59 protein-coding genes and 1 pseudogene (2 of these 60 cut by a window edge) are annotated in these 57,671 nt (G+C 39.5%); all 60 read right to left on the bottom strand.

Annotation, left to right across the window (positions count from 1 at the left end; translation table 11 throughout):
* Positions 1-359, bottom strand: partial view of a 4-hydroxy-tetrahydrodipicolinate synthase gene (gene dapA, locus SCI76_RS19860; RefSeq protein WP_407544176.1) — the 5' end (the start) only. Its footprint begins 514 nt before the window's first position; 359 of the gene's 873 nt are visible here — the first part of the coding sequence; it begins with the start codon at positions 357-359; its stop codon lies off the left edge, out of view.
* Positions 360-434: 75 nt separating this feature from the next.
* On the bottom strand, positions 435-1,667 hold the full coding sequence (gene dapG / locus SCI76_RS19855; RefSeq protein ID WP_028411393.1) for an aspartate kinase: 1,233 nt from the start codon (positions 1,665-1,667) through the stop codon (positions 435-437).
* A 39-nt stretch (positions 1,668-1,706) separates the two neighbouring features.
* Positions 1,707-2,750 carry an aspartate-semialdehyde dehydrogenase gene (gene asd / locus SCI76_RS19850; RefSeq protein WP_013058824.1) on the bottom strand — a complete coding sequence of 348 codons (1,044 nt, stop codon included), beginning with the start codon at positions 2,748-2,750 and terminating at the stop codon, positions 1,707-1,709.
* A 191-nt stretch (positions 2,751-2,941) separates the two neighbouring features.
* Complete coding sequence (locus SCI76_RS19845) at positions 2,942-3,547, bottom strand: dipicolinate synthase subunit B (RefSeq protein WP_013058825.1); 606 nt, start codon at positions 3,545-3,547, stop codon at positions 2,942-2,944.
* Complete coding sequence (gene dpaA, locus SCI76_RS19840; protein ID WP_013058826.1) at positions 3,547-4,446, bottom strand: dipicolinic acid synthetase subunit A; 900 nt, start codon at positions 4,444-4,446, stop codon at positions 3,547-3,549. The genes SCI76_RS19845 and dpaA overlap by 1 nt, the downstream gene beginning before the upstream one ends.
* A 188-nt stretch (positions 4,447-4,634) precedes the next feature.
* Positions 4,635-4,901, bottom strand: coding sequence for a YlmC/YmxH family sporulation protein (locus SCI76_RS19835; protein WP_013058827.1), 267 nt, complete (start codon positions 4,899-4,901; stop codon positions 4,635-4,637).
* A gap of 98 nt (positions 4,902-4,999) precedes the next feature.
* Positions 5,000-6,244 carry a pitrilysin family protein gene (locus SCI76_RS19830; RefSeq protein WP_028411394.1) on the bottom strand — a complete coding sequence of 415 codons (1,245 nt, stop codon included), beginning with the start codon at positions 6,242-6,244 and terminating at the stop codon, positions 5,000-5,002.
* Between the two features lie 28 nt (positions 6,245-6,272).
* The gene (locus SCI76_RS19825) at positions 6,273-7,253 is read right to left on the bottom strand and encodes a polysaccharide deacetylase family protein (RefSeq protein WP_033579798.1); all 981 of its coding nucleotides are present in this window, start codon (positions 7,251-7,253) and stop codon (positions 6,273-6,275) included.
* Between the two features lie 142 nt (positions 7,254-7,395).
* Entirely contained in the window at positions 7,396-9,522 is a 2,127-nt protein-coding gene (pnp, locus tag SCI76_RS19820) for a polyribonucleotide nucleotidyltransferase (RefSeq protein WP_014458473.1), read from the bottom strand.
* Between the two features lie 168 nt (positions 9,523-9,690).
* Positions 9,691-9,960 carry a 30S ribosomal protein S15 gene (gene rpsO, locus SCI76_RS19815; RefSeq protein WP_013058831.1) on the bottom strand — a complete coding sequence of 90 codons (270 nt, stop codon included), beginning with the start codon at positions 9,958-9,960 and terminating at the stop codon, positions 9,691-9,693.
* A gap of 149 nt (positions 9,961-10,109) precedes the next feature.
* The gene (ribF, locus tag SCI76_RS19810; RefSeq protein ID WP_048019858.1) at positions 10,110-11,066 is read right to left on the bottom strand and encodes a bifunctional riboflavin kinase/FAD synthetase; all 957 of its coding nucleotides are present in this window, start codon (positions 11,064-11,066) and stop codon (positions 10,110-10,112) included.
* Positions 11,067-11,094: 28 nt separating this feature from the next.
* Positions 11,095-12,012: a tRNA pseudouridine(55) synthase TruB gene (truB, locus tag SCI76_RS19805; RefSeq protein ID WP_033579797.1), complete on the bottom strand. Its 918-nt coding sequence runs from the start codon at positions 12,010-12,012 to the stop codon at positions 11,095-11,097.
* 92 nt (positions 12,013-12,104) lie between these two features.
* Entirely contained in the window at positions 12,105-12,470 is a 366-nt protein-coding gene (gene rbfA / locus SCI76_RS19800) for a 30S ribosome-binding factor RbfA (protein WP_013058834.1), read from the bottom strand.
* Positions 12,471-12,484: 14 nt separating this feature from the next.
* Positions 12,485-12,763, bottom strand: a complete 279-nt coding sequence (locus tag SCI76_RS19795; RefSeq protein WP_013058835.1) for a DUF503 domain-containing protein — start codon at positions 12,761-12,763, stop codon at positions 12,485-12,487.
* Positions 12,760-14,628 (bottom strand): annotated as a pseudogene (gene infB, locus SCI76_RS19790) (translation initiation factor IF-2); the annotation flags it as partial. The pseudogene infB and the gene SCI76_RS19795, both read right to left, overlap by 4 nt.
* Positions 14,629-14,650: 22 nt before the next feature.
* Positions 14,651-14,950, bottom strand: coding sequence for a YlxQ family RNA-binding protein (locus SCI76_RS19785; protein WP_028411400.1), 300 nt, complete (start codon positions 14,948-14,950; stop codon positions 14,651-14,653).
* Positions 14,950-15,231 (bottom strand): RNase P modulator RnpM, encoded by a 282-nt coding sequence (gene rnpM, locus SCI76_RS19780; RefSeq protein ID WP_013058838.1) that lies wholly within the window; start codon positions 15,229-15,231, stop codon positions 14,950-14,952. Before rnpM ends, SCI76_RS19785 begins: the two co-directional genes overlap by 1 nt.
* Positions 15,232-15,244: 13 nt before the next feature.
* Entirely contained in the window at positions 15,245-16,357 is a 1,113-nt protein-coding gene (gene nusA / locus SCI76_RS19775; protein ID WP_338705040.1) for a transcription termination factor NusA, read from the bottom strand.
* Between the two features lie 37 nt (positions 16,358-16,394).
* The gene (rimP, locus tag SCI76_RS19770; RefSeq protein ID WP_028411402.1) at positions 16,395-16,865 is read right to left on the bottom strand and encodes a ribosome maturation factor RimP; all 471 of its coding nucleotides are present in this window, start codon (positions 16,863-16,865) and stop codon (positions 16,395-16,397) included.
* 364 nt (positions 16,866-17,229) lie between these two features.
* A complete protein-coding gene (locus SCI76_RS19765; protein ID WP_328175198.1) occupies positions 17,230-21,540 on the bottom strand; it encodes a PolC-type DNA polymerase III in 4,311 nt (1,436 codons plus the stop codon).
* Between the two features lie 118 nt (positions 21,541-21,658).
* Positions 21,659-23,356 (bottom strand): proline--tRNA ligase, encoded by a 1,698-nt coding sequence (locus SCI76_RS19760; RefSeq protein ID WP_028411404.1) that lies wholly within the window; start codon positions 23,354-23,356, stop codon positions 21,659-21,661.
* Positions 23,357-23,460: 104 nt separating this feature from the next.
* A complete protein-coding gene (gene rseP / locus SCI76_RS19755) occupies positions 23,461-24,720 on the bottom strand; it encodes an RIP metalloprotease RseP (RefSeq protein ID WP_028411405.1) in 1,260 nt (419 codons plus the stop codon).
* 78 nt (positions 24,721-24,798) lie between these two features.
* Entirely contained in the window at positions 24,799-25,947 is a 1,149-nt protein-coding gene (gene dxr / locus SCI76_RS19750) for a 1-deoxy-D-xylulose-5-phosphate reductoisomerase (protein ID WP_033579795.1), read from the bottom strand.
* Positions 25,948-25,982: 35 nt separating this feature from the next.
* Entirely contained in the window at positions 25,983-26,774 is a 792-nt protein-coding gene (locus SCI76_RS19745; RefSeq protein WP_243495115.1) for a phosphatidate cytidylyltransferase, read from the bottom strand.
* A gap of 18 nt (positions 26,775-26,792) precedes the next feature.
* Positions 26,793-27,575 carry an isoprenyl transferase gene (locus SCI76_RS19740; RefSeq protein ID WP_048019854.1) on the bottom strand — a complete coding sequence of 261 codons (783 nt, stop codon included), beginning with the start codon at positions 27,573-27,575 and terminating at the stop codon, positions 26,793-26,795.
* 134 nt (positions 27,576-27,709) lie between these two features.
* A complete protein-coding gene (frr, locus tag SCI76_RS19735) occupies positions 27,710-28,267 on the bottom strand; it encodes a ribosome recycling factor (protein ID WP_013058847.1) in 558 nt (185 codons plus the stop codon).
* Positions 28,268-28,269: 2 nt separating this feature from the next.
* Entirely contained in the window at positions 28,270-28,992 is a 723-nt protein-coding gene (gene pyrH / locus SCI76_RS19730; RefSeq protein WP_028411409.1) for a UMP kinase, read from the bottom strand.
* 76 nt (positions 28,993-29,068) lie between these two features.
* A complete protein-coding gene (tsf, locus tag SCI76_RS19725; protein ID WP_013058849.1) occupies positions 29,069-29,950 on the bottom strand; it encodes a translation elongation factor Ts in 882 nt (293 codons plus the stop codon).
* A 107-nt stretch (positions 29,951-30,057) separates the two neighbouring features.
* Complete coding sequence (gene rpsB, locus SCI76_RS19720; RefSeq protein WP_013058850.1) at positions 30,058-30,777, bottom strand: 30S ribosomal protein S2; 720 nt, start codon at positions 30,775-30,777, stop codon at positions 30,058-30,060.
* A gap of 158 nt (positions 30,778-30,935) precedes the next feature.
* The gene (locus tag SCI76_RS19715) at positions 30,936-31,463 is read right to left on the bottom strand and encodes a hypothetical protein (protein ID WP_033579793.1); all 528 of its coding nucleotides are present in this window, start codon (positions 31,461-31,463) and stop codon (positions 30,936-30,938) included.
* A 15-nt stretch (positions 31,464-31,478) separates the two neighbouring features.
* On the bottom strand, positions 31,479-32,240 hold the full coding sequence (locus tag SCI76_RS19710) for a FliA/WhiG family RNA polymerase sigma factor (protein ID WP_025750299.1): 762 nt from the start codon (positions 32,238-32,240) through the stop codon (positions 31,479-31,481).
* A gap of 56 nt (positions 32,241-32,296) precedes the next feature.
* The gene (locus SCI76_RS19705) at positions 32,297-32,791 is read right to left on the bottom strand and encodes a chemotaxis protein CheD (protein ID WP_028411411.1); all 495 of its coding nucleotides are present in this window, start codon (positions 32,789-32,791) and stop codon (positions 32,297-32,299) included.
* Positions 32,792-32,841: 50 nt separating this feature from the next.
* On the bottom strand, positions 32,842-33,270 hold the full coding sequence (locus tag SCI76_RS19700) for a chemotaxis protein CheW (RefSeq protein ID WP_014458457.1): 429 nt from the start codon (positions 33,268-33,270) through the stop codon (positions 32,842-32,844).
* Between the two features lie 30 nt (positions 33,271-33,300).
* The gene (locus tag SCI76_RS19695) at positions 33,301-35,280 is read right to left on the bottom strand and encodes a chemotaxis protein CheA (RefSeq protein WP_048019853.1); all 1,980 of its coding nucleotides are present in this window, start codon (positions 35,278-35,280) and stop codon (positions 33,301-33,303) included.
* Positions 35,281-35,294: 14 nt separating this feature from the next.
* Positions 35,295-36,338: a chemotaxis response regulator protein-glutamate methylesterase gene (locus SCI76_RS19690; RefSeq protein WP_048019852.1), complete on the bottom strand. Its 1,044-nt coding sequence runs from the start codon at positions 36,336-36,338 to the stop codon at positions 35,295-35,297.
* Positions 36,339-36,347: 9 nt separating this feature from the next.
* Positions 36,348-37,217 carry a MinD/ParA family protein gene (locus SCI76_RS19685; RefSeq protein ID WP_028411415.1) on the bottom strand — a complete coding sequence of 290 codons (870 nt, stop codon included), beginning with the start codon at positions 37,215-37,217 and terminating at the stop codon, positions 36,348-36,350.
* Positions 37,210-38,307, bottom strand: coding sequence for a flagellar biosynthesis protein FlhF (flhF, locus tag SCI76_RS19680; protein WP_028411416.1), 1,098 nt, complete (start codon positions 38,305-38,307; stop codon positions 37,210-37,212). Before flhF ends, SCI76_RS19685 begins: the two co-directional genes overlap by 8 nt.
* Entirely contained in the window at positions 38,307-40,343 is a 2,037-nt protein-coding gene (flhA, locus tag SCI76_RS19675; protein ID WP_048019851.1) for a flagellar biosynthesis protein FlhA, read from the bottom strand. Before flhA ends, flhF begins: the two co-directional genes overlap by 1 nt.
* A 30-nt stretch (positions 40,344-40,373) precedes the next feature.
* Positions 40,374-41,456, bottom strand: coding sequence for a flagellar biosynthesis protein FlhB (gene flhB, locus SCI76_RS19670; RefSeq protein ID WP_033579789.1), 1,083 nt, complete (start codon positions 41,454-41,456; stop codon positions 40,374-40,376).
* Between the two features lie 2 nt (positions 41,457-41,458).
* Positions 41,459-42,235: a flagellar biosynthetic protein FliR gene (gene fliR, locus SCI76_RS19665; RefSeq protein WP_048019850.1), complete on the bottom strand. Its 777-nt coding sequence runs from the start codon at positions 42,233-42,235 to the stop codon at positions 41,459-41,461.
* Positions 42,236-42,237: 2 nt separating this feature from the next.
* Positions 42,238-42,507, bottom strand: coding sequence for a flagellar biosynthesis protein FliQ (gene fliQ, locus SCI76_RS19660; RefSeq protein ID WP_033579787.1), 270 nt, complete (start codon positions 42,505-42,507; stop codon positions 42,238-42,240).
* A gap of 10 nt (positions 42,508-42,517) precedes the next feature.
* A complete protein-coding gene (gene fliP / locus SCI76_RS19655) occupies positions 42,518-43,186 on the bottom strand; it encodes a flagellar type III secretion system pore protein FliP (RefSeq protein WP_048019849.1) in 669 nt (222 codons plus the stop codon).
* On the bottom strand, positions 43,179-43,820 hold the full coding sequence (locus SCI76_RS19650) for a flagellar biosynthetic protein FliO (protein ID WP_028411421.1): 642 nt from the start codon (positions 43,818-43,820) through the stop codon (positions 43,179-43,181). Before SCI76_RS19650 ends, fliP begins: the two co-directional genes overlap by 8 nt.
* A 63-nt stretch (positions 43,821-43,883) precedes the next feature.
* Complete coding sequence (locus tag SCI76_RS19645; protein WP_033579786.1) at positions 43,884-44,246, bottom strand: response regulator; 363 nt, start codon at positions 44,244-44,246, stop codon at positions 43,884-43,886.
* A 21-nt stretch (positions 44,247-44,267) separates the two neighbouring features.
* Positions 44,268-45,398, bottom strand: a complete 1,131-nt coding sequence (fliY, locus tag SCI76_RS19640) for a flagellar motor switch phosphatase FliY (protein WP_230683450.1) — start codon at positions 45,396-45,398, stop codon at positions 44,268-44,270.
* Positions 45,388-46,389, bottom strand: coding sequence for a flagellar motor switch protein FliM (gene fliM, locus SCI76_RS19635; RefSeq protein WP_243495118.1), 1,002 nt, complete (start codon positions 46,387-46,389; stop codon positions 45,388-45,390). The genes fliY and fliM overlap by 11 nt, the downstream gene beginning before the upstream one ends.
* A gap of 20 nt (positions 46,390-46,409) precedes the next feature.
* Positions 46,410-46,841 (bottom strand): flagellar basal body-associated protein FliL, encoded by a 432-nt coding sequence (fliL, locus tag SCI76_RS19630; RefSeq protein ID WP_028411424.1) that lies wholly within the window; start codon positions 46,839-46,841, stop codon positions 46,410-46,412.
* 3 nt (positions 46,842-46,844) lie between these two features.
* On the bottom strand, positions 46,845-47,054 hold the full coding sequence (locus tag SCI76_RS19625) for a flagellar FlbD family protein (RefSeq protein WP_025750317.1): 210 nt from the start codon (positions 47,052-47,054) through the stop codon (positions 46,845-46,847).
* 35 nt (positions 47,055-47,089) lie between these two features.
* Positions 47,090-47,884 (bottom strand): flagellar basal body rod protein FlgG, encoded by a 795-nt coding sequence (gene flgG, locus SCI76_RS19620; protein WP_033579783.1) that lies wholly within the window; start codon positions 47,882-47,884, stop codon positions 47,090-47,092.
* A 25-nt stretch (positions 47,885-47,909) separates the two neighbouring features.
* A complete protein-coding gene (gene flgD, locus SCI76_RS19615; RefSeq protein ID WP_048019847.1) occupies positions 47,910-48,338 on the bottom strand; it encodes a flagellar hook assembly protein FlgD in 429 nt (142 codons plus the stop codon).
* A 9-nt stretch (positions 48,339-48,347) separates the two neighbouring features.
* Entirely contained in the window at positions 48,348-50,966 is a 2,619-nt protein-coding gene (locus SCI76_RS19610; protein ID WP_168761248.1) for a flagellar hook-length control protein FliK, read from the bottom strand.
* A gap of 17 nt (positions 50,967-50,983) precedes the next feature.
* Positions 50,984-51,616, bottom strand: a complete 633-nt coding sequence (locus tag SCI76_RS19605; protein ID WP_243495120.1) for a MotE family protein — start codon at positions 51,614-51,616, stop codon at positions 50,984-50,986.
* Between the two features lie 9 nt (positions 51,617-51,625).
* Positions 51,626-52,069, bottom strand: coding sequence for a flagellar export protein FliJ (gene fliJ / locus SCI76_RS19600; protein ID WP_028411429.1), 444 nt, complete (start codon positions 52,067-52,069; stop codon positions 51,626-51,628).
* Between the two features lie 2 nt (positions 52,070-52,071).
* A complete protein-coding gene (fliI, locus tag SCI76_RS19595) occupies positions 52,072-53,385 on the bottom strand; it encodes a flagellar protein export ATPase FliI (RefSeq protein WP_028411430.1) in 1,314 nt (437 codons plus the stop codon).
* On the bottom strand, positions 53,360-54,148 hold the full coding sequence (gene fliH, locus SCI76_RS19590) for a flagellar assembly protein FliH (protein WP_033579779.1): 789 nt from the start codon (positions 54,146-54,148) through the stop codon (positions 53,360-53,362). Before fliH ends, fliI begins: the two co-directional genes overlap by 26 nt.
* The gene (gene fliG / locus SCI76_RS19585; RefSeq protein ID WP_025750326.1) at positions 54,141-55,160 is read right to left on the bottom strand and encodes a flagellar motor switch protein FliG; all 1,020 of its coding nucleotides are present in this window, start codon (positions 55,158-55,160) and stop codon (positions 54,141-54,143) included. The genes fliH and fliG overlap by 8 nt, the downstream gene beginning before the upstream one ends.
* A gap of 11 nt (positions 55,161-55,171) precedes the next feature.
* On the bottom strand, positions 55,172-56,764 hold the full coding sequence (gene fliF / locus SCI76_RS19580; RefSeq protein WP_048019845.1) for a flagellar basal-body MS-ring/collar protein FliF: 1,593 nt from the start codon (positions 56,762-56,764) through the stop codon (positions 55,172-55,174).
* Positions 56,765-56,813: 49 nt separating this feature from the next.
* Positions 56,814-57,104: a flagellar hook-basal body complex protein FliE gene (gene fliE / locus SCI76_RS19575; protein ID WP_028411433.1), complete on the bottom strand. Its 291-nt coding sequence runs from the start codon at positions 57,102-57,104 to the stop codon at positions 56,814-56,816.
* A 12-nt stretch (positions 57,105-57,116) separates the two neighbouring features.
* Positions 57,117-57,566 carry a flagellar basal body rod protein FlgC gene (gene flgC, locus SCI76_RS19570; protein WP_028411434.1) on the bottom strand — a complete coding sequence of 150 codons (450 nt, stop codon included), beginning with the start codon at positions 57,564-57,566 and terminating at the stop codon, positions 57,117-57,119.
* A gap of 2 nt (positions 57,567-57,568) precedes the next feature.
* Positions 57,569-57,671, bottom strand: partial view of a flagellar basal body rod protein FlgB gene (flgB, locus tag SCI76_RS19565; protein WP_049166143.1) — the end only. Its footprint extends 287 nt past the window's final position; 103 of the gene's 390 nt are visible here — the last part of the coding sequence; the start codon falls outside the window, past its right edge; its stop codon occupies positions 57,569-57,571.

Here is a 57,671-nt window from a genome sequence, read left to right as displayed (position 1 = left end):
TGCTGATATAAGCCTTCCTGATTCGGCTTGTTATAATAAGGTGCTACAATCATAATCGCATCTACGCCGATTTCTTCTGCCTTTTTCGTTAATTCAATTGATGCATACGTATTATTGCTTCCTGTACCTGCAACAACAGGTACACGGCTATCTACTACCTTTACTGAGTGGCGGAACAGCGCCAGCTTTTCTTCTGTTGAAAGCGTAGGAGATTCACCAGTTGTTCCTGCAATAACCAACGCATCTGAACCGTTGCTGATTAAATAGTTAATAAGCTGCGTTGTTTTTTCAAAATCAATATTTCCTTTATGATCAAAAGGCGTTACCATCGCTGTTGCGACTTTCCCAAAATCAATCATGTTTTCACTCCTTGAAATTGCATTATCCCTATTCATGTAATGAACCGTTAGCTTATAGCTAACGGAACATGTAGTTTATCTTTTTTGCGGTGCTTTTGACAAGTCAAAGGCACCATGAAGAGCATTAACGGCTTTCTTTAAATCCTCTTCTTTTACAAGCACCCAAATCGTCGTATGGCTGTCAGCAGATTGTAAAATCTGAATACCTTCGCTAGAAAGAGCTGTAACAATTTTAGATGTAACACCAGGCACCCCTGCAATTCCTGCTCCAACCGTTGATACTTTGGCACAGTTGCGAATAACAGCCGGCTCATACCCTAGCGCATGAAGCACATCAATTGCTTTGTCAGTTGCTTCATCTGTTACCGTATATACAACACCCTTCGGTGAAATATTGATAAAATCTACGCTGATTTTTTCTTGTGCCATTGCTTTGAATACCTCTGCTTGCGTATCATAATGGCCTTCTTTACTAAAAACTTTAATTTGAGTCACGTTAGATACGTGGGCGATTCCTGTTACAAGGCGTTCTTGCACATCGCTTCCACGCTGCTGTGCTTCACCTTGAGATGTAACGAGCGTACCTTCTGAATCAGCATACGTGGAACGGACGCGCATCGGTACTTTTGCTTGCATGGCGATCTCTACGGCACGTGGGTGAACTACTTTTGCACCTTGATAAGCCATGTTGCATATTTCGTTATATGTGACAACGGATAGCGGTCTTGCATCTTCTACAATACGCGGGTCCGCTGTCATCACACCTTCTACATCCGTGAAAATGTCAATGTAATCAGCCATAAGGGCTGCACCTAACGCTGAAGCAGATGTATCGCTACCTCCGCGTCCAAGCGTTGTTGTATCACCTTCAGCAGTTGCCCCTTGAAAGCCTGTTACGACAACGACATCATATTCTTCTAATTCTTTTAACAAACGGTCGCATTTCATTTCTAGTATCTTGGCATTGGTAAAATCATCATTCGTCACAAACCCTGCCTGTGCACCGTTTAATGCTGTAGCTTTAATCCCATTTTCGTTTAATAAATTTGTAAACACAACCGATGAAATTAATTCTCCGCATGCCATAAGCATATCAAGCTCACGTTTGTTAAGAGACGCTTTATTTCCATCAACAAGTGAAAGCAATGTATCCGTTGCATACGGTTCACCTTTTCGTCCCATTGCCGATACAACAACGACTACTTTGTAACCCTCACTTAATGCATTATTTAAATGATAGATTGCTCTTGCTCTTCCTTCTTCGTTACGAACGGAAGTTCCTCCAAATTTTTGGACGATTATTTTCATACTTACACCTCATCATGTTCCGAGACACTCTGGTTGCGCTTATTTTACTAAGCTAAGCTTAATAAGTGATTCTGCAATTTGTACAGAATTCCAAGCTGCACCTTTTAACAAGTTATCAGAAACGATCCACATATGGAAACCGTTATCGCGATCTAAATCTTTACGAATACGGCCGACAAACACATCTCGTTTACCTACACAGTCTGCTGGCATTGGATATACTTGATTTTCTGGATCATCTTGCAATACGATACCAGGTGCATCAGCCAATAAATTTTTCACATCAGCTACCGTTACACCGTCTTTTTCAATTTCAATGTACACTGACTCTGAATGACCTGTTACAACCGGTAGACGAACACAAGTAGCAGCTACTGGCAATTCAGGCATGCTCATAATTTTTTTCGTTTCATTAATCATTTTCATTTCTTCAAATGTAAAACCGTTATCTTGAAATTTATCAATTTGCGGAATGGCATTAAAAGCAATTTGATAATGTTTTTTATCTCCACCAACCGGTAAAATTTCCGGTGTAAACTCTTTTTCTTCTAAAATAGCTTTAGCTTGTTCTTTTAATTCATTAATTGCAGCAGCACCTGCTCCAGAAACGGCTTGATACGTTGATACTAGCACTTTAGATAAGCCGTATGTTTCGCGTAATGGCTGTAATGCTGCTACCATTTGAATTGTAGAGCAGTTTGGATTAGCAATGATTCCGTTATGTGCGTGTAATGCATCTTCGTTCACTTCCGGCACAACTAACGGGACATTTTCATCCATTCGATAAGCGCTTGTGTTGTCTACAACGATTGCTCCGCGTTTTACTGCCTCTGGTGCAAGTGCTTTTGAAATGCTGCCGCCTGCACTGAATAAAGCAATGTCTACGCCTTCAAAGCTATCAGGAGTTGCTTCTTGCACAACAACTTCTTCTCCGTTAAACAACACTTTTTTACCAGCTGAACGAGCTGAAGATAATAACGTTAATTTACCAACTGGAAAATTACGCTCCTGTAGGGTTTTAATCATTTGTTGTCCTACTGCACCTGTTGCTCCTACTACTGCTACATGTAATTCTCTTGTCATTTTAATACCGCCTCCAACAATTTTCAACTACTCAACATTTATCTGCATATACTGACTATTTTAACATATTATTATGCTTCATTGCGTCAAAGAAGAGAAGATTTTTAAAATCTTCTCTTCTTTGAGATTGAGAGTTCTCTTACAGCCGCAGTATTGAACAGATTCATACAACAGCAAGAGGCATATATGTCCTATGACTCTTGACCGTCGCGGAACCTTTCGACAATAACAGGCTGAATCTGTTTATCTTCAAGCGCTGCGTACACCGTGTCTGATAACATCGTCATACGCGCTACCATTGAATTTGGTTTAAGCACCGGGTCATCTTGACCAAATGGAATAAAATAAATATTTTTAGTCGCCATTAGCCTCATTAAGTTTACACCATTTAGCCCTAGTGCGTCATTAGTCGAAATTCCCAGTACCACTGGCTTATTATTACGAAGCGTTGCTTTAGCTGCCATGAGTACCGGAGATTCAGTCATTGCATTCGCAAACTTACTCATCGTATTCCCAGTAATTGGGGCAACTACCATACAATCAAGCGGAATCTTTGGTCCTAGAGGCTCTGCTTTTACAATTGTATTGATGACGGCATGACCTGTTAATTCCTCAATTTTCTTCACCCAGTCTTCTCCATCTCCAAAACGAGTATTTGTGGATTGTACAGTGTAAGAAACAACCGGTAACACTTCTGCTCCCAAATTAACAAGCTTTTCAATTTCCGGCATAACCGCATCATACGTACAGTGAGATCCGGTCAAGCCGAATCCTATTCTTTTACCTTTTAATGACATTATTTTTTCTCCTCTCTCGCATCCGCAGCGTCTTTTAATAAATTCACTAATACATTAGCGACAATCTGACCTGCTGTTTTTGGAGCCACAATCCCTGGAAGACCAGGTGCTAAAATAGCTTTAATTCCTCGTTTTTCTGCATAGCGGAAATCGGTTCCTCCAGGCTTTGAAGCTAAATCAATAATGAGCGCGTGGGTCGGGACATTAGATAATGTCTTAGCCGTTAAGATAGGGTATGGAATGGTGTTAATACATATATCACTATCAGCAATTTCTTTATCGAGTTCAGAAAGATAGAAAGGCTGCAAACCCATTTCAGCAATACGTGCTAAATGTTCAGATTTTCTAGCTCCTACTTTTACATTGGCACCAAGTGCAGCAAAGGACCTCGCCACGCTCATTCCTACTCTTCCTAAACCTAGGACAGAAATATTTGAACCGTGAATGGTAAAATCCGTATGTTGAATAACAAGCATGATGGTACCTTCAACAGTAGGAATAGAGTTATAAATTGCTACATCATCACGCTCAAATAGCTGAACGAGTTTACGGTTTGTCGTTTTGACTAATTCGTTTAAATACCCATTGCTAATACCAGAATAAATAATGCAGTGCTCAGGCGTTTTTTTAAGTATTTCTTCAGTCAATACTACTTTTTCATTTGAAAAAATAGTATCTACTTGCCCTTCGTGATTTGTTCCAGGCACTGGAAGGATGATGGCGTCAACATCTGAAAAATCCAGCTCCTCTATCTGATATTTCGTCGCACCTGTAAAACCATGATCTAGCTGATCAAAACCAATAAGAGAGGTTTTTGCATCTAATTGAATTAATTTTCGAATGACTTCAAGCTGCCTAGCATCACCGCCAATTACAGCTATGTGCAAATCCGTTAACATGTTTCATTTTCACCTTCTTTAACATTAAATAGATGTATCCTTCGCTTAAACCATCGAGATGTAAAGTGCTATCATTACGCCCTAGAATGCCTATTGCTTTTCTTCAACATACTATGTAAACACACAGGAATCGGTGAATCTTTATCCCTGAAAATAAAAGAAACGAGATGCAGGAAGCATCTCGTTTGTTATTTTGTTGACTCATTATTTATGTCTTCTAGCTGATGAACATTTACAATCACCATATCCGTACCAATTTTTTCGATATTCCCCCACGGCACTCGCACTTCATCTCCTTGTTTTCGAAATCCAAACCACTTCACAGATGGAATAATAAGCGCATTAATTTGTCCCGTATGTTCATTAATTTCAAGATCTGTTTGCCCTAAAATACCCAAACGCTCTGCTCGCTTAACATCTACAATTTCTTTTCCACTCAGCTCACTTAATCTCATGAAATCCCTCCTTTCATCTAATTTATTGAACAACCATACAAAAAATTACATAAAAATAAGGCTGGCTCAATTATTTTAGCCAACCTTACTTTTATGGTTTAATTTCCTTTAAAACCCTTAGGTAAATCTCCACTCGGGCTTATTAATGAAAGCGCAAATTCGTCTTTGAAAATATCTCGTGCAAGACCATTTACACTATCTTTAGTCACGGCATTAACAAGGTCTAAAATCTCATCTAATGAACGGTGATAGCCCAGCATTAACTCATTTTTTCCGTTTCTGCTCATACGGCTATTTGTACTTTCAAGACTCAGCATTAAGTTTCCTTTCAGCTGCTCTTTGCTGTTAGCAAGTTCTTTATCTGTAATACCTTTGTCTTTCAAATCATAAAGCGTTTCTTGAACCGTATCATATAATACGTCGAGCTGATGGCTTCCAGTTCCCCCATAAATCGTTACAAGACCACTGTCTCGATAAGAAGAATGATAAGAGAAAACAGAGTAAGCCAAGCCGCGCTGTTCGCGGACTTCTTGGAACAAACGACTGCTCATGCTTCCGCCAAGCACGTTGTTTAATACAATTAAGCTATATACATCTTCTCCGCCAATTGGCAAACCTTTAAAGCCAAGGCAAAGATGAGCTTGTTCTGTCTCTTTTTTGCGCGCAATATGATTTGTATGGAACTCAGGCTGAACATATTGATGAGCGGAATGACTTGACGTATATGTACCAAAATAGTTTTCCACCTGTTGTATAAAACTCTCATCAATGTTTCCAGCTACTGAAATAACGATGTTTTCAGGAATATACATTTGCTCCATATATTGACGAAGCGAATCACCGTTAAATGTTTTTAACGTATCTTCCGTTCCTAAAATTGGATACCCTAATGGATGATTGCCATATACGGCTTTTCCTAATAGATCGTGTACAATATCGTCAGGTGTATCTTCATACATTTTAATTTCTTCATATACAACATTTTTTTCACGAGCTAATTCCTCTTCATCAAATGAAGAATTAAAGAACATATCCGCCAGCACATCTAGCGCTTGATCTGCGTGTTCGTCTAATACTTTTGCATAGTAGCACGTGTATTCTTTAGAAGTGAATGCATTTACTTGTCCCCCAATGCGGTCGAAGCTTTCTGCAATTTCACGAGCAGATCTTGTTTTTGTTCCTTTAAAAAACATATGTTCAAGAAAATGTGATACACCATTAATTTCAGGGTGTTCACTTCGAGAACCCGTTCCGATCCATACCCCAATGGCCACAGATCGAACAGTTGGGATATTTTCCAATACAATTCTTACACCATTTTTGCACGTATATCGTTTTATCAAGCTAGTGCCTCCCTTTTGCTTATCTCACTTACTTCTTAGTAGAAGAAGGTAGTTTCATCATTCGTTCTTCATCTAGCATCGTTGACACATCGCTAACTTTCAGGCCTTTGCGTTCAATATCGGTTAACAATTGGTCAAGCGATTCAGCCGTTGATTCAGTCGGGTGCATCAGTACAATAGCCCCTGGATGAATCTTTTTCATTACTCGATTAATTAACACTTCTGAACTCGGCTTTTGCCAATCGATTGTATCAACTGTCCACATGATGGTACTCATTTTTAACTGAGAAGCAAGCGTTACTACTTCGGGGCGAAAACTGCCGCTCGGCGGAGCAAACCATTTTACTTTTTGTCCCGTAGTAGATGTAATAATATCATTCGTTTTTTTAAGCTGCTGATTGATTTGACTAGCCGATAAAGTGGCCATATCAGGATGAGAATAAGAGTGATTTCCCACTTCATGCCCTGCGTCTACAATCATTTTTGCCATATCTGGATTATTTTTAACCCATTTTCCTTCTAAAAAGAAGGTTGCTTTAGCATGGTGCTTTTTCAGCACTTCTAACATTTTAGGCAAATACTCGTTCCCCCATGCTACGTTCACTGTAAACGATACCATAGGCTTTTCATCGTGTCCACGGTAGATAGGTTCCTGTGGTAAATCCTTCAAGTGAACCTTTGGTCTAACCTGTTTGTACACTAATTTTTTTTCATCAAATTTACCCGCAGGTTTCATATTTTTATAAGAAGCAGCAAGATCAACTTTTATGCCGTTATAGCCAGGAACCCGTTTCCAAACAGGATCGATTCGTGCATTCGCCGCTGGCTTTTCATAATCTTTTGCTTTTTCTTCAATCTTTTGATATAACGCATCATGCTGAGCTGATACAAGTTGTACATCGGATTTAAGTGCTTCTATATATGCTTCAGCAAAAGGATTATAAATAGATTTATATGTAATTGCCAGTAAAAATAGAAATGCTGTAAATTGCACAATGGTTCTCTTCACTTATCCTTCCCCCTTTACCATTTAAAATATGTATAAAGAGGACAAGGTAGAACAAACATCTACAAACGATAAAATCGCCCTACACATGGATTTTCTTCATGTATGGACGATTTCACAATATCTATATAGTAGTAAAAGAAGATTATTTTGTTTCTTTTGCTTTTTCTTCTTTTTCTTTTTGTTCTTTTAAAATTGCTTTACGAGATAAGTTAACGCGACCTTGTTTATCAATTTCCATGACTTTAACTAAAAGCTCGTCACCAATCGCTACAACGTCTTCTACTTTTCCAATACGCTCTTCTGCAAGCTCTGAAATATGAACAAGCCCATCTTTTCCGCTGAAGATTTCTACAAATGCACCGAATTTTTCAATTCGTTTTACTTTTCCTAAGTACATTTGGCCGACTTCAACTTCGCGTACAAGATCTTCAATGATTTTCTTCGCTTTTTCATTCATCGGCTGATCAATAGAAGAAATGAAGATTGTACCATCTTGTTCGATATCAATTTTAACGCCTGTTTCTTCGATGATTTTATTGATTTGCTTGCCGCTTGGTCCAATAACATCACGAATTTTATCAGGGTTAATCGCCATTGTAAGGATCTTAGGCGCATATTGAGAAAGCTCTTGACGAGGCGTAGCAATCGTTGACATCATATGATTTAAGATTTGCATACGGCCTTTTTTTGCTTGTTGAAGGGCTTCGTCTAAAATTTCACGAGATAACCCGTCAATTTTAATATCCATTTGAAGCGCAGTTACGCCATTTTCGGTACCTGCTACTTTAAAGTCCATGTCTCCTAGGTGATCTTCCATTCCTTGAATGTCCGTTAGAATCGAGTAGTGTTCACCTGATTTGATCAGACCCATTGCAATCCCTGCTACAGGTGCTTTAATTGGAACCCCAGCATCCATCATTGCAAGCGTACTTGCACAAATACTTGCTTGTGAAGTAGAACCGTTTGACTCTAATACTTCAGATACAAGACGAATTGTATAAGGGAAATCTTTTTCATTTGGAATAACCGGCTCAAGTGCACGTTCACCTAGCGCACCATGTCCAATTTCACGACGACCCGGTCCGCGCATCGGTCTAGTTTCACCAACACTAAATGAAGGGAAGTTGTAGTGATGCATGAAGCGTTTAGATTCTTCTACACTTAAACCATCTAAAATTTGCACATCGCCAAGTGCACCTAATGTACAGATGCTAAGCGCTTGAGTTTGTCCACGCGTAAATAATCCAGATCCGTGTGTACGTGGAAGCAAGTTTGTTTCAGAAGAAAGTGGACGAATTTCGTCAATACTACGGCCATCAGGACGTACTTTTTCTTCTGTGATCAAGCGACGCACTTCACTTTTAACAAGCTTCGACAAAATTTCATTCACTTGATTTAGTACTTCTTCTTCTACATCTTGCTCTTCAAATTTTGCAGCTACAGCGCTTTTCACTTCTTTAATCGCATTTTCGCGCGCATGCTTTTCTTGAACTTGAACAGCACGGTTCATGTCACCTTCTGCAATTTCGCGAACTTGACGCTCAAGGTCAGCATCAACAGTATAAAGCTCAACTTCAACTTTTTCTTTGCCTACTGCTGCTACAATTTCTTCTTGGAACGCAATTAATTTTTTAATTTGCTCGTGTCCAAACATAATTGCTTCTAACATTACTTCTTCCGGTACTTCATCAGCGCCTGCTTCAACCATGTTGATCGCGTCTTTTGTACCAGCAACCGTCAGATGAATATCGCTTTTTTCAAGCTCATCTACCGTTGGGTTTACAACAAATTCATTGTCTACACGGCCTACGATTACGCCTGCAATAGGACCTTCAAATGGAATATCAGATACTGATAATGCTAATGAAGAACCAAACATTGCTGCGATTTCTGAAGAACAGTTTTGGTCTACGCTCATTACAACGCTGACAACTTGAACTTCGTTTCGGAAACCATCTGCGAATAAAGGACGAATCGGACGGTCGATTAAACGGCTAGCCAAGATTGCTTTTTCACTTGGTCTGCCTTCACGCTTAATGAATCCACCTGGGATTTTACCGACTGCATATAAACGCTCTTCATAGTTTACTGTTAACGGGAAGAAATCTACATTTTTAGGCTCTTTTGAAGCCGTTGCTGTACTTAATACAACTGTGTCTCCATAGCGGATTAATGCTGCGCCATTTGCTTGTTTTGCCAACTGGCCAACTTCAACTTCTAGCTTTCGTCCAGCTAGATCTACAGAGAACACTCGTTTTTCTTGTTCCATATCGACGAGTACCCCTCTCTACATATAAAATATGTATGTAATCAAATGTGATAGTTTTATTATAAACGAAATATCCAAAAACAATAGCTTTTTTCACATTATGTAGCATCTTTAATGTTTCTTAAATGTACATACTAAAAAAGCGGGAATGCTCCCGCTTTCTTCTTATTATCGACGTAAACCAAGTTTGTTGATTAACTCACGATAACGAGTAACGTCTTTGTTACGTAGGTAGTTAAGTAAGTTACGACGTCGACCTACCATTTTTAAAAGACCACGACGTGAATGGTGATCCTTTTTATGAGTACGTAAGTGACCGTTTAGATTGTTAATTTGCTCTGTTAGGACAGCGATTTGAACTTCTGGAGAACCAGTGTCGTTCGCATGAGTTTTGTACTCACTAATGATTTCATTTTTACGCTCTTGTGTGATAGCCATCCTATTCACCTCCTTATTATTAAACCCCAGTTACCGAGCAAAACGTTGGTGAATCGTAATGCCAAGCAATGGTTGTTTTACATACAAGTGTTATGTTACTACTTATTAGAACAAAAAGCAAGTCGTAGCAGCTATTTATATATATTTTTTTATTTATTGTTATTTTGAATTCCTTCAAAATAAGCAAGGGCTTCTTCCTTGTCCTTTGAGATCTGACCGACAAGCTCTTCGATGCCGCTGAACTTTTTTTCTGAGCGAATCATTCGGTGCCATTTCACCGTTACGTGCTGATCGTAGATTTGCTCGTCAAATGATAATAAGTGGACTTCGATTGTTGGCTTTTCTAAATTATCGTGAAAAGTCGGCTTGTAGCCCACGTTGCACACTCCTGCATACCACTTACCGTGAAGCTGAAGCTCAACAGCATACACACCGATGCGTGGAAGTAAATACTCATCGTCTAAAGCGATGTTAGCAGTAGGAAAACCTATTTGCCTGCCTCGCTTTTCTCCATGAGTCACTGTACCTGACACTTCATAATAGCGGCCAAGCAGCTCTTTTACTCGATGCATATCTCCATTTGCTAAACTTTCGCGAATAAGCGTTGAACTAATTTTTTCTTCGCCATTTGTTAACTTATCAATTGTTGTTTGCGTGAATTTTGATCGAGAATGAAATGGTAGTATTTCCATTGTTCCTTTACCTAACTTTCCATACGTATAGTCAAATCCAGCTACCACATGCTGTACATTCAGTCCAATAATATACTGATCAACAAACTCTTGAGGCAATAGTGCTGCAAACTGTTTATCAAAATGAACGATATATAAAAAGTCAATTCCCATTTCCTCAATGAGTTTCTTTTTTTCTTGAAGCGGTGTGATCATATCAATGTGCTGCACATTGCGCCCGAGCACCACAGAAGGGTGAGGAGTAAACGTCATCACAGCACTAGCTATGCCTTTTTCATCGGCTAACTGTTTTGCTGAATTTATCACTTGCTGATGCCCTAAATGCACACCATCAAAATAACCAAGCGCTAACACTGATTGTTGAACAGCTTCTCGTTGAAAGTGGTGTGGATGTCGAATTTCAATCGTTTCCAAAACACAGTTCACCTTTTCCCTAACCGGTCTAGTCGATTGCCAACACTTTAACCGGCTTCATTAAATGTTTTTTTGTTGGGTGCTGAGCATAAATTGCTAAGCACTTGCCTGCAGAATTTATCATTAAAAAGAAGGGTTCTTTTTTTAACTCTTCATCTTCCGTACACGGCAATACCGCGCCATTTTTCACTTTCTCTGCTAATGTATCACTAATTTGAAGTTTCGGCAAATGATTAAGAGCTTCTTCGATCGAATGTAGTTTCTCATTGATCGTTTCTTCTTCTACCGCCCGTTCAATATCTTCAAATGTCACACAATCTTCGAGTGAAAACTGCCCGGAACCCGTTCGCTGCAAATACGACATATGAGATGGATAGCCAAGAGCTTCTCCAATCATCACAGCAAGCGTTCGCACATATGTACCTTTGCTGCACGTTACGCGGAATTTGAAGGAAATTTGTTCTCCCTCAAATGTAGCGCGATCATCCAGCAGTTCAAAGTTATAGATATGAATGGTTCTAACTGGGCGCTCTACTTCGATCCCTTGCCTTGCATATTCATATAGTTTTTTACCTTTGACCTTTACCGCTGAATACATTGGAGGGACTTGCTGAAGTTCTCCTGTCATCGAAGACAGCACTTCTTCGATTTGAGCACGTGAAAAAGAATCCGCTACTTTCTTTTCTTCTACAACCTCTCCGGAAGAATCTTCTGTTGTTGTAGAAAACCCGAGTGTAACTTCCCCTTCATAGGTTTTAGTAGCTCCTGTTAGATATTCTACAATCTTGGTAGCTCTACCGATACAAATAGGCAATACCCCTGTAACGTCAGGGTCTAATGTGCCTGTATGCCCTACTTTTTTAGTGCGAAGCAGCTTTCGGACTTTAAACACACAGTCGTGCGAAGTCAGGCCAGCTGGTTTATGTAAAACTAAAACACCGTCCACTCATTCTTCATCTCCTTTTCATTTAAAAAAGGGTGTCTCAGAAGCAAAAACCACTTTTGAGACACCCTTTTTTGTTTCTACATTCACTGATCTTATTCGTTCTCTTGATGGTCATCGCTTTCTTTTTTTATTTCATGAAGCAATGATTCAATTCGATTACCATAATCAATTGATTCATCAAACTCAAACGTAATTTCAGGTGTTTTACGTAAGCGAATGCGCTGACCGATTTCTGAGCGGATAAATCCCTTTGCTTTCGCAAGGCCTTTTAACGTATTCTCACGCTGCTCAGCATCTCCTAAAACAGAGATATAAACTTTCGCTTGCTGTAAATCGCCTGATACTTGAACATCTGTTACAGTCACAAAACCGATGCGCGGATCCTTGATTTTACGATTTAAAATCTCGCCCATCTCTTTTTTCATTTGTTCTCCGACTCTAGTTGCTCTTATGTTCATCTGTGTCACCCCTTTTATAACCAATCAAAAGTTGTAATGGTACGTTCAATCTCTGGAAAAGAATCAATCAAGCTTAGCGCTTTTTGCAGTTCTTGTTCCGTTGTGACACGGCTAGATGAGACTGCGACAATGCTAATTTTTGTTCGTTGCCACACATCTTGAAAATCAGTTTCTGAAACCGATACGTTAAACCGCTGCTTCAAGCGCATCAAGATGCGCTGAAGCACGGCACGTTTTTCTTTAAGAGAAGCAGCATCGTAAATTAAGCATTCACACTCCACTAGTCCAATCATTTAGGATCAATTTGCTCCATTACATATGCTTCAATAATATCTCCTTCTTTAATATCATTGAAGTTTTTAATTGTAATACCACACTCATATCCTTGAGCGACTTCTTTTGCATCGTCTTTAAAGCGTTTTAGCACATCTACTTCACCTTCAAAGATAACAATTCCGTCACGGATTAAACGAATTCCACTGTTACGCGTAATTTTACCGTCTGTTACGTAACTTCCTGCGATTGTACCAACTTTTGATACTTTGAATGTTTGACGTACTTCCACTTGACCGATGATTTTTTCAGCAAACTCAGGGTCAAGCATTCCTTTCATCGCAGATTCAATTTCTTCAATTACTTTATAAATAATGCGGTGAAGACGAATATCTACGTTTTCTACGTCAGCTGTACGTTTTGCTCCAGCATCTGGACGCACGTTAAAGCCGATAACGATTGCGTTAGAAGCAGTTGCAAGAATGATATCAGATTCTGTAATTGCGCCTACACCCGTATGGATAATACGAACATTTACACCCTCTACATCAATCTTTTGAAGAGCAGCAGCCAATGCTTCTACAGAACCTTGTACGTCTGCTTTTACGATAAGGTTTAAGTCTTTCATTTCACCCTGTTTAATTTTTTCAAATAAATCATCTAAGCTTACGCGAGATTTTTCACCGCGCTGTTGTTCAAGCTGCTTTTGAGCACGAGCTTCTCCGATTTGACGAGCTGTTTTCTCATCTTCAAATACTAAGAAACGATCTCCAGCTAATGGAACTTCGTTTAAGCCAGTAATCTCAACCGGAGTAGATGGTCCTACTTCCTTCACACGGCGGCCGATATCATTTACCATTGCGCGAACGCGGCCAAACGTATTTCCGACTACGATTGGATCACCTACGCGTAGTGTACCAGTTTGAACAAGAAGCGTTGCTACAGACCCACGGCCTTTATCTAGCTGTGCTTCTACAACTGTACCTGCTGCACGACGGTTAGGATTTGCTTTTAACTCTTCTACTTCACTTACAAGTAAAATCATTTCAAGTAATTGATCGATCCCTTCACCTGAAATGGCTGAAAGCTTACAGAAGATTGTTTCTCCGCCCCACTCTTCAGCTACAAGGCCGTGCTCCATTAGTTCTTGCATAACGCGATCTGGATTTGCTGCTTCTTTATCCATTTTGTTAACCGCAACAATAATTGGCACTTCTGCCGCTTTTGCATGGTTAATCGCTTCAATTGTTTGAGGCATTACACCATCGTCTGCTGCAACAACAAGGATTGTAATATCCGTTACTTGCGCACCGCGAGCACGCATTGTTGTAAATGCAGCATGCCCTGGTGTATCAAGGAATGTAATTTTCTTTTCATCAACCACAACTTGATAAGCACCGATATGCTGCGTGATACCGCCTGCTTCTGCAGCCGTTACTTTTGTGTTACGGATAGAGTCAAGAAGCGTCGTTTTACCGTGGTCAACGTGACCCATGATTGTAACAACTGGAGGACGCACTTGAAGGTCTTTTTCGTCGTCAATAATTTCTAATGATTCAAAAGCAGTGTCATCTACTACTACTTCTTCTTCAACTTCTACACCGTATTCTCCGGCAATTAGTTCGATAGAATCTTTATCTAACTCTTGGTTAATTGTTGCCATTACACCAAGCATAAATAATTTTTTAATAATTTCAGAAGGCTCTTTGCCTAATTCTTTTGCTAACTCAGAAACCGTTAAGCTTCCGACAAACGTTACTTTTTCCGGTAACTCTTTTGCAGCTGCTGGAGCTGGTCTACCTTTTGGTGCCTGTGACTTTTGTGCCTGTGGCTTTTTGTTACCTTTATTGTTTCCTTTGTTAGCTGTTGATTTTGTATTTTTATTCAATACTTTCACCCCCATAAAATTAACCGAGCATCGTTGCTAGCTTTTTAGCAAATCCCTCGTCCATAACGGCTACCACAACTCGAGCATCTTTACCAATCGCTTGACCTAGCGTGTAGCGATCGGGAACCATTCTAACCGAAACGTTGTAGTAAGAACATTTATCCGTTACTTTTTTCTTTGTGTTTTCAGACGCATCGCTTGCTAAAAGTACTAACTTTGCTTTTTGTTTCCGAACTTCTCTAACCACAAGTTCTTCTCCAGAAATCAATTTGCGTGCACGGTTTGCAAGCCCTAAAAAAGAGATCCACTGTTCATTCATTAGCGTGACTGTTTCTCCTTTTCTACAAGCGCTAGCAACTCTTCATAAACCGCTTCATCTATTGACGCGCCTAAATGTGTCGAAAGCACATTTTTCTTTTTTGCCAATAAAATTGCTTCTTTATCCTTGCTTACATAAGCTCCGCGCCCGGACTTTTTACCCGTTACATCAACTGAAACGTCGCCTTCTTTTGAACGTACAACGCGTACTAGCTCTTTTTTAGGCTTCATTTCTCCAGTGGCCACACATTTTCGCATCGGGACTTTTTTACGATTGTTCACCTTGGCTCACCTCTTATTCCATATCTTCATCTGAATCAAATGCATGTTGACTTACTAGCATATCATCGCTGCTTTTTACAATCATACCTTCTTGCTCAGCTTCTGATTGACTTTTAATATCAATTTTCCAGCCTGTCAGCTTAGCGGCTAGACGTGCATTTTGTCCACGCTTACCAATTGCAAGTGACAGCTGATAGTCAGGAACGATAACAGTTGTTGCTTTTTCATTTTCATCTACAATCACATCTACTACCTTAGATGGACTTAGGGCATTGGCAACAAATTCAACTGGGTCATTTGACCAGCGAACGATGTCAATTTTTTCACCTTTTAGTTCATTCACAACAGCCTGTACGCGCTGACCTTTTGGCCCAACACAAGAGCCGACCGGATCTACTTCAGCATACTCAGAATGAACAGAGATTTTTGAACGGTCTCCAGCTTCGCGAGCTACTGATTTTAATTCAACTGTACCGTCATAGATTTCCGGAACTTCTTTTTCGAAAAGACGTTTTAAAAGACCTGGATGCGTACGTGAAACATAGATTTGTGGTCCTTTTGTTGTTTTTTCTACTTTCGTAATATACACTTTAATACGATCATGAGGTTTATACTGCTCATTTGGCATTTGCTCGCTTTGAGGAAGCAATGCTTCAATTTTGCCAAGGCTCACGTAAATGAAGCGAGAATCTTGACGCTGAACAATACCTGTCATAATATCTTCTTCACGATCGCTGAACTCTGAGTAGATAACGCCGCGCTCCGCCTCACGAACACGCTGTGTAACAACTTGTTTTGCTGTTTGAGCCGCGATGCGTCCAAAGTCTTTTGGCGTTACTTCGATTTCAACCACATCGTCTAGCTGGAAGTTAGGGTTGATTGTTTGTGCTTCTTCAACCGAAATTTCTAGACGTGGATCATATACTTCATCAACCACATCTTTGCGAGCAAACACGCGCATTGAACCTCTTTCTAAATTTAAATCAACGCGTACGTTTTGCGCTTGGTTAAAGTTGCGTTTGTAAGCAGAAATTAGCGCTGCTTCAATTGCTTCAATAATTACATCTTTGCTAATGCCTTTCTCTTTTTCAAGAATGACTAAGGCATCAAATAACTCACTGCTCATCGTTGGATAATCCCCCTTTAATATTGGCCCCTACACATTAAAATACAATCGCTAATCGAGCAAAAGCGACTTTGTCATATGGTAAAATCACCGTTTTTGTGCGTGTTTTGATACGAATAGATAATGTGACAGTTTCTCCGTCAAATGATTGTAATTCGCCTTCAAATTCTTTTGCACCTTCAATTGGTTCATATGTTTTTATGTATACATGTTTACCAATTGCACGTTCAAAATCTTTATCTTTTTTTAATGGGCGTTCCGCACCAGGCGATGATACTTCTAAAAAATAGTTATGAGGGATTGGATCTACTGCATCCATTTTCTCACTCAATTTTTCACTTACTGCTCCGCAGTCTTCGATATCCACGCCGGTATCAGAGTCGATAAACACACGTAAAAACCAATCTTTTCCTTCTTTTACGTATTCAATTTCAACAAGCTCTAAATTCATTTCCTCTAAGATAGGGGAAACCATTTCTTCCACTGTTTGTTTTACATTTTTACTCATTCTAATCCTCCCTTCGAGACATTGCATGGTATGTTTAGGTTACGCGTTTTTTATGTCTCTTATATCAAAAAAGAGTGGTTTATTTGCTATTTTTATTTTGCACTCTATAAGAGGTCTAACCTACTAGAGTGGAAATGTTGTCATTTGTGTTGCAGGATTTTAAACGTCACATAATAAATCAATCATGGTGATTAAAAATCTACAGAAAAAACGAATCATGCTAGAAGCCGATTCGTTCTCCATACTACTTACTATGACAGTAAGTTCATATCAATAAGAAAGAGCGGGTTTCCCCACTCTTTCTCGTCCGTATCCTTAGCATTTCCACAATTACTATATCATAACCGCTTATTTTATGCAAATGTTAGAAAAGAGAAAGCTGGTTCTGATCAGGTAATGATTCAAGGCATCCATGGTTGTCTAGATACTCTAAAATCGTCTTCGATACTTTGCCTCGCTGCTGCAAGTCTTCTTTCGATAAAAACTCTCCCGTTTCACGAGCTTTTACAATGTTCAGCGCTGCATTTGTGCCAAGACCAGGAATGGCATTAAACGGTGGAATTAAAGATGTGCCGTCAATTAAAAATTCGTCTGCGCTCGATTCATATAAATCTACTTTTTTAAATGAATAGCCTCGTTCGCACATTTCCAAAGAAAGCTCAAGCACCGTTAATAAGTTTTTCTCTTTAGGAGATGCATCTAAACCTTTGGCATTGATTTCTTCCATCTTCGCTCGAATGGCAGTTGATCCTTTAATCATCGTATCAATATCAAAGTCATCTGCACGAACCGTAAAGTATGCTGCGTAATAAAGAAGCGCGTGGTGCACTTTGAAATAAGCAATACGCACGGCCATCAATACATAAGCAGCCGCATGGGCTTTAGGGAACATATACTTAATCTTTTTACAAGAATCAATATACCAGTCCGGAACACCATTTTTGATCATTTCTTCTTCAAATTCAGGTGTTAGCCCTTTCCCTTTACGCACAGACTCCATAATTTTAAAAGCAAGTGAAGGTTCAAGACCTTGATAAATTAGATAAACCATGATGTCATCACGACAGCCAATTACTTCACTTAAGTTGCAAATATCATTGCGAATTAGCTCCTGCGCATTACCAAGCCATACGTCCGTCCCGTGCGACAGTCCCGAGATTTGAACAAGTTCTGAAAACGTCGTTGGCTTCGTATCTTCTAACATTTGACGCACAAAGCGCGTTCCAAATTCAGGTATGCCAAGCGTTCCTGTTTTACACATAATTTGTTCTTCTGTTACGCCAAGTGATTCCGTTCCACTAAAAATTTTCATCACTTCAGGATCATCCGTCGGAATTGTTTTTGGATCAATTCCACTTAAATCTTGAAGCATGCGAATCACGGTCGGATCATCGTGTCCGAGTATATCAAGTTTTAATAAATTATCATGAATCGAATGGAAGTCAAAATGAGTTGTTCTCCATTCGGAATTACGGTCGTCAGCTGGAAACTGGATGGGTGAAAAATCAAAAATATCCATATAGTCCGGTACAACAATAATTCCTCCTGGATGCTGACCAGTTGTACGTTTTACGCCCGTACATCCTGCTACTAAACGATCCACTTCTGCGTTTCGTAAATGTAAATCACGGTCACCAGCATAGCCTTTTACATAGCCATAAGCTGTTTTTTCGGCAACTGTACCGATTGTTCCCGCACGGTATACATTATCTTCTCCAAACAGTACTTTTGTATAGTTATGAGCTCGCGGCTGATACTCTCCGGAGAAGTTCAAATCGATATCGGGAACCTTGTCTCCCTTGAATCCTAAGAACGTTTCAAACGGAATATCGTGTCCATCTTTAATAAACGGTACGCCACAATCGTCGCAGCTTTTGTCCGGCAGATCGAATCCAGAACCTACGGAACCGTCATTAAAAAACTCGGATTTCTTACATTTTGGACACACATAATGCGGCGGCAGTGGGTTTACTTCTGTAATTTCCGTCATCGTCGCAACAAATGAAGACCCTACGGAACCACGTGAACCAACTAAGTAACCATCATTTAATGATTTTTTAACGAGTTTATGCGAGATCAAGTAAATAACGGCAAACCCGTGGCCGATAATACTTTTCAACTCTTTCTCTAGACGAGCTTCTACTACTTCAGGCAGCTCTTCACCGTAGATGCTGCGTGCCATCGCATAGCTCATTTCACGCATTTCTTCGTCCGCACCTTCAATTTTCGGCGTATATAAATCATCTTTAATTGGTTTAATATCATCGATCATATCGGCTATTTTTTGCGTATTATGAACAACAATTTCTTTCGCTTTGTCCCCATCTAAAAATGAAAAACAATTCAGCATCTCATCCGTTGATCTAAAGTGAACATCCGGCAGCTGATGACGGTTTAAAGGATTAGCCCCGCCTTGTGAACCAATTAAAATTTTTCGGTAAATTTTGTCTTCCGGATTGAGATAGTGAACATTTCCTGTTGCTACAACCGGCTTTCCAATCTTTTCACCAAGCTTCACAATATTGCTAATAATATCTTTTAAGGCTTTCTCATCTCGCACTAAATCTAGTTCAATTAAGTGCTTGTAGTTGTCAGGAGGCTGTACTTCGATGTAATCATAAAATTCAGCTACTCCTTCTACTTCATCAATTCCTTTTTGCATCATGCCTTCGAATACTTCGCCTCGGTCACATGCGGTTCCAATCAAGATGCCTTCTCGATATTTGTCGAGCTGAGATCTTGGAATTCGCGGAACTCGATAAAAGTAATTTAAATGAGAAATCGAAACAAGTTTAAATAGATTTTTTAATCCTACGTCGGTTTGTGCTAAAAGAGTCGCATGATAAGGACGGGCCCGCTGATAGGCATTCCCTTCTCCCATATAATCATTTAAGCGATCATGCATTGTAATTTCCCGTTCAAATGCATCTTTCAGCATTTTATTTAACAAATAGCCAGTTGTTTCCGCATCATAAATCGCGCGGTGATGCTGCACAAGTTCAATATCAAACTTTTTAGCAAGAGTATTCAAACGATGGTTTTTCATATGCGGATACAAAAATCTTCCGAGTTCAAGCGTATCAATAACGCCGTTAGCTGCTTTTTCTAAACCGATTTTTTGCAGTCCCATATTTAAAAATCCCATATCAAAGCTTGCATTATGAGCGACTAAAATACTGTCACCCATCCACTCGTGAAAATCACGAAGTACTTCTGAGATTTCAGGCGCATTTTGGACCATATCATCTGTAATACCCGTCAGCTCAATTGTTGTTGCAGACAGAGGATGATGAGGATTTGCAAACCGTTCAAATCGATCGATGATTTCTCCTTCTTTCATCTTCACGGCAGCAAGTTCAATAATGGTATCGTATACGGCTGACAAACCGGTTGTTTCGACGTCAAATACTACGTAAGTTGCTTCTGTCAAATCCACATGCTTCGGATTATAGGCAATCGGCACGCCGTCGTCTACTAAATTAACTTCCACTCCGTACAGTATTTTAATGCCGTTCTTTTTCCCGGCTCCATATGCTTCAGGAAACGACTGTGCAACCGCATGATCAGTTATCGCTACAGCCGGATGTCCCCATTTTTTAGCTTGTCCGACTAAAGCTCCAACAGATGAAACAGCATCCATTTGACTCATTGGCGTATGCAAGTGAAGCTCCACACGCTTTTCATCTTCAGGCGCTGTATCTTGTCTAGCAGGACCGGTAATCTCGTTGACATCATTTCCAATCATAACTAAATCACGGACAAATGTATCATTTTGTACACTTCCGCGAACCTTTACCCACATTCCTTTTTTAATCGCTTGAAGTAAAGGAATATCTTCTTTGTCACGTGAAAACATTTTAACCATAATAGAGTTTGTATAATCTGTCACTTTAAAAATAAGAAGCGTACGTCCGCTTCGTAATTCTCTAGTTTCTGCATCAAATACGTATCCTTCAACGGCAATTCGCTTTTCTTCATCCACAATGGAGTCTAGGCGAACCGTCTCGTCTTTAATCGTATATCCAATTGTAAGCGGACCTTTTGGTAGGTCTGGTCCATCACTTTTTTCATTTTCTTTATTTTGCATTTCTGTGATGGCTTGTAATACTTTTTCTGTATCTTCTTGTTTTCGTTGCTCTACAAACTGCTGAAATGCTTCTTCTGAATGTACAACTTCCGTCATTAGCTGAAGGTTCGGAAAGCCATAGGACGCATACTGATCAGCAATTAACTGACTGTACTTTTTACGTAAAGCCGTTCCTTCTGCATCATGTCGTGCGTTCACAATCAATTTGGCACCGTTCAATCTCGGCATTTGATCTTGTAAAAGCGACTGTAAAAGCGGGGATATTCCCTGCATTTCTCCAATACAATGCTTCCAATATGACTGTACATGCTCTTCCGTACATTCTTTATTAACGGTTTGAACAGAAAAAGAAACACTCGCAATATGAGAAAAAGCTGAAGACATGCGAACATGGAATAACTCATAGATCTCAAAAGGTAATAACCCTTCTAAAGAAAAATGAAAATGCCATTTTTTTTGTTCTTTCTGAATGACGAGCTTTTCAATCGCTGCGTTTTCAAAATAAGGAACAATTTGATCACTCGTCAGCTCTAACTGCTGCAGCAGCAACTTAAAACGCTCTTTTTTTCCTAGCGTTTGTGCTTCCAAGTTTTCTGCCTCCTTTTATAAATGAGTGCAATCTATTTTAACATAAATGACTTCTATTCTGTCATATGTTCTGTTTATAAACATAAAAACAGCAGGGATACAAATCCCCGCTGCTTCATTACTTCGCTAGCAGTTCTTTCACTGTTGAAACAAGATTGTCAACTGACACTTCTAGTGACTCCCCAGTTTTCCGTACTTTTACTTCTACAATTCCTTCAGATGCACGTTTACCAACTGTTACTCGAACAGGAAGACCAATTAAATCTGAATCTGCAAATTTTACTCCTGCACGCTCTTGGCGGTCATCTAACAGCACTTCAAAGCGATTATCTAATAACTCATTATATAATTTCTCACCTAGTTCACGCTGTTCATCATTTTTCACGTTAACTGGAATAACGTGCACTTGATAAGGCGTAACAGCCTCTGGCCATAGAAGACCGTTTTCATCATTGAATTGTTCTGCAATCGCAGCTACTGTACGAGAAACACCGATACCATAGCAACCCATAATCATTGGCTGGCTGCGTCCGTTCTCATCTAGATACGTTGCTCCCATCGCTTCACTGTAGCGAGTTCCTAACTTAAAGACATGTCCGACTTCAATACCTTTAGCGAACTTAATAACACCTTGTCCATCCGGTGACTGATCTCCTTCTTGGATGAAGCGGAAATCTTCGTAAGTTGCATTAAAGTTACGTTCATTCACATTTGTATAGTGATAACCTTCTTCATTTGCTCCGCATACACCGTTAACGATTGCTTTTACCGCATGATCAGCTACCACTTCTACTGAATCACTTACACCAATCGGTCCTACCGAACCAACTGCGCATTTTAATGCTTCTTTTGTTTCTTCTGGAGTTGCCAGTTCAACGACGGAAGCTTCAAAATAGTTTTTCACTTTAATATCGTTTACTTCGTGATCCCCGCGAACAAGTACAAGCACAAAACGATCATCTACTTTAAATAAAAGGGACTTGATACAAGAAGTCGCTTCAACATTTAAGAAAGCAGCTACGTCTTCAATGCTATGCTGATTTGGTGTTTCCACTTTTGTTAATTCTTTTTCAGCTTCATCTGATTTTTCATACGTATTTACAACCGGTGCCATTTCAACATTTGCTGCATAAGAAGATGTATCTGAATAAGCAATTGTATCTTCCCCGATTTCAGAAAGAACCATAAATTCATGCGTATCTTTTCCGCCCATTGCACCTGAATCAGCGATAACCGCACGGAAATTTAATCCGCAGCGCTCAAAGATGCGGCTGTAGGCAGCAAACATTTTATCATACACTTCATCTAAACTTTCTTGAGAAGCATGAAACGAATATGCATCTTTCATAATAAATTCACGACCGCGTAATAAGCCAAAGCGTGGACGTTTTTCATCGCGGAACTTCGTTTGAATTTGATATAAATTTAGCGGTAAACGTTTGTATGACTTCACTTCGTCACGAAGCAAGCTTGTGATAACTTCTTCGTGTGTTGCTCCCAAAGCAAATTCACGGCCGTGACGATCTTTCATACGCATTAACTCAGGCCCATATGAATACCAGCGGCCAGACTCTTGCCACAATTCAGCTTGTTGTAAAGCAGGCATCAATAATTCGACAGAACCTGCACGGTCCATCTCTTCACGAACAATTTGTTCAACTTTTTGCAATACACGCTTACCAAGCGGTAAAAAGCTGTACACGCCGCTTGCATTTTGGCGCATATAACCTGCGCGCAATAGAAGCTGATGGCTTTTTATATCCGCATCAGCTGGCACTTCTCTTAATGTAGGAATCAATGTAGAACTTTGTCTCATAACCTCGCACCTCTTTGCTTACTTCTCTATCTTATTTTTTAAGGCGGACCATGCCGCAATTTTCATATAATCAGCGAGGGAATATCCCTCGCTGAGCGTATGTCTTATAAAAAGAACTTTTGAATATCGTTCCACGTTACAACGAGCATCAGCAGCATTAATAAAGCAAAACCGATAAAATGAACAATCCCTTCTTTTTGACGATCAATTGGCTTACCGCGAATTCCTTCTACAGCGAAGAATAATAGTCGTCCTCCATCTAAAGCAGGAAGTGGAAGCAAATTGACAATCCCTAAGTTAATACTTAAAACGGCTGCCCATTTCATTAGGTAATAAATGCCTGACTGTGCTACTTGATCGGTTGCTGCGTAAATACCTACAGGACCAGAAAGCATATCCAGTTTGAACTGTCCTGTCACGAGCTTCCCAAGGCCCGTTAAAATTTCTTTCATCCACGTATATGTTTCAGTAGCTCCGTGCGTGATCGAACCAATGAATGACTTTTCAACCGGTGCATATACGCCAATTAATCCAATTGTCTGTTCCCCAACCTTGCGGCTTTCAGGTGTAATTGGAATATCTAGGGTTTTGCCGCCGCGCTGAACCGTGAATGTAATTTGCTGTTCAGGATGTTTTTGAATTACTTTTACGACATCATCCCACGTTGAAACACTTTGTCCATCAATTGCTTGAACTTTATCTCCTTGTTTAAGTCCCGCATCAACGGCTACTCCATCTGATGTTAATTTGCCCATCACAGGTTTGTCAACAACATATCCTTGAGAAATCCCAAGAACGATAAAAATAACAAAGGCTAATATAAAGTTCATTAGCGGACCAGCGAAAATGGCTAGCGCACGCTGACCAAGAGTTTTGGAAGCAAACTGACGGCTGTAAGGTGCAATTTGAATGTCTTCTCCGTCCATAACAAAGTAAGATTCTTCTGCTACCTCGAATTTTTGCAGATGTTCATCTTCACCTTCTTCATAACCTGAAATAAATAGATTATGCTCTAAGTCTGCTTGCTCTACCTCAATAACTTTTGCATTTGGATGCTGTTCCTTGTTATTAATAATGACTTTATTTACTTTGCCTTCCTTATCAAACATGAGGCCCACCATTTGACCAGGCTTAACTTCAATCATTTCCGGGTCTTCTCCAGCCATTCGAACAAATCCACCTAGAGGCAGTAAGCGAATGGTATAAACTGTTTCATCTCGTTTAAATGAAAAGATTTTGGGACCAAACCCAATGGCAAACTCACGGCATAAGATGCCTGCACGCTTTGCAAAAACTAAATGACCAAGCTCATGAAAGAATACAAGAGCTCCAAAAATGACGACAAACGCAATGACTGTGTTCAATGGGTATTACCCCCTTCATGTAATAGAGTCAAACCTCCACCCACCAAAAATAAGGGAGTGGCTTCTCTCGCACGCACATTATCGAGAGATGGCGGATCTAACAAACTCTCTTGCTTCTAAATCTACTTCTTTAATAGTAGATAAACAAGGTTTCTGTATTACAGTATGTTCATTCATTGCTTTTTCAATCACATCTTCAATTTGTAAAAATGTAATGTGACCATCTAGAAAGGCTTGAACAGCTTCTTCATTAGCTGCATTTAAAACAGTCGGAAGTGTTCCACCCGCTTTGCCAGCCTCAAATGCAAAAGCTAAACAGCGAAAACGCTCTTCATCCATTTTAGCGAAGTGAAGCTGACCAATATCCGCCAAACTTAAACGCTTGGTGTCAGGCAAAGACATGCGTCTTGGATACGTTAACGCGTATTGAATTGGCACGCGCATATCGGGCGTTCCAAGCTGAGCAATAACGCTTGTATCAGAATACTCTACCATAGAATGAATGATGCTTTCCTTATGTAACAATACATCAATTTTCTCATAGGGAAGATCAAAAAGCCAATGTGCTTCAATCACTTCTAGTCCCTTATTCATCATCGTTGCCGAATCAATTGTAATTTTAGCTCCCATTGACCAGTTTGGATGATTTAACGCATCTTCAACCGTTACTCCCTGTAGTTCTGCTCTCGTCTTATCTCGAAAGCTCCCTCCAGAAGCCGTTAAAATTAAACGGTCTATTGCTTTTTGATCTTGCCCTTGCAAACTTTGAAAAATAGCTGAATGCTCACTGTCTACCGGTAAAATATCAGCGCCATATTCCTTGGCTGCTTCCATGACAAGGTGACCAGCGGTAACAAGTGTCTCCTTATTTGCAATAGCAATTGTTTTTCTCATTTTGATTGCTTCTAGCGTAGGAGTCAACCCTACACTTCCAAGAACAGCGTTTACCAACACTTCTGTAGAAGGATGAGTTGCTACTTCCACAAGTCCTTCTTCTCCATAAACAAATCGAATAGAAGGGAATTCTGCTTGCAGTGACAGACAATCTTCTTTCTTCATTACAGAAACAAGGGCTGGCTTACACTGCTGAATAATCTTTCTTGCTTCGTTAATATTTCGACCTACAGAGATTGCTGAGAGCTCAAAATGCTCAGGATGCGCTCGAACAATATCAACGGTTTGAGTACCGATTGAACCTGTAGCTCCTAACAAGGAAATTTTCTTCAAGTATATTCACTCCTATTAAAACAAAGACATCTTTTTTATAGAGATAATAAAAAAGCTAAAATTGGCATGATGAACATTAAACTGTCAAAACGGTCTAAAATCCCACCATGACCCGGTAAAATTTTCCCTGAATCTTTTACGCCATAGTGACGTTTGAACGCTGATTGTACAAGATCACCCATCTGTCCAAATAACGATACGATAATACCAATTACAAGTAGCTCGATCATAGTTTGATCAATATTTGCTAACAGCTTAAATACAACGGCTACTATAATAGCGCATATGACGCCACCAATAAAACCTTCAATTGTTTTATTGGGACTGATTTCCGGCCATAGCTTTCGTTTCCCCATTGCTCGTCCAATAAAATAAGCTCCGGAATCCGTCGCCCAAATAATAAGGAAAGCAAAGAACAAATAAGCTAACCCGAACTCTTGACGAACCTCGATAAAATAATGAAAGCCAAAGCCAACATATACTGTTGTTAATAAAATAAACCCAACGTCATCGAAGGTAAATTTATTTTTAACTACAACCGTGTACATTAATAAAAGAAGGACAGCAGCAAGCGCTACTTCTATCTTATGTTCACTTAAGAATTGAAATGCAACATCTCTTCCGTTTGGTAGTAAAAACACCCAAGTTAGTAATAAACTAATGATACTTGGAAAAGACATTGCTTTCAAATGTTTCATTTTTAAAAGCTCAATTACACCAACTGTTCCGATCACATACATGATAAGGGTAAAAGGTAACCCTCCAATTAAAACAATCGGCACAAATACCGCAAGTGCTACAATCGCGGTGATAATGCGCTGTTTCATCTTGTTTTCCACACCTTCTTATACACCACCAAAGCGGCGACCGCGCTTTTGAAACGCCTCGACTGCTTCGATTAAATGATTTTCTTTAAAATCTGGCCATAATACTTTTGTAAACCAAAACTCTGTGTACGCTAGCTGCCAAAGCATAAAGTTACTTAAGCGAAGCTCACCACTTGTGCGAATAAGCAAATCCGGATCTGGAAGGCTTTTGCTCATCAAATAGGAAGAAAATAAATTTTCTGAAATAGAAGAGGAAGCCACTTTTCCCTGTTCTACATCTTCTGCCAATGACCGAATAGCGCCCACAATTTCGTGACGGCTACCGTAATTAAGCGCGAAGTTTAAAATCATCCCCGTGTTATGCTTTGTTTTTTCAATTGCCTTATCCACGGCTCGAATCGTATGGGAAGGGAGCTCACTTTTATCTCCCATAATACGAACTTGCACATTTTTTTCAATTAGCTCAGGCAAAAAGGTTGTTAAAAATTCCTCTGGCAGTTTCATTAAAAACTCAACTTCAGTTTTGGGGCGCTTCCAATTTTCAGTGGAAAATGCATATAAAGTTAATACTTTAACACCTAATTCATTGGCCAGTCTGGTCACATGACGTACTACTTTCATTCCTTCATGATGGCCCATCATGCGAGGAAGAGCTCGTTTTTGCGCCCAACGACCGTTCCCATCCATAATAATTGCAATATGTTCAGGAACAGGGTGCTGTTTCACTTGATCTTTTCGTTCTGACAAAGACAGTGTATTTAAATCTTGACTTTTCTTCCATGCTTGAAATTTTCTTAACATGCAAAGGTCCCCCGTTGTACGCTCTCACATAAACGTGTAGCTTATGTGAGTTTTTTCTTACTACACATTATTAACAAAAAAACCCCCTGTAAACAATAGAGGGTCTTTTACAATATATTTTACCTTGAAATGACTTAAACTGCCATAATTTCTTCTTCTTTATCTTTTGCCACTTTATCCACTTTTACGATATGGTCATCTGTTAGTTTTTGAATGTCATCACTGTAGCCGCGTAGATCGTCTTCAGTAATTTCACCTTTTTTCTCTAACTTTTTGAAATCATCGTTTGCATCACGGCGTACGTTACGAACCGCAACTTTTGCTTCTTCAGCATATTTTTTAACCATTTTCACTAACTCACGACGACGCTCTTCCGTTAAAGCAGGAATCGATAAACGGATAATAGTTCCATCGCTTGTAGGTGTTAATCCTAAATCAGATTTTAAAATAGCTTTTTCAACTTCACCAATTTGTGATTTGTCATAAGGCTGAATAACAAGCATACGGGCTTCCGGTACGCTTACTTGCGCCAATTGGTTAATCGGTGTTGGAGCACCGTAGTATTCTACCGTTACGCGGTCAAGAAGTGACGCGCTTGCACGTCCAGCGCGAATTGATGCTAGTTCGCGGCTAAATGATTGAATTGCTTTTTCCATTCTTTCTTTTGCGTTTTGCAACACTTGTTTTGGCATGTTTATTTCCCCTTTACAATTGTTCCAATGTTTTCGCCTGTAACGGCACGTTTAATATTGCCTTCTTCCGTAATTGAGAAAACAATTAGCGGAATATCGTTGTCCATACATAATGAAGAAGCTGTAGAATCCATAACAGCTAGTCCATCTTTTAAAACATCAATATATGTTAATGTTTCATATTTTACAGCATCAGGTACAAGCTTAGGATCTGCATTATAAACGCCATCTACGTTGTTTTTAGCCATTAAGATAACGTCAGCTTCGATTTCAGCTGCACGCAAAGCTGCTGTTGTATCTGTAGAGAAATAAGGGTTTCCTGTACCCGCAGCGAAAATAACAACGCGTTTTTTCTCAAGATGTCGAACAGCTTTTCTTCTAATATAAGGCTCTGCTACTTGTCTCATCTCGATAGAAGTCTGAACTCGTGTTTGCACACCAATGTTCTCTAAGCTATCTTGAAGAGCCAGCGAGTTCATTACTGTTGCTAGCATTCCCATATAATCAGCAGCTGCACGATCCATACCCATTTCACTACCAATTTTACCACGCCAAATGTTTCCACCACCAACGACTACAGCAATTTCCACACCTAATTCATAAACGGCTTTTACTTGTTCAGCAACAGATTTGATGATGGATGGGTTAATACCAAAACCATCTTCACCAGCTAATGCTTCTCCACTTAACTTTAATACGATACGATTATATTTTGCTTGACTCATGCTTACCTCCATCGTTAACGGTGAGATCTCTTTTGTAAAAAAGGGAACACACAGTGTTCCCTATACGGTCAAACCCTTACTTTTTAACTTGGTTCATTACTTCTTCAGCGAAGTTGTCTTGACGTTTCTCAATACCTTCTCCTACTTCAAAACGAACGAAGCTTTCAACAGTAGCGCCTTTGCTCTCAACGAACTGACGTACTTTTTGATCAGGATTTTTAACAAATGTTTGATCTAGTAAGCAAATATCTTCGAAGAATTTGCCAAGGCGACCTTCAACCATTTTTGCAACGATTTTTTCTGGTTTGCCTTCGTTTAATGCTTGTTGAGTCAACACTTCGCGCTCACGCTCAGTTTCTTCAGCAGAAACTTGGTCACGAGAGATGTATTTAGGGTTGATTGCAGCGATGTGCATAGCAACGTCTTTTGCAACAGCTTCTTCAGTTGTACCAGATAATACTGTTAACACACCGATACGTCCGCCAGCATGTAGGTAAGCACCGAATGCATCAGCATCAGTTTTTGTTGCTACAGCGAAACGACGTAGAGATAATTTTTCTCCGATTGTAGCGATTGCAGAGTTGATGTGTTCTTCAACAGTTGCACCGTTTTCCATTTTTTGAGTAGCAGCTTCAGCAGCGTCAGCTGGTTTGTTAGCTAAGATGTGAGCAGCTAATTCTTTTGTTAATTTTTGGAAACCTTCGTTTTTCGCAACGAAATCAGTTTCAGAGTTAACTTCTAAGATAACAGCTTCGTTACCTTGAGTTTCGATGTAAGTTAGACCTTCAGCAGCAATACGGTCTGATTTTTTAGCAGCTTTTGCAATACCTTTTTCACGTAAGAAATCGATTGCTTGCTCCATATCACCGTTAGTTTCAGTTAACGCTTTTTTACAATCCATCATACCAGCGCCTGTTTTTTCACGTAGTTCTTTTACCATTTGAGCAGTAATTGCCATAATGTGTAGCCTCCTTGTTTGGGTATGTAATTAATGTATATAAATGGGTTAAATCTTTTCAAAAAAAGGTGATAAAAGGCTATTCCCTCTTATCACCTTTCACGGAATTAAGCAGTAGTTGTTTCAGTTTCAACTGCTGTTTCTTCACCTTGTTTAGCTTCTAGAATAGCATCAGCAACTTTAGAAGTTAAAAGTTTAACAGCACGAATTGCATCATCGTTTGCAGGGATTACATAATCAATTTCGTCTGGATCACAGTTAGTGTCTACGATACCAACGATTGGAATGTGTAACTTTTTAGCTTCCGCTACTGCAATACGCTCTTTACGAGGGTCAATGATGAATAATGCATCTGGAAGTTGTTTCATATCTTTAATGCCGCCTAAGAATTTTTCAAGACGCTCTAACTCTTTTTTAAGTTGAACTACTTCTTTCTTAGGTAGTACTTCGAAAGTACCGTCTTCTTGCATTTTTTCGATATCTTTTAAACGTTTGATACGTTTTTGGATAGTTGAGAAGTTAGTTAATGTACCACCTAACCAACGTTGGTTAACAAAGTACATACCAGCGCGAGCTGCTTCTTCTTTAACAGAATCTTGAGCTTGTTTTTTCGTACCTACGAATAAAACAGTACCGCCGTCTGCAGCTAATTCTTTAACGAATTTGTACGCTTCTTCTACTTTCTTAACTGTTTTTTGAAGATCGATAATGTAGATGCCGTTACGCTCAGTGAAGATATATTTCTTCATTTTTGGGTTCCAACGGCGAGTTTGGTGACCGAAATGTACACCAGCTTCTAGTAATTGTTTCATTGAAATTACTGACATGTGTTTTTCCTCCTAATGGTTTTAAGTCTCCTCCGCTTATATCATCTTCAGCCGAAACTACAAAAAGTAGCACCATCAACCGAATCAACAAGCGTGTGTAATAACACCAAAAACTAATATAGCATACTCCTTTTTCACAAGCAAGCGTTTCATTAAGTTTATTGATGAAATTTCAATAATAATTCAATTTCAGTTTTCCCTCTGTGTAAATGTTTTGCAATTTCTTCAATTGTTAAACCTTTTCCCTTTAAATAAACGGAAAATTCTTTTATCTCTTCACCTGACAAATCTTGAATTTGGTCTGTAGTTAATTCATCAAAAGATGTGCTTATATGTTTCTGATTTTCTTCTATAGAGAGAAGTTCATGCAGCGACTGGGAAGGCTCACTTTTTAGATCCACCCTTTGAACAGGCACGTCTTCTTCATCTACCAAAGGTGATTTGGCGCTGCTTTCTTCCATTTCGGAAGAAAGCGAAGTTGAACGCTCACGAAGCTGCCGTAAAAACTGCTCGTTTTGTTCCTGAAATTCAGCGAGATATGAACTCATTGCAGCTTCCATTTTATTTATATTTTGCTGGTGCAAGCGTTCAATCCTTTTCACTTTGGTCACTTGCATATATAAAAGAATAATGCAAAACAGTGATAGACCATGAATTAAAAAACTAACTGTGAGTAAAAACCCCATCACTTTACCTCTTTGTTAAATTATTTTGCTTAAACTCGTACGCATTTTAAACAGCGCTTTCGAATGAATTTGAGAAATGCGTGAAGTGGATAGCCCTAACAGCTGCGCGATCTCTGTGAAAGTCAACTCCTCTTTATAAAATAATGAAACAACAAGCTGCTCTTTTTCATTTAGCTGCTCGATAACTTCAGCGAGCTCTTGATATCGTTCGTCGTTAATTAGCTCCTCTTCAGGAGAGAGCGTTTTTTCATCTTTAATCGTGTATTTTTGCTCTCCATCTTCATACTCTTTTGGCTGTTCTTCCATTGACAAAACGTTAGCTAAGAAGCCTTCATTCATTGTATGAACAACATCTGCTTCTGTCATGCCTACTTCTTTTGCAACCTCACTTGGTGCAACTCTGCGCAAGTATCTTTGTTCAAGTGCTTCTGTTGCTTGCTCAATTCTTTTCGTCTTTTCCCTTGCGCTTCTTGATAACCAATCTTCTTTACGAAGCCCGTCTATTATCGCCCCTCGAATTCGAAAAGACGCATATGTATCAAACTTTAAGTCTCTACCGTAATCAAACTTTTCCAAAGCATCGTAAAGGCCGATTAATCCTAAACTACGAAGCTCTTCTTTATGAATATTCTTCGGCAGCCCTACACTAATCCGCTGAACGTGATAGTTAACAAGCGGCATATACTTTTTAACAAGCATGTTTCCCGCATGGGAGTCTCTCGTCTCTATCCATTCCTGCCAAATTTTATGTTCTTCAACTTCTTGTATACTTTTCAAGGGTCTTTCAACTCCTTTTTATAGCGCTATTAAACGGTCAACGGTCAGAGCGCGCTTTATATCGTTTTTATCCCTTCATTAATCGTACGAACCTTTAAAATAGCCGTTTGAGGATCAAATTCAATTGTGCGTCCGTTGTGTCCTCCTGTAGCTTTTGCTGCAATTTCTACACTGTTTCTATGCAGTTCTCTCTCCACTGCTTGAACATTTCGAAGGCCAATTCGCATCACATCATTTCTTGGTTCAAATTGAAACATCTGTGCGCCCCCTGCTATTTTTGCTTTTAATAATCTTCTATGTGCACCTTGTTTAATCAACATATTTATCAAATCAAAAATGGCTGTATCTGCATATTTAGCTCTATTAAAAGGACATTTAGCCCCGCTTGAATCGGGAAGCATTACATGAGCGAGCCCAGCTACTGAGTGAACAGAGTCGTAAACGACAACTCCTACACATGACCCTAATCCCGCTGTTCGAAGCACTGCGGGTGCATGTGTAACATTCATCTCGGCAATTCCTACCTTAATCACTTGTTTATCATCTCTCACGATTCTTCAACTCCTAGAAACTTCAGCGTGATATCCATTATTCGCTTGGCTCACTGGAGGTGGTCTTCTAAAGAGAGAACTTTAGGTAAATTTAGAAGAACAATTAAACGGCTATCTACTTTAACAACTCCGTTCAAGTATTCTACAGCTGTTCCTTCAACTGTTTCAGGCACTGAAGCAATCGTTTTTTCATCAATGTCTACTACATCATTTGCCGCATCCACAATCAAACCTGCTTCTACATCATTAAGACGAACCATAATAATACGTGTCAGCTCATGGTTAAGCTGTTCTTGTAAGTTAAAACGAGTGCGCAAATCAATAATCGGTGTAATAACACCGCGAAGATTAATAACACCTTTTACATATTCTTTTACTCCAGGAACGCGTGTTATGTGCTGAATCTTTTCAATCGATTGCACTTCTTCTACTGAAATTCCGTACTCCTCGTCCCCCAATTGAAACACAATAATTTTCATGCCTTTCTCCCTTTCTTTTTACAGCATTTGTTATTTGATCAAAGCGTTGCAATCAATGATAAGTGCTACTTGTCCATCGCCTAAAATCGTGGCTCCTGAAATAGCAAATACACCCGGCAGATAATGACCTAAAGATTTTAAAACGATTTCCTGCTGACCGATAAAAGAATCAACAATTAGCCCGGCGGTCTTTTCTCCTTTTTTCACAATAACGACGGAATAATGATCTCTTTGTACCGGGTTAGGCACAGTAAATAGTTCTTTTAAATCAATAAGAGGAATAATGGCTCCTCGAAAGTCAATAACCTTTTGACCATGTACATGCATGACCTCTTTCAGCTGAACAATAGCTGTTTCAATAATCGAAGAAAGCGGTAAGGCATAGCGCTCTTCACTCATTTGCACGAGTAAAGCAGAAATGATAGACAGAGTGAGCGGCAGTTGAATAGAAAAACGCGAACCGTATCCTTCGTTAGAATCGATCGTTACAGAACCCCCTAGCGATTCAATCGTGTTTTTCACGACATCTAGACCTACTCCTCGTCCGGAAACATCTGAAATTTGTTCAGCCGTCGAAAAGCCCGAAGCGAAAATGAGCTCGTACACTTGTTTATCCGTCAGCGTTTCAGCAGTTTTCCCATCGATAATTCCTCGATCTAACGCTTTTTGCAGTACCTTTTCACGATTGATGCCCGCCCCGTCATCTTCTAAATCAATAAAGACATGATTTCCGCTATGATAAGATTTAAGGCGAATCGTTCCCTTTTCATTCTTTCCATTCTTTAAGCGTGCTTGAGGCATTTCAATTCCGTGGTCAACGGCATTTCTTAATAAGTGAACAAGCGGATCTCCAATTTCATCAATGACGGTCCGGTCCAACTCTGTATCAGCTCCGACAATTTGAAGTTCAATTTGTTTCCCTAAATCTTTTGAAAGCTGTCTCACCATACGGGGAAACCGATTAAAAACGGTTTCTACAGGCACCATACGCATATTTAAAATAATCGTTTGCAAATCTCCAGAAATACGGGACATCCGCTCTACCGTTTCGTCTAATTCGCTATTATTCAATTCTTTTGATATTTGTTCTAACCTGCCTCTATCAATAACTAGTTCTTCAAACAAGTTCATGAGACTGTCCAAACGGTCAATATTGACTCGAATCGTCTTGTTATTTGAGAGCTGTCTTTTCTCTTCAACAGGCGATTTAGAAGGTGCTGACACAGTAACTTCCTGTATAGCTGCTGCTTCTTCTTGTGAAACAAGCTCCTGCATTTCTGTCTCCTTTTTTATGGGGACCGCAGCAATTTTCACGCTTTCTACTTCAGAGACCTCCATAATGCTCGCCTTCAGCTTTTCTTGCGATTCGCTTGTTACTAATATAACGATAAAAGATGATTCAAATTTTTCTTGTTCGATATCTTGAACAGTTGGCGCTGACTTAATGACGTCTCCCGCTTGCTCTAACACATCAAATACCATATATGCACGCGCAGCTTTTAACAGACAGGTGCGTTCGAGCTGTACGGTTATTTCAAACGCATCAAATCCTTGCCCTGCTGTTTGACTGAGCAGCGTTTGTACGAACTCATCATACTCAATAGAAGAAGCCGCATGCTCTGCTGCGGGTTCCTCTGCTACAATACGCTGCAGCTTTTGAACAAGCAATTTGACATCAAGCTGACCATCGCCCCCTTCAGAAATAGATTGAACCATTATTTCTAGCGCATCGACTGATTCAAACAAAGCATCAAGAACTTCCGTGTGAGCGTCGATTTGATGATTTCGAACGGCATCTAGCACGTTTTCCATTTTGTGAGTTAATTGTGCTAAATCATCAAATCCCATTGTTGCAGACATACCTTTTAACGTATGAGCAGACCGAAAAATTTCATTTACATAACCAAGATCATCGGTATTTTTTTCAAAACGCATTAGCTGGTCGTTAACGTTTTGAAGATGTTCCTTGCTTTCTTCAATAAACACTTCTAGATATTGATTCATATCCATCGTAACTTTCCCTCCTATTTCTGTGCGTAGCGAGAAATAAAGCTTCCAACGTTTCGCAGCGGTTCAATATAATCAACAAGCTTTGTAGAAACAGCTGATTTGGGCATCCCATAAATGACAGCTGTTTCTTTAGATTCAGCCAATATAAGCGCGTCTTTATTTTTCTTTAAATCAATAATGCCTTCCGTTCCATCCGCCCCCATTCCCGTCAACACAATAGCAAGTTTTTGATAACCTGAAATTTTACTAATCGACTGAAACAAACGATCCACTGAGGGGCGATGTCCCTTTACAGGTGAAGAAGTGTCTAAACAAATGCTGAGCTGTCCTTCTTTCTCTACAACCGTCATATGAAAACCTCCAGGCGCAATGTACGCACATCCTGAGCGCACGATTTCATTGTCTTGTGCTTCTTTCACTTCAATATCAGCTAGCTGATCTAGTCTAACCGCTAATGATTTTGTGAAATTTGGAGGCATATGCTGCACAATAAAAATAGGTGCGTTTATGTCTTTTGAAACAGTTGATAATACTTCTTGCAGCGCACGCGGTCCTCCAGTAGAAGTGCCAATACAAATCATTTTGTTCACTTTCGTCCCCATCGGGAGGTTATATACACTTCTGTTTTGCACGTGCTGATGACTGCTTGAAGATATGTTGGCTTTACTAGCAAGCAATAGTTTAGAGATAAGCTCATCTTTCACTTTATGTAAGTCCAGCGAAATAGCTCCCGAAGGTTTAGCAACAAAATCAACTGCGCCGTACTGCATAGCGGTCAGCGTATTTTCAGCACCTTCTATTGTTGTACTCGATAACATGACAACAGGAAGGGGCTTCACACGCATAAGCTGCTTTAACATATCTAAGCCATTCATTTTAGGCATTTCGATATCAAGTGTCACAATGTCTGGCGACAGCTCGAGCGCTTTTTTCAACCCTTCTTCACCGTTACGTGCGGTACCCACAACGTGAAAACGACTGTCACATGCTAAAAAATCGCCGATTAGCTTTCGCATAAATGCAGAATCATCTACAATAAGCACCTTTATTTCATTCACTCTCATTTCCTACCTTTCAAGAAAAAATCGTTTGAGGCGCCGAATAAACATTCCCTCGTTTTTAGCCGTTATCCTATTGTCTTGAGGAATAAGAATATTCACCATTTCTATTAGTGATACACTTGCTTTAGATGTTGGGTTTTGAAGCAAAAAAGGCATTTGGCGATTGACCGCTTTCTGGACAGCTTGATCGTTTGGCACAATACCTAATAGAGAAATAGATATGTTCAAAAACTGCTGAACAGCTCGGTTAAATCGTTCATACGTCTCATTTCCTTCTTTGTCAGAAAGCGTTTTGTTAATAATAAGACGAACCGGTGCTGATACAGAATAGGAAGCTGCTAGCTTAATAGCAGCGTAAGCATCTGTGATAGATGTAGGTTCGGGTGTTGTGACCACGATCATTTCATCTACAGCTTTTAAAAACTTAAGCACACTCTCTGACATGCCCGCTCCCATATCAAAAATCATGTAATCGTATTGATTTGTCAAAGAACTCAATTCTTGTATTAAATGAGCAAGGTCCGATGGAGACCATTCAAATACAGAGGAAATTCCCGTTCCACCAGCCACATAAGCTAAATCTTCAGGACCTTTTTTAATAATTTGCTGGATGGAAAGCTTTTTTTCTAGCAAATCAACCATCGTATAGGAAGCAGTTTGTCCAATCAAAATATCAATATTTCCCATCCCTATATCCATGTCAAAAAGAAGAACTCTTTGCTTTTGCTTCGTTAGCGCAAGAGATAAGTTTAATGATAGATTCGACTTTCCAACTCCTCCTTTTCCGCTTAACACGGCTATCGTTTTACAATTCCTTAAAGAGTTTTGATGTTTCTTTAACACTTTTTCTCTTAAAACTGCTGCTTGATCATTCATCTTTCCAATCTCCAAACACATCGTCGATAAACTCTTCTATTTTAAATGACGAAACATCTTCTGGTACATCCTGCCCGTTTGTTGTAAAAGCAGCTCGTTGGCCGTAACGATACAACATATTTAAAAGCGAACCTTTGTGAGTTGTTTCATCTCGCTTCGTAAAAATCAGTTGATCAACAGGGAGACTAGCAAAACGTTCATATATAGCTTTCATATCTGATGCTTTTGACGTTAGTGCTAGAACAAGAAACGTTTGCAAATCTTCTTGAAACGTAATAATTTTCTTTAAATCATTTACATATTGCGGTTCTAAAAAGTTACGGCCTGCTGTGTCAATAAAAATCACATCGTATGCTTTTGTTTCCAGCAAAGCTTTTTTAAAATCTTCTCCGTTATAGCAAATCGTTAAAGGCGCATTTAAGATCGAAGCGTACGTCTTGAGCTGCTCAATCGCTGAAATTCTATAGGTGTCCGTTGTGATAAATGCTATTTTTTGATTTTGTTCTAGGACACACTTTGCAGCCAATTTAGCAAGAGTGGTTGTTTTACCGACACCTGTTGGCCCTACTACACTTACATATTTTTTGAAAGGACCGCTCCATTCACTTGCTTTAAACTGATTGGTAAACCAGTTTTTCGTCCACTTCATGAGTTGGTTTGAGTTAGGGCGATGTAAGTAGTAGTATTCTAGCATAGGAGCCTCCAAGTTTTCTAAAATAGCTTCGTCTATTTCTTGCAAACGCAAATAAGCAAGCACATCTTCCACTACTTTTGGATATGAACCTGAAGAAACCTTTGGCATTTGACTCATTTGTGAGACAAGAGTATTTAACTCACTGAGCTGCTGTTTCATAAAAGATTGATTATCTTCCATACTGGGTTCTGGCGGCGCTGAGTTCTTCTTTACGCTCAGCTTTTCTACGGGATCGACAGCTGCCAATACTTCTATTTTCGCCTTAGTAAATAAGCCAAGAAAACCTCCTGTTCGAATTTGTTTCGAATGTAAAATAACCGCTTCCTCACCTAAATCTGAACGAATGGCTTTCATAGCTTGCGGCATAGATTCTACTACATATTTTTTTACTTTCATCAGATATCCACCACTCCAACACTTTGAACTTCAACATTTGCTTCTAACTCGTTATATGATAAAACCGCCATATGAGGAAAATACCGCTCAGTGATTTGACGCACGTACATCCTCACTGCAGGAGAACATAACACAATTGGAGACTGTTCTTGAAAAGAAAGTGTTTCTATTTGCTTAGCTATACTTTCCACAATAGCTTGTGAAACGTTAGGGTCTAGTGATAAATAGTTCCCATGTTCCGTTTGTTGAACAGCTTCCGCCATCGTTTTTTCAACTTTTCCTGAAAGGGTAAGAACTCGAAGCAGACCTTCTTGGACCGTATATTGACTGGTAATTTGCCTTGCAAGTCCTTGCCTGACATATTCAGTTAACAAATCGGTGTCTGACGTCATTTTTCCGTAGTCGGCCAGCACCTCAAAAATAATGGGTAAATTTCGAATTGAGACGCTCTCTTTTAAAAGTTTTGCCAGTACCCTTTGAATGTCTCCAACGGAAAGCGGATTAGGCGTTACTTCCTCAATTAAAATAGGATATGTTTCTTTTGTGTGATCAATTAGTTGCTTTGTCTCCTGCCTTCCAATCAGCTCATACGCATACGATTTTATAACTTCTGTTATGTGCGTAGACACAACCGACGGTGGGTCCACAACGGTATACCCAAACATCTCAGCCTGCTCCTTCACCGACTCGCTAATCCATTTCGCAGGCATTTTAAAAGCTGGTTCTAACGTATCAATTCCTTCAATCAACTCATCATCCATTCCGGGACTGATTGCTAAGTAGTGATCGAGCAGCAGCTCCCCTTTCGCCACTTCATTGCCCTTTATTTTAAGACAGTATTCGTTGGGCTGAAGCTGAATGTTATCTCTGATACGAACAACTGGAATGACTAATCCTAGCTCAAGTGCCAGCTGGCGCCTAATCATAACAATTCGATCGAGTAAATCGCCTCCTTGATTCGTATCAGCAAGCGGAATTAATGCATACCCAAATTCAAATTCAATCGGATCAACGCTTAATAGATTGACAACACTCTCTGGACTTTTCATTTCATTGTCTTCTAGCTCTTCTTCAGTAGGGGCCATTTCTTCACGAACCGCCTGATTTTTAGCCTGAGACAAATAATAGCCTCCCACCCCTAATAAAATAGCAATAGGCATTGTAATGACATCATTAATTGGCGTGATTAAACCAAGAGCGGCAATTGTTCCTCCAGTTACATAAAGCATAACGGGAAAAGCAAACAGCTGCCGTGTAATATCTTCGCTCAAATTGCCTGTTGAAGCAGCTCTCGTGACGATAATTCCCGTCGCTGTTGAAATCATGAGGGCTGGAATTTGACTCACTAATCCATCGCCTACTGTTAACAAAGTAAACGTTTGGGATGCTTCAGTGATGGACATTCCCATTTGCAGCATGCCGATAATAATTCCAAACAAGATGTTAATAAGGGTAATGACAATCCCTGCAATGGCATCACCTTTGACGAATTTACTAGCTCCATCCATTGCTCCGTAAAAATCTGCTTCGCGCTGAATTTTTTCACGGCGGTCAATTGCTTGTTTTTCTGAAATCATACCTGCATTTAAATCTGCATCAATGCTCATTTGTTTCCCTGGCATCGCATCCAAGGTAAAACGTGCGGCTACTTCAGAAACACGCTCCGCTCCTTTTGTAATAACGAGAAACTGAATGATAATTAAAATAATAAAGACAACAAACCCCACCAACGGATTTCCACCAATCACGAAGTGGCCAAATGTTTCCACTACTCCGCCTGCTTCTCCTGTTCCTAAAATTGAACGGGTTGTCGATACGTTCAAACCTAATCGAAACAGCGTAAGAACCAGCAGCAAAGACGGAAACACCGATAGCTCTAAAGGTTCTTTCATATTCATGGAAACGAGCAGTACAAGCAGCGCAAGAGAAATGTTAATCATGATTAAAATACTTAATAACCATGAAGGCAACGGAATAACAAGCATAACGATAATGAGTACAACACCTATAACAACTGGCAGTTCTCTTGCAGACATTAATTTTTCTCTCCTTACAATAGCGTAACGTTACATTTTATTTTGAATGCGGTATACGTAAGCTAATATTTCAGCCACCGCTTTAAAAAACTCTTCTGGAACCGCATCCCCTACTTTGGTTTGATCAAAAAGCGCTCTTGCCAGCGGGCGGTTCTCTACCATGATAATTTCATGACTTTTGGCAATTCCTTTGATCTTTTGAGCAATAAAATCTACGCCGCTGGCTACAACATAGGGAGCATCCATTTTTTCTTCATCATATTTTAAAGCAATGGCATAATGAGTAGGGTTTGTAATGACGACATCTGCTTTTGGAACTTCTTGCATCATGCGAGACATTGCCATTTCACGCTGCTTTTGCTTTATTTTTGATTTGATTAGAGGATCTCCTTCAATGTTTTTATGCTCATCTTTGATATCTTGCTTTGACATTCGAATATTTTTCTCGAAATCAAACTTTTGGTACAAATAATCAAGCAGCGATAAAAATAAAAGCATAAGCGAAGCTGCAAGTCCCATTTGAAAAACAAGCTTAGACAGAACAACCAGCGAGTCCCCTATACTTTTTTGAGATAAATTTAATACATCTTCTATGTGAATCCATAAGATAAAAAACGTGACGGCTCCGATACACATAATTTTCAGCGTTGACTTGATTAGTTCTACCAGCGCTCTCATGGCAAAAATTCGTTTGGCTCCGCTAATAGGGTTAATCTTTTCTAACTTAGGCTGAAGGGACTCCGTGGAAAAAAGAATGCCAACCTGCATATAATTCGCTCCGAGCGCAGCAACAAAAGCTGCGAGCATGACAGGACCCGCTGCAAGAGCAATTGAAGGAAGAAGATGCTTAAACATCGCAAATACGCGCTCTGCCGTCACTTCCTCAAGCATATACGTTTGAAAAGCTTCTCTTAACAGCTTCATCATTTGCTGTAAAAATTGTTTGGCTCCAAACAAAAAATAAAGAAAAACCATTAAAAGAATGAGCGCAGTGGTAACGTCTTGACTTTTAGCTACCTGTCCTTTTTTTCGAGAGTCCTGCTTTTTTTTAGGTGTAGCTTTTTCCGTTTTTTCTCCTGCAAAAAATTGCAAATCAACTTTTACTAAAAACAAAGCTACACCCCTCCTAATATGCGGATCATCGCGCGCATCGCTTCTATCATTTGTTCAAATATGATTTGCATCATATAAAACATGCTCCCCATCACTACAATTAGTAAAATAAAAGCAACGATGATTTTCACCGGAAATCCAACTACGAAAATATTTAACTGCGGAACCGTTCTCGCGATGATGCCAAGCGCGATATCGACTAAAAATAATGAACCAACCAAAGGCAAAGACATTTGAACGGCTACTAAAAACATCGATGAAAAAACAGTTATGATGTGTGTAGCAAATGCTTGGCTTCCCACAGGGAAAGCTACTTTGTCTAACGGAATAATTAAATAACTATTATAAATGCCGTCTATTAATAAATGATGCCCATTGGTCGATAATAAAAATAGAAGAGCAAATACATATAAATATTGACCTAGTATCGGACTTTGCGCCCCTGTCTGCGGGTCTATTACATTGGCAATGGCAAACCCAATTTGAAAATCGATGAGACCTCCGGCGATTTGAATAGCCATAATAAATACATACGCAGTCAAACCAATAAACAACCCAACAGCACATTCTTTTACTACTAAAAGTACAAACTGTGCATCTAACGAAACGACGGGTAAATCAATCGTTGTCGCAATAATGACGGATAGCGAGGCAGACAAACCTACCTTATGAACTGCGGGAATCGTTTTGTATGAAAATAGCGGAACAGTGATGAAAAAAGACGTTACCCGCACTAGTACTAGTAAAAACGCGGGATAGGATAAGATCAACTGACTCATAGCTATCCTACGTACCGATACAGATTTGCAAAAATTTCATATGTAAATGAAATCATTTTCGATAACATCCACGGACCAAAAAATACAATCCCTACTAAGACCGCTACAATCTTAGGAACAAAAGCAAGAGTTTGCTCTTGAATTTGGGTAGTTGCTTGAAAAATACTAATAATGAGCCCAACTACAAGGGCCAGCAGTAATAGAGGACCAGATACAATTAAAATTGTATACACGCCTTTTTCTGCTAACGAAATGACAAATTCTCCATTCATTGTCTATCACCTATTGAAAACTTATTAATAATGATTTAACAACTAAATTCCAGCCGTCAACCAGTACAAATAGTAAAATTTTAAATGGGAGCGAAATCATAACGGGAGGAAGCATCATCATTCCCATAGACATCAGCACGCTTGCTATAATCATATCGATAATGAGAAAAGGAATAAAAATCATAAATCCAATTTGAAATGCCGTCTTTAGCTCACTGATCGCATAAGCTGGAACGAGCGCAGTTAAGGGAATTTCTTGAACAGAGGATGGTTTATCTATATCCGCATATTCTAAAAAAAGAGCTAAATCTTTTTGTCTTGTATGAGCACTCATAAATTCTTTCATTGGTTCAGCTGCTTTTTTATAGGCTTGATTCAACGTGATTTTTTCTTTTAAAAGCGGCTGAAGCGCCTGTTCATTTACCTGAGAAAAAGTTGGTGCCATAATAAAAAATGTTAAAAACAGCGATAAACCAACTAATACTTGATTAGGAGGCATTTGCTGTGTCCCAAGCGACGTACGTACAAATGAAAGCACAATGACAATTCGTGTAAAGCAGGTCATCATGATTAAAATTCCAGGAGCTACTGAAAACACCGTCAGCAGCAACAAAAGCTGGACAGAAGTTGAAATATTTGTAGGACTGCTCGAGTTAAAGAGATTCATCACTTCATTCATCGTTCTTTTTGTTCCTTTCTAACTCTTTCAGTGCGTTTTGTCTTTTTATTTTCATTTCATTCATTTCTCGCTGAAAAAGCTGCTGAAAAGAATGACTAGATTTCTCTTCTTTTTTAGAAGTGAATTTTTCTAAAAAAGACGGTAGTACGACTTTATATTCGCCCTCGTTTTTCTGTTGTTCCTCATACTGCGTAAGCAGCTGCTGTTTCTCTTGCCCTGTAATTTCTGAAAGAAGCTGCACATTTTCACCGACTCCAATAACAAAAAGCTGATTTCCAACTTTGACTACTTGTACAGACTTGCTGCTTCCAACATTTGTACCACCCAAGTTTTGTACGACTTTATTTTTTTGTAGCAGCCTTCCTTTTTTATTTACAAATTTTAAGAGCGCAAAAAGCAGCCCAATTACAAGTAAAAACGCGAATATCATCTTCACGATATCTCCAGCTGAAAGCGCAGGCGTCGCCTGGAGTTCAGTTTTTTCTTTTGAATCAGTACTCTCACTCTCTGAACACTTCTCCGTTTTCTCCAAACATTCTTTTACCGATGCAGATCCACTTTCTGCATAGACGATTTGATTTGATCCTGCTAATACGCTTATTAACAGCGCAACAATTACGAACTTTCGCAGCAATGTCTGCCACCTCTTACTTCAACATAGTGTAAGATTAGCGGGAAAGTCCCGCCAATCTGTTGTTTATCCAATTGCTTTTGAAATTGCCTCTAATACACGATCTGCTTGAAACGGCTTAACGATAAAATCTTTTGCCCCTGCTTGAATGGCATCAATCACCATTGCCTGCTGTCCCATCGCTGAACACATGATCACCTTGGCATCACTTTTTATGTTTTTAATTTCTTTTAAGGCCGTAATTCCATCCATTTCAGGCATCGTAATATCCATTGTGACAAGATCTGGTGCATGCTCTTTAAATAACTCCACAGCCTGCTGGCCATCTGCCGCTTCCGCTACTACTTCATATCCATTTTTCGTTAAAATATCTTTAATCATCATGCGCATGAATGCAGCATCATCTACAATTAAAATTCGGTTTCCCATCTCTACTCCTCCTAAAAATCATTACTTTAGTTTGTTAATACGGTCTCTTTGACTAATAATATCAGTTACGCGAACGCCAAAATTCTCGTCAATGACGACCACTTCACCTTTTGCAATTAATTTGCTATTAATCAAGATATCTACCGGTTCGCCTGCTAGTTTATCAAGTTCAATGATTGCACCAGAAGATAATGCTAAAATCTCTTGAACCGTTCGCTTAGTCCTTCCAAGCTCCACGGTAACTTGAAGCGGGATATCAAGCAGCATGTCTAAATTTCGCGAATCCCCTTGAGGAGAAGACACGTGCTCGAACTCTGAAAACGATGCGGGCTGAACATCAACTGGTACATGAACAGGTTCTGCCTGCTGTGTTTCTTCATGCTGTATGTATTCAGCTGTCAGCGGTTCTGTTTGCTTTTCGTTAAGGTCTGATTCTTTTTCAATAGAAGCTGCGGTACCTTCTGCGCTTGGAACTAAGAGCTCTTCCACCAAACTTTTGGCAAAAGATATCGATAACAGCTGCATAATATTCGAATCGATTAATGTGCCTACCTTCAAATTAAAAGAGACTTTTACAAAGACGTCATCTTGGGGAATCAGCTCTGTGCCTTCTCCTTTTTGAATATTTAAAATATCTAAGCTCGGCGGAGAGATATCAATTTTCTTTTGAAATACCGTAGACATAGACGTCGCTGCAGAACCCATCATTTGATTCATCGCTTCCTGCACTGCACTCAGCTTAATTTCATCCATGATTTCCGTCGGATTCTCTCCCGTTCCACCAAGCATCAAATCTGAAATAACAGCTGCATCTTCATGTTTAATAACTAACAAATTCGTACCAGAAAAGCCTTCTGTGTACTGAACTTGCACAGCGACATGAGGATTTGGAAATTCATCCGTCAGCTCTTCTTTATATACGAGCGATACAAACGGTGTGGTAATATCGACTTTTTGATTCAATAAAGCCGATAACGCTGTTGCTGAACTGCCAAACGAAATATTTCCAATTTCGCCAAGCGCGTCTTTTTCCATTTCCGTAAAGTAATCATCTACTTGACTTGACTTATTCGGCTCTGAAAACTCGTCAAGTGAAGAAGTTCCTTTTAACAACGCATCAATTTCATCTTGCGAAAGCATGTCATCGTTCATTCCTTTCGTTCCTCCTCTTAACATCATCTAGAATTTGCACAGCGACTTTCCGACTGACTTTTCCAGGCTGTGCAATAAATTTAGGTTGTTCTCCGACGTAAATAGTTAACGGATTATGAACGCTTGTTTGCAGTCGAATAACATCTCCCGCATCTAATGCTAGGAAATCTTCAATGGAAATATCCGCTTTTCCTAGCTCGGCTACAACCTGCAATTCCGCATCCTTAATTTGTTCCTTTAGCTGCTCAACCTCTTGTACGTTAGGTTCTTTTTTCGAAGATTGCATCCAGTAATGAACGGACAGTTTGGACACAATCGGCTCAAGCGTCACGTGCGGAATACATAGATTGATCATGCCCGTTTCATCTCCAATTTGTACGTTTAATGAAATGACGATGACAATTTCATTTGGTGAAATCACCTGCAAAAACTGAGGATTCACTTCAAACTCTGATGTTTCAGGTTCAATTTCCGCAATAGAACTCCAAGCTTCTCTCATACTGTCTAACGTTTTCTCTAACAAGTTTCGAACCAAGCTCGTTTCAATCTCCGTTAAGTTACTAATTTTCCCACCGCTCTCGCCTTGTCCCCCGAGCAAGCGGTCAAGCATCGCATAGGCAATGTTCGGATTGACTTCCATAATGATATGCCCTTCTAAAGGAGGGACAGCTATCACATTTAAGATGGTTACTTTCGGAACAGAGCGAATGAACTCCTCATACGGAATTTGATCCACTGATACAACGGACACTTGTACAACGTTACGAAGCTGTGCCGAAAAGACGTTGATGAGCATGCGCGCATAATTTTCATGAATTCGCGTCAAACTGCGAATCTGATCTTTTGAAAAACGCAGCGCGCGTTTAAAATCATATGTACGAATGCGCTGTTTTTTATTTTCCTTTTTTAGCTCATCCGCATCCATCTCTCCGGTTGATAACGCGGATAATAGTGCATCAATTTCATTTTGTGATAATACATCCCCAGCCACTAGCTTCCCTCCCTTTTTCTTTACTGCAACACTTTAGACGTTGTATAAATTTTAACAACATGTCCGTTTTCCATTAATTGATCAATTTGCTTTGCAATATCTGTTTCTAACGTACTGAGCCCTTGCGTTCCTTCAAAATCTTGAGCACTCATATCGGAGAGCCGTTTGATAATAATGTCTCTTACTTGAAAGTCTCTTTTTTGAAGCTCTGCTGCCGCTTTTTTACTATCCATTTGAATTTTAAAGGAGATGCTGATGTAGTTATTGCTTTTTAAATTGGTTTTAATATCCGTTACATCCACAGAAGCTTTAATCACATCGTCGATAGATGGACCTTTTTCGGTACTTGCCTGCTCCGTATACTTTAACGTCACAATAACCGCAATGCTTCCTATTAAAGTAAGAGAAAGCAGGATAATAATCATCTTACTAATTAGCTTATTTTTGAACACACTTTATTCCTCCGTCGTTTGCTGCAGTCCTAATACGTTAATTCGCTGATAATAACTCGTCACTTTCTCATTCACTTCTTCAACTGAATCCTTTACCACTAGCTTTTTGTTATTTGTTAGCGTAATAGTTGTATCTGGAAATGCCTCAACCTGCTCGATGTAAAGAGCATTTAACGTAAATGTTTTGCCGTTTAGCCTCGTTAAAGTGATCATAATCAACCGGAGTAATACCTACTCCTTCCTCCCGCCTATCGTTTTAGATTCACTAATTCTTGCAGTATTTCATCGGATGTTGTGATAATTCTTGTATTCGCTTGAAATCCGCGCTGTGCAACAATCATGTCCGTGAATTCCTCCGATAAATCAACGTTGGACATTTCAAGGGCGCTTGAGACGAAGGTTCCTGTACCGTTGGCTCCTGGAGCTCCTAGCAAAGGATTTCCTGAGTTTACGCTTTGAGTAAATAAATTTCCTCCTGCCTTTTGGAGTCCTTCATTATTTGCAAATTTAGCAAGTTCAATTGTTGGTGTATTTGGAGTTATATTTCCGTTAGCATCTATGATATTAACCTTCCCATTTGCTCCTATACTGTAGCTCTTACTTGTTGAAGGAATATTAATATTCCCTCCTCCGGTTTTTTGTACATACAGTCCATCACCCGTTACCAAATTACCGCTGCTATCCAAATAAAAATTACCTGCTCTTGTGTAATAATTTGTGTTTCCATCATTTACAACAAAATACCCATCCCCAGAAATAGCCAAATCAAGCGGACGTCCCGTTGACTGAATACTCCCTGCCGTTTGAACTGTATCAATCGTGCCAATCTGTGAACCTAACCCGACTTGTTTAGCATTAACACCTCCACGGTTAGCTCCCGGTGCCGTCGCTCCTGCTACCTGCTGACTTACTAAATCTTGAAACGTTGTACGTCCTTTTTTATAGCCGTATGTATTAACATTGGCAATGTTATTTCCTAGGACATCTAATTTGGTTTGAAAATTTTTCATGCCGCTGATTCCTGAATACATCGAACGTAACATAAAATCACTCCTTAAATTTGGTTGGTTAACTGCTTACTTCTAAGATATCGTTTAGCGAAAGTACCGTATGATTTTCATCGTTGATCGTAAACGATACCTCATTGTTTTTGACGGATGCTGTTGAAATGACTCCTTGCTTTTTATTTCCTTCTTCATCTAACCATGCAGCGGTTTTACCAATTAATTCGCTTCCTTTTAAAATAGGAGAAGCCTGAGACTGCGTTACAAACGTATTGAGCGATGTGCTCATATTTGTCATTTGTTCAAGGGAAGAAAACTGAGCCATTTGAGCAATAAAGTCTTTGTCTTCCATTGGATTCATTGGATCTTGATTTTGAAGCTGAGCAATCAAAAGCTTCAAAAAGTCATCTTTGCCAAGCGAGCTGTTTCCCGTTTGCTTCACTTGTGTGTCCCTATTGCTTAAATACAAGTCAGACGTAATTTCATTTGTCATTGTTATCACCTATACGTTGTAGTTAATGAGCGCTGATTCAAAAGAAGATAGAAAGGAAGCCGATTCTTCCAATTGTTGTGAATCTTGATCTTCTTCTTCTTTTTTAAACGCTTCTTTTTCCTGTCTTTCTTTTTGCTGGTCGTTTTCATTGTTAAACGACATCGCTTGTTCTGACAGTAGCACATCGATTTTATCAATTGATACATGCTGAGACGCGAGACCATGCCGCAAAGTTGAAAGATTGGAGTCCAATAACTCTTTTGTTTTTGCTGACGATACGACAATTCGCGCAACCGTTTCGCTGTCTTTCTGAAGCATTTCAATTGAAATCGCACCTAGCTGTTTAGGAAATAACTTAATGAGAAGCTTGGATGTTCCCTCTTCGGCACTAAACGAAGCTTTACTCCATATTTTCTCAAGCTCGTTTACCAAATTGCTAGACTGCTGATAGTCAGATTTTGCTTGCCCTAGATAAATAGAGAACTGCTGAAGCTTAGGCATTTCTCCACTTCCAAAGGATGATGCCTGATTCCCTACTGGCGCCCCGGTTGTGTGTGTACCTGCCGGACTTTCGCTGTTTTCCAAAAAGCTATTGGTATCTATACTTCCGCTGGGTACAACCACATCTTTTTTCCATGGAAGCTGATTAAAAAACGGTGCTTTTTCTTCTTTAGGAAAAGCAGTCATATTTTTCACGGAACTTTCTGAAGCTGTATGAACAGCGTCCACATCCACTTGTTCAACCGATACATGCTGAGACCCGAGAGCTTGCCGTAATCTGAAAAGATTGGCATCTAACAGCTCTTTTGTTTTCGCTGACGTTACCACAACCTGCGCAATCGTTTCATCGTCTTGTTGAAGCACTTCAATTGATATTGCCTCTAGCTGCTTTGGAAATAGCTGAATGGAAAGCTTGGATACTCCCTCTTCAGAACCAATCGAAGCTTTACTCCATATTTTCTCCAGCTTGTTTACCAGATCGCTAGACTGTTCATAATCTGATTTTGCTTTCTCTAAATCAATAGAAAACTGCGGCCTTTTTTCTTCTTTACCAAAAGCAGTCATATCTGTTACAGAGCTTTCTGGAGCTGCTTGAACGTCCGCCGCATCCACTTGTTCAACCGATACATGCTGAGAAGCGAGAGCTTGCCGTAAACTGAAAAGGTTGGAATTTAACAGCTCTTTTGTTTCCACTGACGATACAGCTACTTGTGCAACCGTTTCATTGTCTTGTTGATACACTTTAATTGAAATCGTACCTAGCTGCTTTGGAAATAACTGAATGGAAAGCTTTGATGCTCCTTCTTCAATACTGATGGAAGCTTCACTCCATATTTTTTCCAGATTATTCACCAAATCCCTAGACTGCTGATAGTCTGATTTTGCTTGGCTTAAATCAATAGAAAACTGCGGCTCTTCTTCTTCTTTACCAAAAGCATTCATCTCTGTTACAGAACTTTCTGGAGCTACTTGAACGCCCGCCGCATCCACTTGATCAACCGCTACGCGTTGAGACGCAAGAGCTTGTCGTAAACTGAAAAGGTTGGAATTTAACAGCTCTTTTGTTTTCGCTGACGTTACCACAACCTGCGCAATTTTTTCATTGTCTTGTTGAAGCACTTCAATCGAAATCGTACCTAGCTGCTTTGGAAACAATTTAATGGAAAGCTTAGATGCTCCTTCTTCAGTACTGATCGAAGCTTTACTCCATATTTTTTGCAGCTCATTTACCAGATCGTCAGACTGTTGATGATCAGAGTTTGCTTGCCCTAGATCAATAGAAAACTCTTGAATCTTAAGCATTTCTCCAGCTCCAAAAGCTGATGGGTTATTTTTTAACGTCAACCCGGCTGTTTTAGCAGTGAAAGAACTTTCACTATCTATACTTGGGTTACCTAAAACCACATCTTTTTTCCATGGAAGCTGATTAAATAGCGGCCCTTTTTCTTCTTTACGAACAGCGCTCATATCTTTTAGAGAATTTTTTGAAGTTGAATGAACAACGGCGAAAAAACCAGCTGAGCGCTTTTCATGTAAGGTATCGGTTAATACACGTGGTTGTTTATGAATTTTCTCTATTTTTTCAACAGCAGCTTTCCGCAAGCCTTGAAGCTGCGAATCTGAAATCTTCACTGACTGTAGCTGCGGTTTTTGTAGTTCTTCCATCAGCTGAGCAAACTCTGTTTGAAACGCAGACGACGTGTTTTTGCATATAGTCAACAAGCTGGAAATAGAAGACAAATATTGTTCTTGACTGTCTGTTTTAGATGAAACAGGTTCCTGCTGCATTTCTGTTAACACGTGCTGCAGCTTTAGAAGCGGCTGTTCCAAATCTAGACTACTTGGAATACTACTGATCATCTCGGCTAGATGTTCGTATAAGACAGACGGTTCATCTCCTTCATATTCTGCTTCGCTTAACTGAATCGCAATTAACCCGACCGCGTTAAAGACGTCTTGATTTATCGCTTGTTCATTCAATGATTTTTCCCGGCTCGCTAAAGGTTGCGCATTTAGCTGCTGAAGCTGTTGAACGATTTCTTCAAAAAAACCCTGAGTCTGAATAACAGCCGCTTTTTCATCGCAGTTTACCTTTGATGCAGCTGCTGGACGTAGTGAAATTTCCACTGTTTTCACCTCTGCTTTTATTCATCAATCTGATCTGTTAACAATGTCGTATAGCGTGCAGCTACTTTCGGATCCATTTTTTCTAAGATTGCCGTTCTTGTACTTGCTTTGAACTGCTTAAGCATCGCGACCGCTTTGTCTTCTTTTAATTCGGCAAAAATGAGCGCTGCATTTTTAGGAGACATGTTTTCATAGGTAGCAATGACATCTTTTTTCGCCAGCTGATTGTTCTTTTGTTTTTTCGCTTCGTCATCGGCTTTTTCTTCCATATCACGCATTTCAATTTTTAGTTCATCCATTTGACGATCTTTTGTACTGATCGTTTTCTCATAGGCTGAAATTTGCTTTTCTTTCGTGCTCAGCTTCTTTTGAAGGCTCTCAACCTGCTTTTGTATTTCTTCATTGCTTTCTTGAATATTTTCATTTTTTTGTGACTGCTCACTTGATACAAATGGAATGGCGTGTGTAACAGCAGAAACCTTATCATTTATATTGACGCCTAAAAGTGTCAGGACAATGTAAGCTGCCAAGATGAGGAACACCGCTGGAATAAAGATTAAAAATAAAAACACCTGGCTTTTACTGTAAGATTTCCCACCTTCATAGTTTTCTTCTTCGTACTCTTCTCTTAATTCTTTTCGTTTAGCCATGTTTTTCACCTAATTTCTATGCAGCATGTACTGCTGTAAAGACAGCTCATCCATTTGCTTCGCTTCTAATTGTTTTTCCGCTGTTATATAAGAATCGTAGTCTTTCTTTTTTAATTTTTCATACTTCTTTACTTCTATATTCTTTTCTTCTAGCTTCAGTTTCTTTAAGTTCATTTGCTGTCTGGCAAACATGACCTCTTGTTGCAGCCTTTCAATCACTCGTTCGGCACTTGTTAAAAACTGCTGAAATGATGTAATTTCTAAAATAGAAAGCCCCTGCTTCATTTTGCCCGTATGCTGTTCAATCAGCGTTTCTTTTTCTTTTAACTTTTTATAAAGCTTTTCACCCGCTGTTTCAAACTGCTGTAGGGACTGATTATATTGAGATAGCAGTTCATCTTTTTCATTTGACTTAATTGCCATTATTTTAGATAACCTAAATTCATATGCCATATTTACTCACCTTTCACAAACAGTTCACAGAGCTTTGTTACACTTGTTTCAAACGATGGATGTTCGTTCGTTTTTTGCTTTAAAAATGCCTCAATGACAGGATGATAGTGGATTGCCTCATCAATGTAAACAGAAGATCCTCTTTTGTAGGCACCTATGTTAATTAAGTCTTCAGAATTAGCGTAGGTAGCCATTAATGAACGCAGTTTTTCAGCTGCTTCTTTATGCCGTTCACTTACGATATGGTTCATCACGCGACTAACGCTTTTTAAGACATTGATGGCCGGATATTGACCTTTATTGGCAAGCTCCCTGTCTAGTACAATATGTCCGTCTATAATGCCTCGCACCGTATCCGAAATAGGTTCGTTCATATCATCACCGTCTACTAATACAGTGTAAAAAGCGGTAATAGATCCATGTTGATTAGTCCCTGTACGTTCAAGCAGCCTTGGCAAGCTAGCAAAAACAGATGGTGTATAACCTTTGGTAGTCGGAGGTTCACCTACGGCTAATCCAATTTCTCTCTGAGCCATTGCTACACGGGTAACAGAATCCATCATCATCATGACGCTCAGCCCCTCATCTCGAAAGTATTCAGCAATAGAAGTAGCTGTATATGCTGCTTTCATTCGAAGTAGAGCAGGCTGATCCGAGGTAGCAACTACTACAACGGAGCGCTTTAACCCTTCCTCTCCAAGATCTCGTTCAATAAATTCTCTAACTTCTCTTCCTCGCTCGCCTACAAGGGCAATGACATTGATATCTGCTTTTGTATTACGAGCAATCATCCCAAGCAGCGTACTTTTCCCAACACCGCTTCCTGCAAAAATACCTATGCGCTGCCCTCGGCCTACGGTTAACAAACTATCAATCGTCCGTACACCTACTTCAATAGGCTGTTCAATAGGCGGGCGCTCTAAAGGATTAGGGGGGTCTTGATCGGTTAAAACAAAAGGCAAATAATGAGAAAGTTCAGACCCATCTAAAGGGTTGCCTAACGAATCAAGCACTTGACCTATTAACTCTTTCCCCACGCTTACCTGCAGAGGTTTTTCTGTTGTTTCCACTAGGCAGCCAGGTCCGATATATCGAACAGACGTATAAGGCATTAAAACGACGTGCTCACCGTTAAAACCAACAACTTCTGCACGAATTTTATCTCCTCGTTCACTGAGATGAATAAAACAAACATCTCCTATTGACGTTCTAGGTCCTTTAGATTCAATCATCATTCCTACTACTCGGCTGACTTTCCCGTACCGTTTAAAAGAAGATGTGCGCGGGATTTCATGAATGAGTTGTGCGACTTTCATGTTTACTCCCCTCTAACAAACGTTCTTTTAATTTTTTCTTCATTTCCGTTAACTGACTATCAAAAGAAGCAACAAGACGCCCATAAGAGGAATCGATGACACAATCCATTTCCTGAAGATTTTCATCTGCATAAATAAACAGCCCGGTTTCTCCGTTTAATAAATCGAACAGTTCTCGTTTATGTTCACATACATATGCATATTTTTTGGGAGAAACAAAAAGCTGGATTTCTTTATGTTCTCTAACTTCTTTTAAAGACCTTGCAACAAGTGATAAAAATGATTCATCTCTTTGAAGCTGCTCATTTAAAAGCGTTTCTGCTAGGGTGAAACCTAATTCAAAAATGACTTCTTCAGATTGATTTATATATTCGTAGTACTGATTCTTTGTTTCGTCAACGATGTTTCGCGACATGGCTAATACATGTTCGTACTCTTGTTTCCCTTGAAGCAGCCCTTCTTCGTACCCTTCTTCATAGCCGCGTTTTTTTTCTTGTTGAAACAGCAGCACCTTCTCTTCTTCCCACTGCTTTTTCAAACGTTCAACTTCGTTTTGAGCCTGTTTGCGGTAAGCGTCTGCCTCGGCCTTTATCATTTCAGCTTCACTATGCGCTTGTTCAATAACGTGCTGTGCATTTTCTTGCTGAAGATGTTCTTCTGTCGGCTCATCTTGTATCGGAAAACCAAATGGAATGACTTGAATGTGCTTAGCATTTTCGTCTGAAAGTTTGTTCGTATAAGTTGATTTAATGATATTAGACAATAATATCGTCTCCTCCACCTCGAGCTAGTACAATTTCACCAGCATCTTCTAAACGTCTAATTGCAGCAACGATACGTGACTGGGCTTCCTCTACATCTTTCAAACGCACAGGGCCCATAAATTCCATTTCTTCTTTAAACGTTTCCACCATACGGCTAGACATATTTTTAAAAATAATAGATTTCACTTCTTCACTTGCTACTTTTAAGCTCAACAATAAATCATCATTTTCTACATCTCGTATCACACGCTGAATAGAACGGTTATCGAGCGTTACGATATCCTCAAATACAAACATTCGCTGTTTGATTTCTTCTGCTAATGCCGGATCTTGAATTTCAAGCGTATCAATAATAATTTTTTCAGTCGCTCGGTCCACTCCATTTAATACTTCAACTACTGCTTCTAAACCACCTGTTTGGGTATAGTCTTGGGTAACGGTAGCTGAAAGCTTTCTCTCTAAAATTTGCTCCACTTCATTAATGACTTCCGGAGACGTACTTCCCATCGTTGCAATCCGCCTTGCAATATCCGCTTGCCTTTCCTGAGGCAGTGATGATAAGATTTGTCCTGCCTGCGGCGGTTCTAAGTAAGATAAAATAAGGGCAATCGTCTGAGGATGCTCATGCTGAATAAAATTTAACAGCTGCATAGGATCAGCTTTTCTGGCAAAGTCAAACGGACGAACTTGCAAAGAAGAAGTTAATCGATTGATAATCATCATAGCCTGCTCTGGTCCAAGTGCTTTTTCTAACACCTGTTTCGCATAGCTTACTCCTCCTTTTTCAAGGTAGTTTTGAGCAAGCGTTATTTGTTCAAACTCATGAAGCACAGCTTCTTTTAGGGACGGCTCTACCTTTCTCACTGAAGAAATTTCAAGCGTTAGTTGCTCAATTTCGTCTTCACTAAGATGTTTATAGATAGAAGCTGATACATCCGGACCGAGAGAAATCAACAAAATTGCTGCTTTTTGCTTTCCAGTTAACTCATTTTTTTGCATAGCCTTTACCATTAGCTTTCCTCCTAATCCTCACTAATCCATGTTCGTAGCAGCTTTGCAAACTCTTCTGGGTCTTGCTTCGCTAACGTTTCAAGATTGCTTTTTGTTTGCTGTTCAGCACTTAAAACAGGGGCTTTTTGTGCCGCTTCATATGCTTCAAAAGTTTCATCATACTCTTCATCATATTCGTCTTCATCTAAGTCTTGACGCCTTTTCCTAACCAACAGCACAATAAGAACAACAATAATAAGCAGCAGTGCTCCTCCGATTATATACATCCACAATGGAATCGAACTTGCTGTGCTGTCAGCTGTTTCTTGTCCATTAAACGGCTGAACGGAAACGGTAATCTTATCGCTGACCGCGTTATCCGAGAGAGCTTTCGTATTTGCATCTTTTGAAATAGAAGTACGGACAATTGTACCTAACATTTTTTGAACGTCTGACTCAAGCGTATCGGACACTTGTGATTTCCCTTTTGCATTGGAGGGATCTATCATTACTTGAATGCCAAGGTCTTGAATTTTGTATGGACTTTCAACGATTTCTTTATGAATTCGATTCACTTCATAATTAATACGTTCTTCGTTTTTTTCGTAGTCTCCGTCTCCACTTGCTGTGCTAGATGAGTAATTTGTTGTATCTTCTTCTCCTGTTCCAGCAACGCCTCCATCTTGAGCATTTTTACCAGAAAATGTTTCATTGATTTTTTCAGCGCTAACGGCAATTCCTTGCATATTATCTTTATCAACAGGCTCTACTAGCTTTTCTTCGCGATTTTCCTGTGTAAAATCAAGATCTGCTGTAACCGAGACCATTACTTTGTCTTGACCGACCAGTCTTCCTAGCATTTGCTGTACTTGACGCTGAATATCCCGCTCAACTTCTTTTTTCGCTTCGTTCTGCGAAGCAAATGAGCTAGAAGCTGAATCCGTTTCATTTCCTTTTAAATCAAAGTACTCAAAATATTGGTTCATAATGACGATATTATCTGTAGGAAGGTTTGGCACACTTTTGGATACTAAATGATAAAGAGATTTAATTTGCTGATCATCAAATTTATAACCAGCCTTTGTATTAAGCACAATCGATGCAGAGGCTTCTCCCTGCTTTTCATTCGCCCATACACTTTCATTGGGAAGGGTAATCATCACTTTTGCATCGTTGACTCCTTGAATGTTTTTCATTAAGTTAGCCAATTCAGTTTGCATCGCATCGAGTTTTAACACATCAAATTCATTGTCTGTCATACCAAAGCTCGCATTTTTCCCAAAAAACGAATAGTCGATACTTCCGCTATCAGGAATTCCTTGTGCAGCTAAATCAACTTTTAGCGAGTCAACGCTTTGTTCAGGCACCGAAATGGTTGTTCCATTATCAGAGATTTCTGAAGGGACGCTTCTAGCATCAAGCTCTGCTTTGATTTGTCCTGTTTCTTGAGCCGATAGATTGCTATAAAGAGGGACAAATTTATCTTTGTTTAAGAAAACAGATGCTAAACTAATGACTAGAATAGCCGCAAGAGGAGCAGCGATAAGGGCTATTTTCTGTCCTTTTTTGCGGTTATTCCAAAAGACTTTCATCTTATCTCGATAAAGAGCTATTCTTTCATTCATGGTATTCCTCCGGTTATTACTATTTTCATTTTCTTTAATAACCGCTCAATTACATTTGCATTCTCATCATTTCCTGATAGGCTTCAACAGCTTTATTGCGTATTTCAAGAGCCGTTTGCATCGTAATACTTGCTTTTTGAGCAGTAATCATTACATCTTGGAGTTCGACATTTTCTCCTTTAGCAAGCTTTTCAGTCGCTATATCCGAAGCGCGTTGAGCATTGTTTAACTCATTGATTGAGTCTTTTAAAAACGTTGAAAACTGTTGAGTTGTTTGTCCAGTGCCAGTCGAAGCGGCTGTTTTTGCTATTGCTATTTGATTGCTGATACCATTAATCATTTTATCGCTCCTTTATTTTCCAATTTCTAACGTCTTTGTTAATATATTTTTGTTTGTATTAAAGACCGTCACGTTTGCTTCATAGGATCGAGTAGCACTAATTAAATCCGTCATTTCCTTTAAGGGATCTACGTTCGGCATCTGCACGTACCCTTGGTCATTAGCATCTGGATGCGTCGGATTATATACTAAATTAAAAGGAGTATTATCTTCTACGATATCTGTGACTTTTACACCATTGTTTTGACTTTTATTGATTTCGGAGTGTAAGAGAGACGAAAAAGAAGGCGAACGATCAGACTGCATGACAACCATTTTTCTTTTGTAAGGCTGCCACTCACCATTAACGTACGTCCCTCTTGTCGTTTCAGCATTCGCCATGTTAGATGAAACAACGTCCATCCTTAAACGATTGGCAGTTAAAGCTGAAGATGTAATATTCATATTTTGAAAAATAGTCAAACTTATTCCCCCCCTCTAATGACTGTTTGAAGAGAATTAAATTTTCCGTTTAAACGATCTACTAGCGCCTCATAGTAAATTTGATTTTCAGCCATATCCGCCATC

The sequence above is a fragment of the Priestia sp. HNGD-A6 genome (assembly GCF_045784335.1).
Lineage (GTDB): Bacteria > Bacillota > Bacilli > Bacillales > Bacillaceae_H > Priestia > Priestia zanthoxyli.
This window is presented reverse-complemented; position numbering and strand designations above follow the sequence as displayed.

What these genes read in the sequence shown, in the direction of transcription:
- frr (WP_013058847.1), bottom strand. Translation starts at nt 28,267, where the DNA reads ATGCCAAAACAAGTGTTGCAAAACGCAAAAGAAAGAATGGAAAAAGCA.
- rbfA (WP_013058834.1), bottom strand. Translation starts at nt 12,470, where the DNA reads ATGAACATAAGAGCAACTAGAGTCGGAGAACAAATGAAAAAAGAGATG.
- SCI76_RS19605 (WP_243495120.1), bottom strand. Translation starts at nt 51,616, where the DNA reads ATGGCTAAACGAAAAGAATTAAGAGAAGAGTACGAAGAAGAAAACTAT.
- SCI76_RS19685 (WP_028411415.1), bottom strand. Translation starts at nt 37,217, where the DNA reads ATGAATGATCAAGCAGCAGTTTTAAGAGAAAAAGTGTTAAAGAAACAT.
- fliP (WP_048019849.1), bottom strand. Translation starts at nt 43,186, where the DNA reads ATGAATGAAGTGATGAATCTCTTTAACTCGAGCAGTCCTACAAATATT.
- SCI76_RS19795 (WP_013058835.1), bottom strand. Translation starts at nt 12,763, where the DNA reads ATGATTGGACTAGTGGAGTGTGAATGCTTAATTTACGATGCTGCTTCT.
- SCI76_RS19740 (WP_048019854.1), bottom strand. Translation starts at nt 27,575, where the DNA reads ATGTTAAGAAAATTTCAAGCATGGAAGAAAAGTCAAGATTTAAATACA.
- SCI76_RS19625 (WP_025750317.1), bottom strand. Translation starts at nt 47,054, where the DNA reads ATGATCACTTTAACGAGGCTAAACGGCAAAACATTTACGTTAAATGCT.
- fliR (WP_048019850.1), bottom strand. Translation starts at nt 42,235, where the DNA reads ATGAGTCAGTTGATCTTATCCTATCCCGCGTTTTTACTAGTACTAGTG.
- fliF (WP_048019845.1), bottom strand. Translation starts at nt 56,764, where the DNA reads ATGAATGAAAGAATAGCTCTTTATCGAGATAAGATGAAAGTCTTTTGG.
- dpaA (WP_013058826.1), bottom strand. Translation starts at nt 4,446, where the DNA reads ATGTTAACGGATTTGCACATAGCTGTAATTGGCGGTGATGCTAGGCAG.
- fliQ (WP_033579787.1), bottom strand. Translation starts at nt 42,507, where the DNA reads ATGAATGGAGAATTTGTCATTTCGTTAGCAGAAAAAGGCGTGTATACA.
- flhF (WP_028411416.1), bottom strand. Translation starts at nt 38,307, where the DNA reads ATGAAAGTAAAAAAATATGTAGTAGAATCTATGCCGCAAGCTATGAAA.
- asd (WP_013058824.1), bottom strand. Translation starts at nt 2,750, where the DNA reads ATGACAAGAGAATTACATGTAGCAGTAGTAGGAGCAACAGGTGCAGTA.
- rpsB (WP_013058850.1), bottom strand. Translation starts at nt 30,777, where the DNA reads ATGTCAGTAATTTCAATGAAACAATTACTAGAAGCTGGTGTACATTTC.
- SCI76_RS19700 (WP_014458457.1), bottom strand. Translation starts at nt 33,270, where the DNA reads ATGAAAATTATTGTGTTTCAATTGGGGGACGAGGAGTACGGAATTTCA.
- fliY (WP_230683450.1), bottom strand. Translation starts at nt 45,398, where the DNA reads ATGAACGATGACATGCTTTCGCAAGATGAAATTGATGCGTTGTTAAAA.
- SCI76_RS19760 (WP_028411404.1), bottom strand. Translation starts at nt 23,356, where the DNA reads ATGAGACAAAGTTCTACATTGATTCCTACATTAAGAGAAGTGCCAGCT.
- SCI76_RS19715 (WP_033579793.1), bottom strand. Translation starts at nt 31,463, where the DNA reads ATGGGGTTTTTACTCACAGTTAGTTTTTTAATTCATGGTCTATCACTG.
- SCI76_RS19745 (WP_243495115.1), bottom strand. Translation starts at nt 26,774, where the DNA reads ATGAAACAGCGCATTATCACCGCGATTGTAGCACTTGCGGTATTTGTG.
- nusA (WP_338705040.1), bottom strand. Translation starts at nt 16,357, where the DNA reads ATGAGCAGTGAGTTATTTGATGCCTTAGTCATTCTTGAAAAAGAGAAA.
- tsf (WP_013058849.1), bottom strand. Translation starts at nt 29,950, where the DNA reads ATGGCAATTACTGCTCAAATGGTAAAAGAACTACGTGAAAAAACAGGC.
- fliJ (WP_028411429.1), bottom strand. Translation starts at nt 52,069, where the DNA reads ATGGCATATGAATTTAGGTTATCTAAAATAATGGCAATTAAGTCAAAT.
- fliG (WP_025750326.1), bottom strand. Translation starts at nt 55,160, where the DNA reads ATGGTAAAGGCTATGCAAAAAAATGAGTTAACTGGAAAGCAAAAAGCA.
- pyrH (WP_028411409.1), bottom strand. Translation starts at nt 28,992, where the DNA reads ATGAGTCAAGCAAAATATAATCGTATCGTATTAAAGTTAAGTGGAGAA.
- pnp (WP_014458473.1), bottom strand. Translation starts at nt 9,522, where the DNA reads ATGGAACAAGAAAAACGAGTGTTCTCTGTAGATCTAGCTGGACGAAAG.
- flgG (WP_033579783.1), bottom strand. Translation starts at nt 47,884, where the DNA reads ATGTTACGTTCGATGTATTCAGGAATCAGCGGCATGAAAAATTTTCAA.
- dapG (WP_028411393.1), bottom strand. Translation starts at nt 1,667, where the DNA reads ATGAAAATAATCGTCCAAAAATTTGGAGGAACTTCCGTTCGTAACGAA.
- rimP (WP_028411402.1), bottom strand. Translation starts at nt 16,865, where the DNA reads ATGAGTAAAAATGTAAAACAAACAGTGGAAGAAATGGTTTCCCCTATC.
- SCI76_RS19785 (WP_028411400.1), bottom strand. Translation starts at nt 14,950, where the DNA reads ATGAATGAACAGTGGATCTCTTTTTTAGGGCTTGCAAACCGTGCACGC.
- flhA (WP_048019851.1), bottom strand. Translation starts at nt 40,343, where the DNA reads ATGTCTGCAAGAGAACTGCCAGTTGTTATAGGTGTTGTACTCATTATC.
- SCI76_RS19645 (WP_033579786.1), bottom strand. Translation starts at nt 44,246, where the DNA reads ATGGGAAACCGAATTTTAATTGTAGATGATGCTGCATTCATGCGCATG.
- fliE (WP_028411433.1), bottom strand. Translation starts at nt 57,104, where the DNA reads ATGATTAATGGTATCAGCAATCAAATAGCAATAGCAAAAACAGCCGCT.
- SCI76_RS19845 (WP_013058825.1), bottom strand. Translation starts at nt 3,547, where the DNA reads ATGTCATTAAAAGGTAAAAGAATAGGATTCGGCTTGACCGGATCTCAC.
- flgD (WP_048019847.1), bottom strand. Translation starts at nt 48,338, where the DNA reads ATGACAAATGAAATTACGTCTGACTTGTATTTAAGCAATAGGGACACA.
- SCI76_RS19835 (WP_013058827.1), bottom strand. Translation starts at nt 4,901, where the DNA reads ATGAGATTAAGTGAGCTGAGTGGAAAAGAAATTGTAGATGTTAAGCGA.
- rpsO (WP_013058831.1), bottom strand. Translation starts at nt 9,960, where the DNA reads ATGGCTATCACACAAGAGCGTAAAAATGAAATCATTAGTGAGTACAAA.
- fliI (WP_028411430.1), bottom strand. Translation starts at nt 53,385, where the DNA reads ATGAAAGTCGCACAACTCATTCATGAAATCCCGCGCACATCTTCTTTT.
- SCI76_RS19695 (WP_048019853.1), bottom strand. Translation starts at nt 35,280, where the DNA reads ATGGATATGAATCAATATCTAGAAGTGTTTATTGAAGAAAGCAAGGAA.